This window comes from Devosia honganensis (assembly GCF_042648785.1).
In the GTDB taxonomy this organism is placed as follows: Bacteria; Pseudomonadota; Alphaproteobacteria; order Rhizobiales; family Devosiaceae; genus Devosia; species Devosia honganensis.
Genome location: NZ_JBHRYD010000011.1, coordinates 1 through 50,129 on the forward strand (window position 1 = coordinate 1; position 50,129 = coordinate 50,129).

55 protein-coding genes, 2 tRNA genes and 1 pseudogene are annotated in these 50,129 nt (G+C 64.3%); 35 read left to right on the plus strand and 23 right to left on the minus strand.

Features of this window, described 5'->3' with window-relative positions; translation table 11 throughout:
- Positions 1-279: 279 nt before the first annotated feature.
- A complete protein-coding gene (gene hemN / locus ACFOOL_RS12705; protein WP_380097499.1) occupies positions 280-1,635 on the minus strand; it encodes an oxygen-independent coproporphyrinogen III oxidase in 1,356 nt (451 codons plus the stop codon).
- 105 nt (positions 1,636-1,740) lie between these two features.
- Entirely contained in the window at positions 1,741-2,421 is a 681-nt protein-coding gene (locus tag ACFOOL_RS12710) for a GntR family transcriptional regulator (protein ID WP_380097500.1), read from the minus strand.
- 243 nt (positions 2,422-2,664) lie between these two features.
- On the opposite strand from ACFOOL_RS12710, the gene ACFOOL_RS12715 reads away from it, so the two are divergent.
- From ACFOOL_RS12715 to ACFOOL_RS12725, 3 genes are read left to right on the plus strand one after another with little or no spacing between them, the layout of a single operon-like run.
- The gene (locus tag ACFOOL_RS12715; RefSeq protein WP_380097501.1) at positions 2,665-3,675 is read left to right on the plus strand and encodes an Ldh family oxidoreductase; all 1,011 of its coding nucleotides are present in this window, start codon (positions 2,665-2,667) and stop codon (positions 3,673-3,675) included.
- 3 nt (positions 3,676-3,678) lie between these two features.
- Positions 3,679-4,890 (plus strand): iron-containing alcohol dehydrogenase, encoded by a 1,212-nt coding sequence (locus ACFOOL_RS12720; protein ID WP_380097502.1) that lies wholly within the window; start codon positions 3,679-3,681, stop codon positions 4,888-4,890.
- A 30-nt stretch (positions 4,891-4,920) separates the two neighbouring features.
- Entirely contained in the window at positions 4,921-6,387 is a 1,467-nt protein-coding gene (locus ACFOOL_RS12725) for an NAD-dependent succinate-semialdehyde dehydrogenase (RefSeq protein WP_380097503.1), read from the plus strand.
- A gap of 64 nt (positions 6,388-6,451) precedes the next feature.
- Here the strand turns inward: ACFOOL_RS12725 and ACFOOL_RS12730 are convergent, their stop codons facing one another.
- Positions 6,452-7,519: a LacI family DNA-binding transcriptional regulator gene (locus ACFOOL_RS12730; protein WP_380097504.1), complete on the minus strand. Its 1,068-nt coding sequence runs from the start codon at positions 7,517-7,519 to the stop codon at positions 6,452-6,454.
- A gap of 584 nt (positions 7,520-8,103) precedes the next feature.
- Here ACFOOL_RS12730 and ACFOOL_RS12735 point away from each other — a divergent pair.
- The 14 genes from ACFOOL_RS12735 to ACFOOL_RS12800 all read left to right on the plus strand — a co-directional run bounded on the left by ACFOOL_RS12735 (position 8,104) and on the right by ACFOOL_RS12800 (position 23,207).
- Positions 8,104-10,467, plus strand: coding sequence for a CaiB/BaiF CoA transferase family protein (locus ACFOOL_RS12735; RefSeq protein WP_380097506.1), 2,364 nt, complete (start codon positions 8,104-8,106; stop codon positions 10,465-10,467).
- Complete coding sequence (locus ACFOOL_RS12740) at positions 10,464-11,285, plus strand: hypothetical protein (RefSeq protein ID WP_380097508.1); 822 nt, start codon at positions 10,464-10,466, stop codon at positions 11,283-11,285. The genes ACFOOL_RS12735 and ACFOOL_RS12740 overlap by 4 nt, the downstream gene beginning before the upstream one ends.
- Positions 11,278-11,727 carry a MaoC family dehydratase gene (locus tag ACFOOL_RS12745; protein ID WP_380097510.1) on the plus strand — a complete coding sequence of 150 codons (450 nt, stop codon included), beginning with the start codon at positions 11,278-11,280 and terminating at the stop codon, positions 11,725-11,727. The genes ACFOOL_RS12740 and ACFOOL_RS12745 overlap by 8 nt, the downstream gene beginning before the upstream one ends.
- A 149-nt stretch (positions 11,728-11,876) precedes the next feature.
- Complete coding sequence (locus ACFOOL_RS12750; RefSeq protein WP_380097512.1) at positions 11,877-12,317, plus strand: acyl-CoA thioesterase; 441 nt, start codon at positions 11,877-11,879, stop codon at positions 12,315-12,317.
- A gap of 11 nt (positions 12,318-12,328) precedes the next feature.
- The gene (locus ACFOOL_RS12755) at positions 12,329-13,444 is read left to right on the plus strand and encodes a mandelate racemase/muconate lactonizing enzyme family protein (RefSeq protein WP_380097513.1); all 1,116 of its coding nucleotides are present in this window, start codon (positions 12,329-12,331) and stop codon (positions 13,442-13,444) included.
- Between the two features lie 31 nt (positions 13,445-13,475).
- Positions 13,476-15,068 carry an ABC transporter substrate-binding protein gene (locus ACFOOL_RS12760; protein ID WP_380097515.1) on the plus strand — a complete coding sequence of 531 codons (1,593 nt, stop codon included), beginning with the start codon at positions 13,476-13,478 and terminating at the stop codon, positions 15,066-15,068.
- Positions 15,069-15,121: 53 nt separating this feature from the next.
- Positions 15,122-16,717: an ABC transporter substrate-binding protein gene (locus ACFOOL_RS12765; RefSeq protein WP_380097516.1), complete on the plus strand. Its 1,596-nt coding sequence runs from the start codon at positions 15,122-15,124 to the stop codon at positions 16,715-16,717.
- 54 nt (positions 16,718-16,771) lie between these two features.
- Positions 16,772-17,707 carry an ABC transporter permease gene (locus ACFOOL_RS12770; protein WP_380097518.1) on the plus strand — a complete coding sequence of 312 codons (936 nt, stop codon included), beginning with the start codon at positions 16,772-16,774 and terminating at the stop codon, positions 17,705-17,707.
- 1 nt (position 17,708) lies between these two features.
- Positions 17,709-18,590 carry an ABC transporter permease gene (locus ACFOOL_RS12775; RefSeq protein WP_380097519.1) on the plus strand — a complete coding sequence of 294 codons (882 nt, stop codon included), beginning with the start codon at positions 17,709-17,711 and terminating at the stop codon, positions 18,588-18,590.
- Between the two features lie 11 nt (positions 18,591-18,601).
- The gene (locus ACFOOL_RS12780; RefSeq protein ID WP_380097521.1) at positions 18,602-20,485 is read left to right on the plus strand and encodes an ABC transporter ATP-binding protein; all 1,884 of its coding nucleotides are present in this window, start codon (positions 18,602-18,604) and stop codon (positions 20,483-20,485) included.
- 39 nt (positions 20,486-20,524) lie between these two features.
- Complete coding sequence (locus ACFOOL_RS12785; RefSeq protein ID WP_380097522.1) at positions 20,525-21,526, plus strand: MDR family oxidoreductase; 1,002 nt, start codon at positions 20,525-20,527, stop codon at positions 21,524-21,526.
- Positions 21,523-22,476, plus strand: a complete 954-nt coding sequence (locus tag ACFOOL_RS12790; protein ID WP_380097523.1) for an NAD(P)-dependent oxidoreductase — start codon at positions 21,523-21,525, stop codon at positions 22,474-22,476. The genes ACFOOL_RS12785 and ACFOOL_RS12790 overlap by 4 nt, the downstream gene beginning before the upstream one ends.
- A 74-nt stretch (positions 22,477-22,550) precedes the next feature.
- Positions 22,551-22,799: a hypothetical protein gene (locus ACFOOL_RS12795; protein ID WP_380097525.1), complete on the plus strand. Its 249-nt coding sequence runs from the start codon at positions 22,551-22,553 to the stop codon at positions 22,797-22,799.
- Between the two features lie 90 nt (positions 22,800-22,889).
- Entirely contained in the window at positions 22,890-23,207 is a 318-nt protein-coding gene (locus ACFOOL_RS12800) for an XRE family transcriptional regulator (RefSeq protein ID WP_380097526.1), read from the plus strand.
- Between the two features lie 415 nt (positions 23,208-23,622).
- On the opposite strand, the gene prfB is transcribed toward ACFOOL_RS12800, so the two are convergent.
- Positions 23,623-24,748, minus strand: a protein-coding gene (gene prfB, locus ACFOOL_RS12805) for a peptide chain release factor 2 (RefSeq protein WP_380097527.1) whose coding sequence is annotated in 2 segments (ribosomal slippage) — positions 23,623-24,678 and positions 24,680-24,748 — 1,125 coding nt in all. Because the reading frame shifts where the segments join, the coding sequence is not laid out codon by codon here.
- Between the two features lie 154 nt (positions 24,749-24,902).
- On the opposite strand from prfB, the gene ACFOOL_RS12810 reads away from it, so the two are divergent.
- A tRNA-Arg gene (locus tag ACFOOL_RS12810) sits at positions 24,903-24,979 on the plus strand.
- Between the two features lie 39 nt (positions 24,980-25,018).
- Here the strand turns inward: ACFOOL_RS12810 and ACFOOL_RS12815 are convergent.
- On the minus strand, positions 25,019-25,657 hold the full coding sequence (locus ACFOOL_RS12815) for a hypothetical protein (RefSeq protein WP_380097528.1): 639 nt from the start codon (positions 25,655-25,657) through the stop codon (positions 25,019-25,021).
- A gap of 17 nt (positions 25,658-25,674) precedes the next feature.
- Complete coding sequence (locus ACFOOL_RS12820) at positions 25,675-26,550, minus strand: alpha/beta hydrolase (protein WP_380097529.1); 876 nt, start codon at positions 26,548-26,550, stop codon at positions 25,675-25,677.
- 144 nt (positions 26,551-26,694) lie between these two features.
- Between ACFOOL_RS12820 and ACFOOL_RS12825 the strand changes: the two genes are divergently transcribed.
- From ACFOOL_RS12825 to ACFOOL_RS12860, 8 genes are all read left to right on the plus strand, one after another.
- Positions 26,695-27,828 (plus strand): mandelate racemase/muconate lactonizing enzyme family protein, encoded by a 1,134-nt coding sequence (locus tag ACFOOL_RS12825; RefSeq protein WP_380097530.1) that lies wholly within the window; start codon positions 26,695-26,697, stop codon positions 27,826-27,828.
- A 10-nt stretch (positions 27,829-27,838) separates the two neighbouring features.
- The gene (locus ACFOOL_RS12830) at positions 27,839-28,849 is read left to right on the plus strand and encodes an ABC transporter ATP-binding protein (protein WP_380097531.1); all 1,011 of its coding nucleotides are present in this window, start codon (positions 27,839-27,841) and stop codon (positions 28,847-28,849) included.
- Positions 28,849-29,850 (plus strand): ABC transporter ATP-binding protein, encoded by a 1,002-nt coding sequence (locus ACFOOL_RS12835; protein WP_380097532.1) that lies wholly within the window; start codon positions 28,849-28,851, stop codon positions 29,848-29,850. The genes ACFOOL_RS12830 and ACFOOL_RS12835 overlap by 1 nt, the downstream gene beginning before the upstream one ends.
- Positions 29,834-30,799 carry an NAD-dependent epimerase/dehydratase family protein gene (locus ACFOOL_RS12840; RefSeq protein ID WP_380097533.1) on the plus strand — a complete coding sequence of 322 codons (966 nt, stop codon included), beginning with the start codon at positions 29,834-29,836 and terminating at the stop codon, positions 30,797-30,799. Before ACFOOL_RS12835 ends, ACFOOL_RS12840 begins: the two co-directional genes overlap by 17 nt.
- Positions 30,796-31,257, plus strand: a complete 462-nt coding sequence (locus tag ACFOOL_RS12845; protein ID WP_380097534.1) for a RidA family protein — start codon at positions 30,796-30,798, stop codon at positions 31,255-31,257. The genes ACFOOL_RS12840 and ACFOOL_RS12845 overlap by 4 nt, the downstream gene beginning before the upstream one ends.
- A 78-nt stretch (positions 31,258-31,335) precedes the next feature.
- On the plus strand, positions 31,336-32,928 hold the full coding sequence (locus ACFOOL_RS12850) for an ABC transporter substrate-binding protein (RefSeq protein WP_380097535.1): 1,593 nt from the start codon (positions 31,336-31,338) through the stop codon (positions 32,926-32,928).
- Between the two features lie 62 nt (positions 32,929-32,990).
- A complete protein-coding gene (locus tag ACFOOL_RS12855) occupies positions 32,991-33,935 on the plus strand; it encodes an ABC transporter permease (protein ID WP_380097536.1) in 945 nt (314 codons plus the stop codon).
- Between the two features lie 13 nt (positions 33,936-33,948).
- Positions 33,949-34,821 (plus strand): ABC transporter permease, encoded by an 873-nt coding sequence (locus tag ACFOOL_RS12860; protein WP_380097537.1) that lies wholly within the window; start codon positions 33,949-33,951, stop codon positions 34,819-34,821.
- 11 nt (positions 34,822-34,832) lie between these two features.
- Here the strand turns inward: ACFOOL_RS12860 and ACFOOL_RS12865 are convergent, their stop codons facing one another.
- Entirely contained in the window at positions 34,833-35,456 is a 624-nt protein-coding gene (locus ACFOOL_RS12865; RefSeq protein ID WP_380097539.1) for a FadR/GntR family transcriptional regulator, read from the minus strand.
- Positions 35,457-35,760: 304 nt separating this feature from the next.
- Between ACFOOL_RS12865 and ACFOOL_RS12870 the strand changes: the two genes are divergently transcribed.
- Together ACFOOL_RS12870 and ACFOOL_RS12875 are read left to right on the plus strand one after the other, a co-directional pair.
- Entirely contained in the window at positions 35,761-37,449 is a 1,689-nt protein-coding gene (locus tag ACFOOL_RS12870; RefSeq protein ID WP_380097541.1) for a thiamine pyrophosphate-binding protein, read from the plus strand.
- Positions 37,450-37,523: 74 nt separating this feature from the next.
- Positions 37,524-37,691: a hypothetical protein gene (locus tag ACFOOL_RS12875; protein WP_380097542.1), complete on the plus strand. Its 168-nt coding sequence runs from the start codon at positions 37,524-37,526 to the stop codon at positions 37,689-37,691.
- A 167-nt stretch (positions 37,692-37,858) separates the two neighbouring features.
- Here ACFOOL_RS12875 and ACFOOL_RS12880 read toward each other — a convergent pair whose 3' ends face one another.
- Together ACFOOL_RS12880 and ACFOOL_RS12885 are read right to left on the minus strand one after the other, a co-directional pair.
- Positions 37,859-38,893, minus strand: a complete 1,035-nt coding sequence (locus ACFOOL_RS12880) for a site-specific integrase (RefSeq protein ID WP_380097544.1) — start codon at positions 38,891-38,893, stop codon at positions 37,859-37,861.
- Positions 38,856-39,080 carry a hypothetical protein gene (locus ACFOOL_RS12885; protein WP_380097545.1) on the minus strand — a complete coding sequence of 75 codons (225 nt, stop codon included), beginning with the start codon at positions 39,078-39,080 and terminating at the stop codon, positions 38,856-38,858. The genes ACFOOL_RS12880 and ACFOOL_RS12885 overlap by 38 nt, the downstream gene beginning before the upstream one ends.
- Here ACFOOL_RS12885 and ACFOOL_RS12890 point away from each other — a divergent pair.
- Entirely contained in the window at positions 39,079-39,315 is a 237-nt protein-coding gene (locus ACFOOL_RS12890) for a hypothetical protein (protein ID WP_380097546.1), read from the plus strand. The two genes, ACFOOL_RS12885 and ACFOOL_RS12890, sit on opposite strands and share 2 nt — an antisense overlap.
- A gap of 297 nt (positions 39,316-39,612) precedes the next feature.
- Here the strand turns inward: ACFOOL_RS12890 and ACFOOL_RS12895 are convergent, their stop codons facing one another.
- The 10 genes from ACFOOL_RS12895 to ACFOOL_RS12940 form a co-directional block, all read right to left on the minus strand.
- Positions 39,613-39,948, minus strand: a complete 336-nt coding sequence (locus ACFOOL_RS12895) for a DUF4326 domain-containing protein (RefSeq protein WP_380097547.1) — start codon at positions 39,946-39,948, stop codon at positions 39,613-39,615.
- The gene (locus ACFOOL_RS12900; protein ID WP_380097548.1) at positions 39,948-40,307 is read right to left on the minus strand and encodes a hypothetical protein; all 360 of its coding nucleotides are present in this window, start codon (positions 40,305-40,307) and stop codon (positions 39,948-39,950) included. Before ACFOOL_RS12900 ends, ACFOOL_RS12895 begins: the two co-directional genes overlap by 1 nt.
- A 280-nt stretch (positions 40,308-40,587) precedes the next feature.
- Positions 40,588-40,992: an HNH endonuclease gene (locus tag ACFOOL_RS12905; RefSeq protein ID WP_380097549.1), complete on the minus strand. Its 405-nt coding sequence runs from the start codon at positions 40,990-40,992 to the stop codon at positions 40,588-40,590.
- On the minus strand, positions 40,985-41,200 hold the full coding sequence (locus ACFOOL_RS12910; RefSeq protein WP_380097550.1) for a hypothetical protein: 216 nt from the start codon (positions 41,198-41,200) through the stop codon (positions 40,985-40,987). Before ACFOOL_RS12910 ends, ACFOOL_RS12905 begins: the two co-directional genes overlap by 8 nt.
- Positions 41,197-41,703, minus strand: a complete 507-nt coding sequence (locus ACFOOL_RS12915; protein WP_380097552.1) for a hypothetical protein — start codon at positions 41,701-41,703, stop codon at positions 41,197-41,199. The genes ACFOOL_RS12910 and ACFOOL_RS12915 overlap by 4 nt, the downstream gene beginning before the upstream one ends.
- Positions 41,704-41,766: 63 nt before the next feature.
- Entirely contained in the window at positions 41,767-42,396 is a 630-nt protein-coding gene (locus ACFOOL_RS12920; protein WP_380097553.1) for a lambda exonuclease family protein, read from the minus strand.
- Positions 42,393-42,989, minus strand: coding sequence for a 3'-5' exonuclease (locus ACFOOL_RS12925; protein WP_380097554.1), 597 nt, complete (start codon positions 42,987-42,989; stop codon positions 42,393-42,395). The genes ACFOOL_RS12920 and ACFOOL_RS12925 overlap by 4 nt, the downstream gene beginning before the upstream one ends.
- Positions 42,986-43,756: an ERF family protein gene (locus tag ACFOOL_RS12930; RefSeq protein ID WP_380097555.1), complete on the minus strand. Its 771-nt coding sequence runs from the start codon at positions 43,754-43,756 to the stop codon at positions 42,986-42,988. Before ACFOOL_RS12930 ends, ACFOOL_RS12925 begins: the two co-directional genes overlap by 4 nt.
- Positions 43,695-44,732: a phosphoadenosine phosphosulfate reductase domain-containing protein gene (locus ACFOOL_RS12935; protein WP_380097556.1), complete on the minus strand. Its 1,038-nt coding sequence runs from the start codon at positions 44,730-44,732 to the stop codon at positions 43,695-43,697. The genes ACFOOL_RS12930 and ACFOOL_RS12935 overlap by 62 nt, the downstream gene beginning before the upstream one ends.
- Before the next feature lie 120 nt (positions 44,733-44,852).
- Positions 44,853-45,299, minus strand: a complete 447-nt coding sequence (locus ACFOOL_RS12940) for a hypothetical protein (RefSeq protein ID WP_380097557.1) — start codon at positions 45,297-45,299, stop codon at positions 44,853-44,855.
- A 170-nt stretch (positions 45,300-45,469) separates the two neighbouring features.
- Here ACFOOL_RS12940 and ACFOOL_RS12945 point away from each other — a divergent pair, with 170 nt between their 5' ends.
- Positions 45,470-45,937 carry a DUF2513 domain-containing protein gene (locus ACFOOL_RS12945; protein ID WP_380097558.1) on the plus strand — a complete coding sequence of 156 codons (468 nt, stop codon included), beginning with the start codon at positions 45,470-45,472 and terminating at the stop codon, positions 45,935-45,937.
- 91 nt (positions 45,938-46,028) lie between these two features.
- On the opposite strand, the gene ACFOOL_RS12950 is transcribed toward ACFOOL_RS12945, so the two are convergent.
- From ACFOOL_RS12950 to ACFOOL_RS12965, 4 genes are all read right to left on the minus strand, one after another.
- Positions 46,029-46,397, minus strand: a complete 369-nt coding sequence (locus tag ACFOOL_RS12950; protein WP_380097560.1) for a hypothetical protein — start codon at positions 46,395-46,397, stop codon at positions 46,029-46,031.
- A gap of 30 nt (positions 46,398-46,427) precedes the next feature.
- Positions 46,428-46,766, minus strand: a complete 339-nt coding sequence (locus tag ACFOOL_RS12955; RefSeq protein WP_380097562.1) for a DUF2335 domain-containing protein — start codon at positions 46,764-46,766, stop codon at positions 46,428-46,430.
- 70 nt (positions 46,767-46,836) lie between these two features.
- Positions 46,837-47,073: a hypothetical protein gene (locus ACFOOL_RS12960; RefSeq protein WP_380097563.1), complete on the minus strand. Its 237-nt coding sequence runs from the start codon at positions 47,071-47,073 to the stop codon at positions 46,837-46,839.
- A gap of 150 nt (positions 47,074-47,223) precedes the next feature.
- Positions 47,224-47,574 (minus strand): helix-turn-helix domain-containing protein, encoded by a 351-nt coding sequence (locus ACFOOL_RS12965; RefSeq protein ID WP_380097564.1) that lies wholly within the window; start codon positions 47,572-47,574, stop codon positions 47,224-47,226.
- A gap of 93 nt (positions 47,575-47,667) precedes the next feature.
- Between ACFOOL_RS12965 and ACFOOL_RS12970 the strand changes: the two genes are divergently transcribed.
- From ACFOOL_RS12970 to ACFOOL_RS12990, 5 genes and pseudogenes are all read left to right on the plus strand, one after another.
- On the plus strand, positions 47,668-47,892 hold the full coding sequence (locus tag ACFOOL_RS12970) for a helix-turn-helix domain-containing protein (protein WP_380097566.1): 225 nt from the start codon (positions 47,668-47,670) through the stop codon (positions 47,890-47,892).
- Positions 47,889-48,113 (plus strand): hypothetical protein, encoded by a 225-nt coding sequence (locus ACFOOL_RS12975; protein ID WP_380097567.1) that lies wholly within the window; start codon positions 47,889-47,891, stop codon positions 48,111-48,113. Before ACFOOL_RS12970 ends, ACFOOL_RS12975 begins: the two co-directional genes overlap by 4 nt.
- Positions 48,114-48,344: pseudogene (locus tag ACFOOL_RS12980) on the plus strand (DUF2312 domain-containing protein); the annotation flags it as partial.
- 593 nt (positions 48,345-48,937) lie between these two features.
- Positions 48,938-49,011, plus strand: a tRNA-Gln gene (locus ACFOOL_RS12985).
- Between the two features lie 5 nt (positions 49,012-49,016).
- Positions 49,017-49,436 carry a hypothetical protein gene (locus tag ACFOOL_RS12990; RefSeq protein ID WP_380097569.1) on the plus strand — a complete coding sequence of 140 codons (420 nt, stop codon included), beginning with the start codon at positions 49,017-49,019 and terminating at the stop codon, positions 49,434-49,436.
- Positions 49,437-50,129 lie beyond the last annotated feature (693 nt).

The window sequence follows — 50,129 nt, forward strand, 5'->3', positions numbered from 1 at the left end:
AAGCTGATCCACGGTTGCTTGATCCGAGGGCCTCTGTCCACACGCAAAAAACTTGAGTTTCGGGGCTCCCAGGCCGGCCCTCGGGTCACGCCCGAGGGCAGCGCAGCGTTGGTGTGGACGACAACGATCAAACCAGCAGCGTCCAAAATAAACACTCCCGCTCAAGGGGAGGGTTTTTTCGGGGGTGGGTTTGGCGGATCACCGAAGGACCCCCACCCCCGGCCCCTCCCCTCAAGGGGGAGGGGAGCAAAGGCAACGGTTCCCCTGACAATGAAGGCTCTAAACCGCCTGCGAATGGCGGGCGGTGCCGGTGCCGAGATAGGCGTCGAAGCGGGCGGCGATGCTGCGCACGAAGGGGCGGCCGCGCCGGGTGACGGTGAAGACGCCGTCTTCCATCGCCGTCAGGCCATCCGCATCGGCACGGGCCAGCGCCGCGGCGTCGTCGAGCAGGGCCGCGCCGGCTGCGCCGAAATCGGCCAGATCCCGCGGGGCTAGGCGGAAATGGCAGAGCAGGGTGGCGATGGCGTGGGCGCGCAGCCTGTCGTCCGCGTCCAGGGCAAAGCCCTTGGCGATGGCGGGTCCGCCGGCCAGCACCGCCTTGCGGTAGTCGCCCGTCGGGGTGATGTTCTGTACGTAGCCCTGCGGCAACTGCCCGATGGCGGAAGCGCCCAGGCCGATCAGGGCATCGGCGGCATCGTCGGTGTAGCCCTGGAAATTGCGCCGCAGCCGGCCCGTGCGGGCGGCGATGGCGAGGGTATCGCCGGGCCGGGCGAAATGGTCGAAGCCGACCGCCTCCATGCCCGCCGCGACGAACAGTTCGCCCGCAAGCCCGGCCTGGGCGAAACGGGCGGCGGCATCGGGCAGGGCCGCTTCCGGGATCATCTTCTGGTGCGGCTTCATCCAGGGAACATGGGCATAGCCGAACAGCGCGGCGCGATCCGGCGCCAGCGACAGGGCCGCCTCGATGGTCCGGGCGATGCCGGCCTCGGTCTGGAAGGGCAGGCCATAGACGAGGTCGAGATTGACCGAGTGGACGCCGCGGGCGCGCATGGCGTCGACCACCGCCCGGGTCTGCTCGAAACTCTGCAGCCGGTTGATGGCCTTCTGCACCACCGGATCGAAATCCTGCACGCCGATGCTGGCGCGGGTGAGGCCGAATTCGGCCATGGCGTCATAGCGCCCGTCATCGAGATCGTTGGGGTCGATCTCGATGCTGATCTCCACCTCGGGATCGATGGCGAAACGGGCGGCGAGGCGGGCTTTCAGCGCCTGCATGTCGGCAGGCGTCAGCAGGGTGGGCGAGCCGCCGCCCAGGTGGATCGCCGTCACCCGCCCGCGCCCGGCGAGCTGGTGCGATACCCAGTCGATCTCGGCGTTGAGGGCCAGCAGATAGTCGGCCACCGGCTCGTAGCGCAGGGTGTGCTTGGTATGACAGCCGCAGAACCAGCACAGCCGGTCGCAATAGGGGATGTGCAGATAGAGCGAAATGGTGGCCGACCGGGGCAGGGCCCGCAGCCAGCCGGCATAGGTATCGCCGCCGATGCCGGCATGGAAATGCGGCGCGGTGGGATAGCTGGTGTAGCGCGGCACCGGCGCGGAATGGCGCGCGATGAGGTCGGACAGGTCAGGGGTCATGGCGGCGGCCTGAAATCAGCATGCCGCCTGTCTAGCGCCAATGGCGGAACCGACATTGACCCCGATCAAACAGGGCGCGATCGGGGGTGGCGGGGCGGGGCGCGATCAGTCGTCGAAATAGGAGCTGAACCGGCCATAGGAGCGCTCGATATGGACGCGCATGGCCCGCTCCGCCCGGTCGGGGTCCTGCGCTTCGAGCGCGGCGATCAATTCGGCATGCTCGGCATTGGCGTCGGATGCCGCCTGCTGGTGGTGGAACAGGCGGAAAAGATGCACATGGGTGTGCAGATTGGCCAGGGTCTCGTGCACCAGGTCGTTGCCGCCGGCCTGGGCGATGAGATCGTGGAACTGGCTGTCGAGCCGCGCGAACTCGCTATAGCTCACCTTCTCCCCGTCGCCGCGCCGGGCCATTTCCCGGGCCATGCGCTTGAGGGTGTCGAACTGCTCTTGCGTCATCAGCGTGGCGGCCTTGCGGGCGGCAAACGGCTCGAGCAATTGCCGCAACTCATAGAGCTGGTCGAACCGCGTGCGGTCCATCTGGCTGGCGGCGCTGAACCCGATGAGGTGAGCCTTGACCACCAGCCCCTGCGCCTCGAGCCGCGACAGGGCCTCGCGGATCGGCGTCTGCGACACACCGAGCTCACGCGCCAGATGATCGATGGAAATGCGGCTGCCGGGCAGGATCTTCTGGCTCATCAGCTGCGCATAGATGGTGTTGTACACCTCGTCGCCCAGGCGGGGCGGACGCTTGATGGCCGTGGAGGGCTGGGTCGGGGACGTCGGCACTTGTCTGTCCTTGGTTGCAACCGTCGGGGAGCTGTCGTGTATCCTATAGCATTCTCGGCGCGAATGTGGGCAAGCACGGAATTGGTTTGACTTGGCTTTCCGAACGATCCTATATCCAATGCAAGAATAATATAGGATATACGGGTAGTGCCGGGGAATGGCGTTCCGGCGGTTTCGGTAAAGAATGCGCGCCGGATGGAGCCGGATACCGATGCGGTTGCCCCAAAAAAGAGTGTTTCGACCATGCCCCTAGTTTCCATCGACCAGGCCAGCGAGGTTGCTGATCGCTTGTTGGCGGCTGCCGGGGTACCGGCGGAGAATGCCGTGCTGCAGCGCGATCTGCTGCTGGACGCGGAGATGCGCAGCATCGTCTCGCACGGGCTGCTGCGGCTGCCGCGGCTGGTGGAGCGCATCGCGAACGGCGTCGCCGATCCGGTGACGCGGGGCCGGCACGAATGGACCGCGCCGGGCTTCTTGAGGGTGGATGGCGAACAGGGGCTGGGGCCGGTGGTGGCGCAGGCGGCCATCGATGCCATCAGCGCGCGCGCGGCCGAACAGGGGGTGGCCGTCGCCGCCGTCGCCAATGCCAACCATATCGGCATGCTGGGCTTTTACGCCGACCGGGTGGCCGAGGCGGGAAAGTGCCTGATCGCCTTTTCGACCAGCGAGGCGCTGGTGCATCCCTGGGGCGGGCGGCGCGCCATGATCGGCACCAATCCCATCGCCATCGGGCTGCCCACGGGCGACGGCATCTTCATGATGGACACCGCGACCAGCCTCGTCTCGATGGGGGAAATCCACGATCACGCCAATCGCGGCGCGCCCATTCCGCCCGGCTGGGCGCTCGACGGCGAGGGCAACCCGACCACGGATGCCGCCGCGGCCCGGGACGGCGCCATCGCCCCGTTCGGCGGCCCCAAGGGCTATGCGCTGGGCCTCGCCTTCGAGCTGCTGCTGACGGCGCTGGCCGGATCGGCCATCGGCCGGGAGGTGAAGGGCACGCTCGATTCCACCGAGCCCTGCACCAAGGCCGATCTGTTCATCGTCATCGACCAGGAACTGGCGCCCGTCGCGCATTTCGTCGAGCTGCTGCGCAACGAAGCGCCGGCGGACGGCTTCGAGGGCGTGCGCATTCCGGGAGAGCGCGGGCGGCTTCTGCGCCAGAAAGCCCTGGCGGAGGGCATCGAGATTGCGGACGTGACCTGGTCGCGCCTGCGGGAACTGGCCGGACCGGCCGAAAGCATCAAGGACTAGAACATGTTCGGCGCACTTCGCTCGCCTCGCAATATCGTATTCGGAAATGGACAGCGCGCCGCCCTGCCGGGCTATGTGGCGGCCCTGGGCAAGAGCGTGCTGGTGGTCACCGATGCGCGCCTCGAAAGCGAGCCCAGCGTCCGCGCCCTGCTGGCGGACCTGGCCGCGGCCGGATCGAAGGTGGCGGTCTTTGCCGGCGTGGAGGCGGAACTGCCCGCCGAGTGCATCCATGCCGGGGTGAAAAAGGCGCAGGAGGCCGGTGCCGAGGTCATTGTGGGCCTGGGCGGGGGTAGCTGCATGGATGCGGCCAAGGTGATCGCGCTGCTGTGCGCGCATGGCGGCGCGATCAGCGATTACTATGGCGAGTTCAAGGTGCCGGGACGGGTGCTGCCGCTGGTGGCGGTGCCGACCACGGCCGGCACCGGCTCGGAGGCGACCCCGGTGGCGGTGGTCGCCGACCCCGACCGTGCGGTGAAGGTGGGAATTTCCAGCCCCTATCTCATTCCCGATACGGCGATCTGCGATCCGGAACTGACCCTGACCTGCCCGGCCGGGCTGACGGCGGTGTCGGGCGCCGATGCGCTGGTCCACGCCATCGAGGCTTTTACCACGGCGGTGCGCCCGCCCACGCCGGGCATGACCCATGAGCATGTCTTCGTGGGCAAGAATGCGCTGACCGACAGCCATGCGCTCGCCGCCATCGGCAATATCGGGCGGGGCCTCGTGGCAGCGGTGCGCGACGGCAGCGATATCGAGGCCCGCTCGGCGGTCATGCTGGGCGCCCTGCAGGCGGGCCTCGCCTTCGGCTCGGCCGGCACTTCGGTGTGCCATGCCGTGCAATATCCGGTCGGCGCCGTCACCCACACTGCCCATGGGGTGGGCGTGGCGCTGATGCTGCCCTATGCGCTGGAGTTCAACCGCGAGGTGGTCGAGGCCGAAATCGCCACTATCGGCCGCGTCCTCGGTTTTGCCGGGGAGGGGGACGACGATGCCGCGGCGGCCGATGCCGGCATTGCCGGCATCGCCGGCATGCTCCGGCAGATCGACATTCCGCGCAGCCTTGCCGATATCGGCGTGAAGCCCGACGACCTGCCCTGGATCGCCGAACAGGCCCTGGCGGCCAACCGGCTGATCAAGAACAATCCGCGCCCCATCGACCGCGCCGGCTTGGACCTGCTGCTGCGAGCGGCCTATGATGGCACCCTGGCGCACTGACGACGACATTTTCGAATTCAAGGCCAACAGATGAACAAGACTTCCTCCCTCTCCTTCGATCCGTCCGCGCTGCCCAACGATCTGTTCATCGCAGGCAAGTGGCGCAAGGGCTCCACCGGCAACCGTCTCGACGTCGCCGATCCGTCCACGGGCCGCGTCATCACCAGCGTGGCCGACGCCTCGGAAGAGGACGCCCTTGCGGCGGTGACGGCCGCCCATGAAGCCGGCCCGGCCTGGGCGGCCACCCCGCCGCGCCGCCGCTCGGAAATCCTGCGGCGCTGTTTCGAATTGATGATCGAGCGCAAGCAGATGCTGGCCGAGCTGATCAGCCTGGAAAACGGCAAGGCGCTGCCCGATGCCGAGGGCGAGGTCGCCTATGCCGCCGAATTCTTCCGCTGGTTCTCGGAAGAGGCGGTGCGGCTCAATGGCGAGGTGTCGGTCGCCCCGGGTGGGGCCAACCGCATCCTGGTGCAATACCAGCCCATCGGGGTTTCGGTGCTGGTGACGCCGTGGAATTTCCCCGCCGCCATGGCGACCCGCAAGATCGCGCCGGCACTGGCCGCCGGGTGCACTTGCGTGCTCAAGCCCGCGACGGAGACGCCGCTGACGGCCTATGCGCTGGCCGAAATCTACCGCGATGCGGGCGTGCCCGACGGCGTGGTCAATGTGCTGACCACATCGAAATCCGGAGCCACCGTCAGCGCCATGCTGCACGATCCGCGCGTCCGCAAGCTCAGCTTCACCGGGTCGACCGAGGTGGGCCGCAAGCTGCTGCGCGAGGCGGCCGACCAGATCATCTCGTGCTCGATGGAACTGGGCGGCAATGCGCCCTTCATCGTCTTCGACGATGCGGACCTCGAAAAGGCGCTCGACGGCGCCATGGTGGCCAAGATGCGCAATGGCGGGGAAGCCTGCACCGCCGCCAACCGCTTCTATGTGCAGGAAGGCATCATGGACGCCTTCGCCAACGGACTGGCCGAGCGCATGGCGGCCCTGAAGGTGGGCCCGGGCTATGAAAAGGGGGTGCAATGCGGCCCGCTGGTCAACCAGGATGCGCTCGAGCGCATCGGCTCCTGGGTGGACGAGGCAGCAGGGCAGGGCGCCAGCATCCTGACCGGCGGCAAGAAGCTGGACGTCGAAGGCTATTATTATCCCCCCACCGTGCTCAAGAACGTTCCCTCCAGCTCGCCTCTGGTGCGCGATGAAATTTTCGGGCCAATCGCCCCGCTGGCCAGCTTCAAAAGCGAGGAAGAGGTGATCGCGCGGGCCAACGATACCGAATACGGGCTCATCGCCTATGTGTTCACCGAGGATCTGGCCCGGGGACTGCGGGTCTCCGAAAAGCTGGAAGCCGGCATGATCGGGCTCAATCGCGGCCTTGCCTCCGATCCGGCGGCGCCGTTCGGCGGCGTCAAGCAGAGCGGTCTCGGCCGCGAGGGCGCCCATCACGGCATCCTCGAATTCTGCGAGGCGAAATATATCGCAGTGACGTGGTGAAGGCGCTTTCGCCGAAGACGGCGGAGCGGCCGGAACCGGCCTGAACCCGGGATGATCCGAACGATCAGGTGCGGAACGGCCCGATCGTCTCGGACGCCAGATCGCCCACGCTGGAGCGGCGGATCAGCAGATCGCCGCTCAGGGCATGCTGCGTCGGCAGATAGCGTCCCGGCGCCAATTGCTCGTTGATGAGCTGGATGGTCTTTTCGATGATGGCATCGACCGGCTGGCGGAAGGTGGTGAGGGAGTAGCGCGGCCAGCGGGACATGGCGATATCGTCAAAGCCGGCAATGGCGATATCCTCGGGGATGCGCAGCCCCAGCCCGTCGCGGAACGCATCGAAGCCGCCGATGGCGAGAATGTCGTTGGCGAAAAATACGGCATCGACGTTCCGGGACCTGCCGATTTCCATGGCCGCCCGGTAGCCGGCCTCATAGCTGTATTCTCCTCCCGAAACCGCGTGGGTCAGCGTCATGCCCAGCTCCGCCACCCGGGAGATGAAGGCGTTCTGGCGTTCGAGATTGGTGGTGGTGTGGGGCAGGCCGCCGACAAACGCCACATTGCGCCGGCCGATGGCGTGGAAATGGTCGGCGATGGCCCGGGACCCCTCGACATTGTCGCAGCTCACCGATGTCAGGGGGAGATCCGGAATGGTCCGATTGACCAGCACCGCCGCGCGCCCCTCCGTGGCCCAGCGCAACGAGGCGCCGGACAGCACCGTGGCCGATATCACCACGACCGCATCGACATTGTATTTGCGCAGGGCGACCAGTTGCTCCTCGATATTGGAGCCGCGCGTGATGTTGAACATCAGGCTTTGCAGACCCTCGCGCTGCAATTCGCGCGACAGCTTCTCGATTAGCGTGGGGTAGAACGGGTTCTGCATTTCCGACACCACGATCCCGGCGATGTTGCTGCGGCGGGTCGAGAGCATGGAGGCGATGGCGTTGGGATGATAGTCGAATTCCTCCGCCCCCCGCAGGATGCGCTGCCGCATCGCCGGCGAAATGGAGGTGCCGGGCGTAAAGGCCCGCGATATCGCCGACTGGCTGACGCCCAGACGGCGCGCCAACTCCCGCGCCGTGATCGGCCGGGATCGCGCAATCGGCTGCTCCGGCTCCGTATTGTCCATGTCGTCTCCCCGTCTGCCCCGTCGCAATCCTAGAGCCTTTCCTCGTCAGGCGGAATCGTTGCCTTGATCCCCTCAAGGGAAGTGTTCATTTCGGGCTCTTAGCTCAATTTACCCCCCCCCACACCGGGCTTCCCTCAGGCTTGACCCGAGGGCCTCTGTCCACGTGCAAGAAACCCGGGTTTCGGGGCTCCCTGGCCAGCGCAGCGTTGGTGTGGACAACGACGATCAAACCAAGAGCGTCCAAAGTAAACACTCCCTTCAAGGCGGCGACCAGCGCTCCCTCCCCCTTGAGGGGAGGGTTGGGGAGGGGGTGGATCTGACGGATCACCGAAGGACCCCCACCCCCGACCCCTCCCCTCAAGGGGGAGGGGAGCAAGAAGGCGCTGATCCGCTTGGCAGTGAAAGCCTCTAGCGAGATGCGCACCCAAGCGACACCTCCATGAACAGGAGTTGTGCATACGAATGCAAAGATGCCTTGCATCCGGATGCAAGAATATCCTATCGTATTTTTAAGGCGGCTGCACAGCCCTTCCGGGAGGCGGGGAAGCGGCGCGCAAAAACGGCATTGCAAAGGGAGAGGCCGGATGAGTGGCGCCTTGGGCCATCTGCGCATCATCGATTTTTCGGACAGTCTTGCTGGCCAGTATTGCGCCCGGCTGTTCGCGGATCATGGAGCATCGGTGATGCTGGTCGAGCCATCGGCAGGCTCGCCGGTGCGGCGGATGGCACCGTTCTCCAGCTCGGGAGAATCGCTGCTGTTCTTCCACCTCAACACCGGAAAGCAGTCGCTGGCGCTCGATCGCGACAGCGAGGAAGGCGCCGCCACCTTGCGGACGATGCTGGCCGGCGCCGACGTCGCGATCCTGCCTCCCGACGTCGATCCGGACGCCATCAGCGAGGACAACCCCCATTGCGTGGTGGTCCAGCCATCCTTGTTCGGCTCCGAGGGGCCGCGGGCCGGCTGGCAGGGGCCGGAAATCGTGCTGCAGGCGCTTTCCGGCATGATGCACAATAATGGCGCGGGGGGCCGCGAGCCGCTGTTCGGAACCGGCAATCGCGCGGCGCTGGCCAGCGGGGTAGGCGCCTATATCGGCGCTCTGGCGGCGCTTTATGCAAGGGAGAATATCGGGCGGGGCCAGGTCGTCAGGATCGATGCCGCCGAGACCGCGGCTTCGATGTGCTTCCCCTATGTCATGCAGCATATCTATAACGGCACGGTGCGCCAGCGCACGGAGCAGGCGGTGCAGGCGGGACAGGTGCTGTGCCGCGATGGCTGGGTCTGCATCTGGGTCTATAATTTCCGCTGGCATGCGCTGCTCAAGGCGCTCGACCTGCTGGAGCTGGAGTTCGACGCCCGGTTCGCCGACCCCGCGATCAGGCGCGAGAACTGGGAGGCGCTGTTCGCCATCATCCAGGCCAAGGTCTCGCAGATGCCTGCCGAGGATCTGGTCGAGATCCTGCAACAGGCGCAGGTCATCGCGGCCAAGGCGTATCGTCCGTCCGAGCTGATCGGGAACCGTCATCTCGCGGCCCGCGACTATTGGGACGAAGTGAATGGGAAAAGAGTGCTGGGTCCGGCTTTCCGGCTCGGCGCGGCGCCGCGCCAATTGCAGGGCGGAGCGCCGGCGCTGGGCGAGGGAGCCGTTCCGTCCTGGCCCGCGCCATCCCTGCCGGACGCCGGCAGCGTGGGCGGGCGGCCCATCGAAGGCCTGAGGGTCATCGAATTGACCACGGCCTGGGCTGGGCCGATGTCGGGCCGGGTGCTGGCCTATCTGGGCGCGGAGTCGATCCATGTCGAGGCGCCCAACCGGGTCAATTCCTGGCGCCTCAACAAGGACAAGCCCAATCCGATCAATTTCCCGGATTTCAAGCCAGGCGACCGCTGGTACGACAGGTCGTTCCTGTTCAACTCGCAGAACGTCAACAAGCTGAGCTGCATCCTCAACCTGAAGACCGAGGAGGGCAGGGCGACGCTGCGGCGCCTCGTCGCCGTCGCCGACGTGGTGGTGTGCAATTTCCGCCCGGGGACGCTGAAAAAGCTGGGGCTCGACTATCAGAGCCTCACCAGCATCAAGCCCGACATCATCGTCGCGGAGCTGCCCGCCTTCGGGACGTTCGGCCCCATGTCGGGATATGCGGCGCTGGGCCCGACCATGGAAATGGCGACCGGCATGTCGGCGATGATCGGATATCCGGGCGGCCAGCCGGAAGTGACGGGACCATCCTATCTCGACCCCATCGGCGGCTTCAATGCCGCCGCGGCCATCCTGACCGCGCTGGTCTATCGCCAGCGGACGGGGCAGGGGCAATATGTCGAGGTTCCCCAGGTCGAGGCGGCGATGCAATTGATCGGCGCCGAAATCCTCAAGGCGGGGGAAACCGACGCCGATCCGGAACCCAACGGCAATCGGGTCGAGTTCGCCAGCCCGCACGATGCCTTTCCGGCGCGGGGCGAGGACCAGTGGATCGCCATCGCGGCGCTGGACGAGCAGCAGTGGCGGCGCCTGTGCGAGGCCATGGGGACGCCGGAGCTGGCGGAGGACCCGCGGTTTTCCAGCCTCGGGCGCCGGCGCGACAATGAGGGCGAACTCACCCGCATCATCGCTTCCTGGACGGCGCGGCACGACAAGCACGAACTGGCCTCCCGCCTGCAGGCGCAGGGCGTGGCCGCGGCGCCGGTCCAGACTCCCAAGGATCTGGCGGAGGACCCCTATCTCGCCCATCGCGGGTTCTTCACCGAGCTCGACCATCCGGATGCCGGACGGCATCGGCACCCCGGGCTTCCCATCCATCTCAGCCTGACCCCGGGCGCGCAATTGCGGTCCGCACCGCCCTTTGGCCGCCATAACCGGCACGTGCTCGAGACCATACTGAAACTGTCGCCCGACGAGATCGTCGCCATAGAGGCCAGCGACGCCATGGCGACCGAGCCGCTGGAGGGCGCATGAGCACCGAAAGCCAGCAGCCCCGCTTTCCGGGAGAGTTCACCGTCCATATCCTGCTGGACGATGCGCCGCACTATAAAGGCTCGATCCATGACGACGACGTGGCGCGGGCACGCGGCTACAAGGCGGCGCTCATTCCCGGGGCCTTTGTCTATGGTCATGTCAGCCGCGCCGCGCTGAATGCCTGGGGCGAAGACTGGGTGGCGCGCGGCGCCATGTCGACACGCTTCAAGAGACCCGTCTATAATCATGAGGACATTACGGTTTTCACCGGCGCGCTCGAAGATGACGGCGCGGCGCTGCGCAGTCCGGTAAGCGTCCGCAACGGCGATGGCGACGAGGTGGCGACGGGCTGGATCGCCCTGCCGCACGCGCCGGTGGCGGCGCCGGACGGCGCCGGGCTGGATTTCCTGCCGGTTCCGGACCGCCCGCCCGCCGTGGCCGCCGGCCAATTGCCGGTCGGGGCGCCCCTGCACAGCCGCGAGCGCATCCTGACCAGGGAAGACTTCGAGGTCTCGCTGCGGGCCTTCGCCGAGCGGCATCCGCTCTATGCCGATCCGGGCTTCGTCCATTCCGGCATGCTGATGAGAACCGCCATGGGCGACGTCAATTCCGGCTGGAAATTTCCGGCGGCGGTCGTGCTGGTCGAGGCGGAGACGCAGCATTTCCGCCCGGTCTTCCCCGGGCAGACCATCCGGACGGCCGGCCGCATCGCCCAGACCTATGAGCGCAAGGGCAAGCACTATTTCGTCTCCGAAGAAGTGCTTTTTGCCGATGGCGAACCGGCGGCCAGCTTCAGGAGAACACAAATCTATGGCTAGCGACTGGACCCAGTCGGTCAGCGGTCTGCTGACCTCTTTCACCACCACGGTCAGCGCCGAAGACGTCGCGACCTTCGCGCGGCTCAGCGGCGACGACTACGAGGCCCATACCGACCCCGATTTCATGGCGAAGTCGAGTTTCGGCAAGCCCATCGCCCACGGCGCCCTGCTCGTGGGCTACATGTCCGCTGCCGGCACGAGGGCGATCCGCGAGGCCCGGACGAAGGGCAATGCCACCACTCCGGTGTCGCTCGGCTATGACCGGATGCGCTTCGTCGCGCCCGTGTTTTTCGGCGACGCGGTGACGGTGACCTATCGCGTCAAAAACGTCGATGCGGAGCGCAATCGCTCGGTCGCAGACATCGAGATCACCAACCAGGACGGGGTCGTGGTCGCGGTGGCGGAACATCTGATGAAATGGCTGCAATCAGATGCAATATAGGATATATGCATGGTTGCATACGGATGCAATCAGTGTAAGGTAGCCGGGTTATCGCAGCAGGCCGACGCAAGAATCGGCCCGGACAGAGAGGAGTTTCGCTTCATGATCGGTGAGGACGCCCGCGCGGCCGCGCCCCGGATTCTGCCGTCGTGACGGCACGACCGCCGCCGGCCCGGCGCGAGGCTTTCCGCTGGTTCACCCAGATCACCTTGCGCTGGAACGACATCGATATATTCGGGCACGTCAACAATGCCCGGTATTACGAGTTCTTCGACAGTGCGGTCCTGGGCTTCCTGCACGAACGCGAGCTGGGGCTGGGCGCGGATGCCGCGATGGTCGTCGCGGAGAGCGGCTGCCGCTTCCACCGCGAAATCGTCTTCACCGACCGGCTGGAAATGGGCCTGCGGGTCGAGCGCATCGGCACCTCATCGGTGCGCTACGGCCTGGGAGCCTTCATCAACGGCAATGACGAAGCCGCCGCCGACGGACATTTCGTGCACGTCTTCGTCGATCCCCGGCAGCAGCGGCCAGCGCCGTTCCCGTCCCCGGTTCGGGGGCATCTGGAAACAATTCTCGTTTCTTCGGTCTAAGGAGGGCCGTCATGGCCAAAGCGTCTATCATCAAGTCGGTCGATGCCTTTCAGGTGGCCTGGAATCCCGGCGATCCGCCGGGCCGGCGCACCGCCTTCGTGCGGGTGACGACGGAAGACGGCCTGGTGGGCTATGGCGAGGCGTCGCCCATGCATGGCGGCGAGCATTCGCTCTGGGTGCTGCGCGACGCGGCGGCCTCGCTGGTGGGCGCGGATGTGCTCGATCATGCAGTGATTTACGATCGCCTGTTGCACCGTTACGTGAAGCTCGGCCCGGAAGGCACGGTGACCGGCGCGCTGGCGGCGCTCGACATCGCCCTCTGGGACCTCAAGGGCAAGCTGTTCGACCTGCCGATCTACAAGCTGCTGGGCGGTGCCTGGCGCACCGAAGTGCCGTTCTACGCCTCCATCGGCGGCAATGCCAACCGTACCGTCGATGAAGTGGTGCGGGTGGTGGAGCAGCGCTGGCAGACCGAAAAGCCGGCGGCCATCAAAATTCGCTGGGACGGCGACAGGACCCGGCAGGACTACGATATTCCGGGCGATATCGCCAAGGCCAAGGCGGTCCGCAAGCTGGTGGGCGACGACTTCCCGCTCGCCTTCGACGCCAATAACCAATATTCGGTCGGCGGCGCCATCCGCGTCGGCCGCGCGCTCGAAGAGCTGGGCTATATCTGGTTCGAGGAGCCGGTGCAGCACTATGACGTGCGCGGCATGGGCGAGGTGGCCCAACGGCTCGACATCACCGTTTCGGCCGCCGAGCAGACCTACACCACCCAGGCGCTGGTCGACATCATCAATGCGGGCGTCCGCATGGTGCAGCCCGATATCGTCAAGATGGGCGGCATCACCGGGCTGATGCAGTGCGCCGCCATAGCCTATGCGCACGGGGTCGAACTGGTGCCCCACCAGACCCAGCCCACGATCGGGCATGTGGCCAACCTGCATGTGCTGGCCACCATCATGCACCTGACCAAGCCGGCCGAGTTCGCCGATCCGGATACGCGCATGCATCCCGGATTCCGCAACCCGCCAAAGCCCGCCGACGGCAAATTCCAGATTCCATCCGGGCCGGGGCTCGGCCTCGACCTGATCGATGCCGAACTCGATCGGCGGCGCGTCGGATAATCCGAACACAGGACGAACAGAGGAGACGACAATGGCGATGAACCGCCGCAATTTCATGGGCCTCGCAGCCGCCGGCACGGCGCTGACGACCTTGGGCATTCCAGCGGTGAGGGCGCAGGACGACGACACGATCCGCATCGCCCTGGCGGCGGGCGGGCCGCGCCACTCCGACCCGAACCTGACCACGCAGGGGCCGGACAACTGGGCGACCGAGCAGATGTACGAACAGCTCGTGCGGCCCGATGACGGCCGATTCGCCCTGGCACCCGAGGAATATCTGCCGGTTCTGGCCACCGAATGGTCGATGTCGGACGACGCCAAGACCTGGACCTTCAAGCTGCGCGAAGGCGTGCAGTTCCATCGCGGCTATGGCGAGATGACGTCGGAAGACGTGGTCTTCACCTATCTCAAGGCCAAGGAGGTCGGCACCGGCCGGGTCATCATGGCGAATGTCGCCGACGCGGTGGCCAACGGGCCGTATGAGGTGGTGTTCACGCTCGCGGCTCCGGACGTGAATTTCCTCGGCACCACGGTATTCTCGCTCAACACCAATATCGTCTCGAAAAAGGCCTATGAGGAGATCGGCGCGGAGGCCTTCACCACCGATGCCGTGGGCACCGGGCCGTATGAGCTGGTGCGCTACGATTCGGAGAGCGGCACCTATCTCAAGCGCTTCGAGGACTATTGGGGCGAAAAGGCCAAGGTCGGCAATGTCGAGTGCCTCTATATCGCCGACACCACGGCGCGGACGCTGGCCCTGGTCTCGGGCCAGGTGGACATGATCGAGGCAGTGCGGGCGCCGGGCTGGATCGATTCCATCCTGCAGCGCGATCCCAGCATGCTGGTCGACATGACGGTGCCGGGGTCCTTCAACACCCTGCATGTCAATCTCAACCGCGCGCCCTTCGACAACCTCAAGGTCCGGCAGGCGCTGATGCATGCCATCGACCGGGAAGCGGTATCGCAGGCGCTGGCGCCGATGGGCGGCATGCTGGTCGGATTGCAGCCCGACTTCTTCCCGCCGGGGCTCAAGACCGAGGACCTGCCCGAAGAGCTCCGCTACACCTACAGTCCGGAACGGGCCCGGGAACTGCTGGCCGAGGCAGGCTATCCCGATGGCATCAGCTTCGACACGCTGTGCAGCCAGCGCGAGGATTATTCCTCCACCATGCTGATCGTGCAGGAGCAATTGCGCCTCGCCGGGTTCAACATGAACCTCATCATCGGCGACCACACGGCCTATCATGCCGACAATCGCTCGGACAAGAATACGCTGGCCATGCATGCGTCGAGCTATCCGCCGATTCCCACGCAGATCTATATCCAGCAGCTTTATTCGAAGGCCGAAGTGAAGGCCGACGGATCGGGCGGGGGCAATTACAGCCATTACGGCGTGACCATTCCGGGCGTCGACGATCTGCTCGAGCAGGCACTGAGCGCCACGAACTACGACAAATATGTCGAGTTGTGCCGCGAGATCGAATTGCAGGTGCTGCGCGACCTGCCGCTGATCGGCCTTTCCACGCTGTCCTACACCATCCTGCGCAATCCGCGGGTCGACCTGGGCTACGAGGTCGAGAGCGGCTATGCGCGCTGGCGGCTGCATCGGGCCACGAAGGCCTGAATTCATCAGCGCCGGAACGATCCGGCGCCGACCAACCCGGGAGGAGGAGACCCATGACTTTGAACAGACGCAATTTCATCGAACTGGCCGCCGCGACCACCGCGCTGACCGCGTTCGGCATCAGCTCCGCGCGAGCGCAGGACACCGATACGATCCGGATGGGGATCGCGGCAAACGGCCCGCGCCATTCCGATCCGAACCTGACGACCCAGGGTTCGGACAACTGGGCGACCGAGCAGATCTACGAGCAGCTCGTCCGCCCCGATGACGGGCGCTTCGCGCTCGCTCCGGAGGAATATCTGCCGACCCTGGCCACGGAATGGTCGCAGTCGGAGGATGCCAGGACCTGGACCTTCAAGCTGCGCGAAGGGGTACAGTTCCATCGCGGCTATGGCGAGATGACGTCCGAGGACGTGGTGTTTTCCTATGAGCGCGCCATGAAGGAAGGCACCAACCGCACCATTCTTTCCAATATCGAAAGCGTCGTCGCGGACGGTCCCTACGATATCACCATCACGCTCAAGCAGCCGGACGTGAACCTGCTCGGCACCTCGATCTTCAACAACAACACCTCCATCGTCTCGAAAAAGGCCTATGAGGAAATCGGGGCCGAGGCTTTCGCGACCGATGCGGTGGGAACCGGGCCTTACGAACTGGTGGAGTTCGACCCCGAATTCGGCACCCGTCTCGTGCGCCACGAGGATTACTGGGGCGAAAAGGCCAAGATCGCCAAGGTCGAGTGCGTCTATATCGCCGATACCACCGCACGCACGCTGGCCCTGCTCTCGGGCAATGTCGACATCATCGAGGCGGTGCGGGCCCCGGGCTGGATCGATTCCATCCTCCAGCGCGACCCGACCTTGCAGATCGACATGACGACGCCGGGCTCGTTCAACACCCTGCACGTCAACCTGACCCGCGCGCCCTTCGACAACCTCAAGGTGCGGCAGGCGCTGATGCATGCCATCGACCGCCCGGCAGTGGCGCAGGCGCTGGCACCGATGGGCGGCACCATGGCCGGCCTGCAGCCGGACTTCTTCCCGGCGGGCTTCAAGATCGAGGACCTGCCCGAGGAGCTGCAATATCCCTACGACCCGGAAAAGGCCAAGGCCTTGCTGGCCGAGGCGGGTTATCCCGACGGCATCGCCTTCGACGCCCTGTGCAGCCAGCGCGAGGACTATTCCTCCACCATGCTGATCGTGCAGGAGCAATTGCGTCTTGCCGGGTTCAACATGAACCTGCAGATCATCGACCATACGGCCTATCACGCCGACAATCGCTCGGATAAAAACACCCTGGCGATGCATTCGTCGAGCTATCCGCCGATTCCCACCCAGATCTACTTCCAGCAACTGGCTTCGGGGTCGGAAGTGAAGGCGGACGGGTCCGGTGGCGGCAATTACAGCCATTACGGGGTCGCCATGCCGGGCATCGACGATCTGCTCGACGAGGCGTTGTCGGCGACGGATTACGAGACTTATCTCGACCGCTGCAAGCAGATCGAATTGCAGGTGCTGCGCGACCTGCCGCTGATCGGGCTGTCGACGCTGGGCTTCACCGCCGTGCGCAGCGGCAAGGTCGATCTCGGCTATCCGGTCGAGAGCGGTTATGCCCGCTGGCGGTTCCATCGCGCCACCAAGACGGCTTAAATCTTACCATGGCCGGGCTCCCTCCGGGGCCCGGCCTCAAATGACGGTGCAATCATGGCCCGATATCTTCTGCTCCGACTCGCCGACGCGATCCCGACATTGCTGCTGGTGCTGACGCTGGTTTTCATCGCGATGCGCATTCTGCCGGGCGACCCGGCGCTGGCTGCCCTGGGCGACGCCGCCTTGCCCGAGCAATTGGCGGAATTCCGGGAGCGGATGGGGCTCAACGTGCCGTTATGGCAGCAATATTTCAATTTTCTCGGTGGCGTGCTGACGCTCGATTTCGGGCGTTCGCTGCTCAGCAACACGCCGGTGCTGACGCTGATCGCGCAGAACCTGCCCTATACGATCGAACTGACGCTCGCCGCCATGATCATGGGCATCGTGGCGGGCATTCCGCTGGGCGTGTTCGCGGCGACCAACCGCAACAAGGCGCCCGATACCGGCGTGCGGCTGTTCTCGCTGATCGGCTACGCCATTCCCGACTTCTTCCTGGGCGCTTTGCTGCTGATCACCTTTTCGCTCAATATGGGCTGGTTCCCGATCAACGGGGCAGGCACCGACCTGGTCAGCCGACTGCACCATATCTTCCTGCCGGCGCTGACGCTGGCCTTCGTCAAGGCGGCTTTCCTCGGCCGGCTGACCCGGGCCAGCCTGCTCGAAGTGCTGAGCAAGGACTATGTGCGCACCGCCCGCGCCAAGGGCGCCAAGGAAAACCGGGTCATCTACGGGCACGGCCTGCGCAACGCGATGCTGCCCATCTCGACCGGCCTCGGCCTCAGCCTGCTTTCGACCCTGTCGGGCTCCGTCGCCATCGAACTGGTCTTCAACAGGCCCGGCATCGGCCGGCTGCTGATCGATGCGATCGCCCAGCGCGACTATGCGGTCATCCAGGGCGGGGTGCTGGTCTTCGCCGGCTTCGTGGTGCTCATCAACCTGCTGATGGACCTCGTCTATGTCATTGTCGATCCTCGAGTGCGGGTGAAATAGAATGTCCGTAGCTGCAGAAAACACCGCCGTCGTGCCCGCCGAGGACAGCGCCGTCGAAAAAGTGCGCAAGATCCTGTTCGGCAGGCCGGAGACGGCCCTGGCCACCGTGGTCATCATCATTTTCGTGCTCATCGCCTTATTGGCGCCGTGGCTCGCGCCCTACGATCCGCTGTCCCAGTCGATCACCAAGATCAACCGCCTGCCCAGCGAGGAAAACTGGCTCGGCACCGACCAGTTCGGCCGCGACGTGCTGAGCCGGCTGATCTACGGATCGCGCAACTCGCTGCTGTTCGGCTTCATCTCGCCGATCCTGGCCGCTTTCTTCGGCACTCTGCTGGGGGTGATCGCGGGATATTTCGGCGGCGTTGTCGACCGGATCATCTCGCGGGTCATCGACCTGCTACTGGCCTTTCCCGAACTGCTGCTGGCCATTCTCATCGCGGCAGTGCTGGGCGGGGGGTTCTGGAACATCATCGCCGTCATCACCGTCGCCTTCATTCCCGGCTTCGCCCGCGTGGCGAGGGCCCAGACCCTTTCGGTGAAGCAGGAGCCCTATGTCGAGGCGGCCATCGCGGTCGGGGTGCGCACCCCGGTCATCATCGTGCGCCACGTCATTCCCAACATCATGGCGCCCATCATCGCGCTGATGACGCTATGGGTCGCCTCGGCCATCCGCATCGAAGCCTCGCTGAGCTTTCTGGGCATCGGCACGCGGGCGCCCAATCCGAGCTGGGGCAACATCATCCGCGACGGGCTCAACAGCCTGTTCGGGTCCCCATGGCCGATCATCGGCGCGGGCATCGCCATCACGCTGGTGGTGCTCTCCTTCAACCTGGTCGGCGACGCCATCCGCGACGCGCTCGACCCCTCGACCGCCCGATAGGAGGCCGCGCAATGAGCAGCAAGGGCGCAGTCGCCGAACAAGTCATCGTCGCCGATACCGCAGAGCCGGTGCTGTCGGTGCGCGATCTGAGAACCTCGTTCCTGACCCGGCGGGGCCCGGTGGAGATCGTCAAGGGCGTCAGCTTCGATATCGGCGCGGAAGAAACACTGGCCGTGGTGGGGGAATCGGGATCGGGCAAATCCGTCACGGCCCTCTCGATCATGCGGCTGCTCGATCCCGAAACCAGCCGGATCGAAGGCTCGGTGAAGCTGGGCGGGCGCGAACTTCTGGGCCTCGGGCCGGCGGATATGCGCTCGGTGCGCGGCCGGCAGATGGGCATGATCTTCCAGGAAGCCATGACCAGCCTCAATCCGTTGCAGACGGTGGGCAAGCAGATCGTCGAGGCGCTGCTCATCCACGGGCAATATTCGGGCGAAGCGGCGCAGAAGGAAGCCGAGCGGCTGCTTGACCGGGTGCGCATCCCGGCGGCGGCCTCCCGCCTCAAGGATTATCCACATTCGCTTTCCGGCGGCATGCGCCAGCGCGTCATGATCGCCATGGCGCTGGCCTGTAAGCCGAAACTGCTGATCGCCGACGAGCCGACCACCGCGCTCGACGTGACCATCCAGGCCCAGATCCTGCAACTCATCAAGCAGTTGCAGCAGGAAGAGGGCATGGGCGTGCTGTTCATCACCCACGATATGGGGGTGGTCGCCGAGATCGCCGACCGCACGGTGGTGATGCTGGAAGGAAAGACCGTCGAGGCGGACAGCACGGAGGCGATTTTCGCGCGTGCCCGGCATCCCTATACCCGCGCCCTGCTCGCCGCCGTGCCACGGCTGGGGCAGGGAAGCGAAAAGGGTCCGCAGCATTTTCCGGTGCTCGACCGGAAGACCGGGCTGGTGGCCGAGGCGCGGGAGCGTCCGGACACCGTGCGCCATGACGCCGAACCGGTGCTGCAGGTGCGCAACCTGGTCAAGCGCTTCGATATTCCCGGGGGCCTGTTCAGCGGTCCCTCGGGCCGCGTGCATGCGGTCGAGAATGTCAGCTTCGACCTGCGGGCCGGCGAAACGCTCTCCCTGGTGGGCGAGTCCGGATGCGGCAAATCCACGACCGGCCGGGCGATCATGCGGCTGATCGAGCCGCAGAGCGGCGAGGTCAGCGTCGATGGGACCGATATCAGGGGGCTCGACAAGGAGCATCTGCGCGATATGCGGCGGCATATCCAGATGATCTTCCAGGACCCCTATGCCAGCCTCAATCCCCGCATTTCGGTGGGCGACGCCATCGCCGAGCCGTTCCTGACCCACAAGCTGGGCAGCAGGGCCGAGGCCCGGGACAAGGCCATGGACCTGCTCGAGCGCGTGGGGCTCAAGGCCGAGATGGCCAGCCGCTATCCGTCGCAGTTCTCCGGCGGGCAGCGGCAGCGCATCTGCATCGCCCGGGCGCTCTCGCTCGGCCCCAAGGTGATCGTCGCCGACGAAAGCGTCTCGGCGCTCGACGTCTCGATCAAGGCGCAGGTGGTGAACCTAATGATGGATCTGCAGGAGCAGTTCGGGCTCTCCTACCTGTTCATCTCCCACGACATGGCGGTGGTCGAGCGCGTCAGCCATCAGGTCGCGGTGATGTATCTGGGCGAGATCGTCGAAAAGGGACCGGTGGCGGCGGTCTTCAGCAATCCGCAGCATCCCTATACCAAGCGCCTCATGGCGGCGGTGCCGGTGCCCGATCCAGCGCGGCGCAAACAGGTGCGGCCGGTCAACAACGACGAAATCAAGAGCCCGATCCGCCCGGTGGAATACGAACCGCCGGTTCGCGAATATCGGGAGGTCGGCCCCGGCCATCTGGTCCAGGCCTGGGGCGACGACTGGAAGGTCCAGGCCGATGCCGGTTGAGCGCCGGCGCGGACGGGATGAATGGAAAGGACAGGCTTCATGAGTTTTCAGGCGCTCGTTACCCATCGCCAGGAGGATGGCAGCATCGTTTCCGGCGTGGAGACCCTGGACGAGGTGCGGCTGCCCGAGGGCAATGTCACGGTCGATGTCGAGTGGGCGGGGCTGAACTACAAGGACGGGCTGTGCCTGACTGGGGGAGGGGGGCTGGTGCGGACCTATCCTCACGTCGCCGGGGTCGATTTCGCCGGGACCGTCCGGGACAGCGCCGACGACCGCTATGCAAAAGGCGACAGGGTGGTGCTGACCGGATGGCGGGTCGGGGAGGTTCGCTGGGGCGGCTTTGCCCAGCGGGCCCGTGTCGACGCCGATTGGCTGGTGCCGCTGCCAGCGGGGTTCACCACGCGCGATGCGATGATATTGGGCACGGCCGGCCTTACCGCCATGCTCGCCATCGACCGGCTGGAAGCCCTGGGCGTGCGGCCTGACCATGGCGAGGTGCTGGTGACCGGCGCCGCCGGCGGCGTCGGCTCCATCGCCATTTCGTTGTTGCACCGCCTGGGCTATCGCAGCATCGCCCTTTCGGGCCGGCCCGAACATGCCGATGCGCTCAAGGCCCTCGGGGCCGCCGATATCCTGCCACGCGACGAGTTTCTCGCCCAACCGGACAAGCCGCTGGAATCGGCGCGCTGGGCCGCCATCATCGACAATGTCGGGGGCAAGGTGCTGGCCAAGGCGCTCAGGCAGGTGAAATATGGGGGCGTGGCTGCCGCCATCGGCAATGCCGGCGGGATAGGGCTGGAGAGCAATGTGCTGCCTTTCATCCTGCGCGGGGTGACCCTCGCCGGCATCGACAGCGTCATGCAGCCCTATGCGGCGCGGGTCGCGGCCTGGGCACGGCTTGACGAAACCTTCGACCGGACCGCTTATGGCGGGCTGGTGGAGGAAATCCGCCTTGCGGAACTGCCGCTGGCGGCGGAACGAATCCTGTCGGGGAAAATCCGCGGCCGCACCATCGTCAGGCTGGATGAAACGAGTCCATGAGCGCGAATATCGTTCACCAATACGAGCCGGAGTTGGGGGAGCGCATCGCCGCCCGCCTGCCGCCGGGGGTAAAGTTCGTGCCCCTGGGGGCCAGCGCCGGGACGGCGTGGACGATACCGCCGGAGGCGGATGTCCTGCTGGTCAACCAGAACAGCGGCGCGGTCGGGCTGGACCGCTCCATGCCGGCGCCGGCCGGCTGGCCGTTCAATCTCAAATGGGTGCATCTGCGCTCGACCGGGATCGACAAATATCCCGACTGGATCTTCCAGGTGCCGCAGGTGACGGTAACCCGCGGCGGCTATGCGACGCCCATCGCCGAATATGTGATGGCCGCAGTGTTGAGCGCGGCCAAGCGCATGCCCGAAATCTGGGCGCGCGAGCGGAGCGGCTGGCACTCCGTGAAGCTGGACACGCTGGCCGGACGGACGCTGGGCATCGTCGGCTTCGGCGAGATCGGCAAGGCGATCGCGCGGCGGGCCCTGGCCTTCGACATGCAGGTGCTGGGAACTCGAAGAACGCCGGGGCCGAGCGGCATGGACAGGGTGGAGATCGTGCCGCTGGAGCATCTGCTGCAGCGTTCCGACCATATCGTCATCGCCACGCCGCTGACCGAGGAAACGCGCGGCCTGTTCGACGATGCGGCGTTTGCGCAGGTGAAGCCGGGCGCGCATCTGATCAATATCGGGCGCGGCCCGGTGATCGATACCGAAGCATTGCGGCGGGCCCTGGACGGGCGGCTGGGCCTTGCGACGCTCGACGTCACCGATCCCGAGCCGCCGCCGGAGGGACATTGGCTCTACGCCCATCCCCAGGTGCGGCTCTCACCGCATATTTCGGGAAGCTCGCCCGATACCGAGGCCGTCGTCACCGGTTTCTTTCTTGAAAATCTCGAGCGCTATCGCGCTGCGAAGCCGCTTTCCGGCCTGGTGGACAGGCGGGCGCGCTACTGACGATATGTCTCGTTGGTCCGGGCGCGCGGCTGGCCTATCCTGACGCGCAGCAAGACGGTCAACGAGGAACGGAAATGGCGGGGGACGAACAGCAACTCTATATTGCGCCGAACGGGCTCCGGCAGCCCATCGGCCCGGACGATCCGGAGACGCGCGCCCGCTACGAGGCGCTGATCGCCGCCGATTATGCACAATGCCATCCGGGGGATACGTTTGAAAACCTCAAGCAGCGCGCACGCTTCTCGAAGGAAGACAAGGGGTTGCTGAGGGACTGGATGGAGGTGGCCGCCAGAAGGATGGCCGCGTCTTCGCAGGAGGCCTGAGCGCATAGGATAACGAAGCCGGGATTGCGTTTGTCCGCAAAGCCAATAGGCTTGGCCGGTCAATGCGGGCAGCGAGGCATGAATTTGACCATGGATACAAAGATCACCGGCCGCGTCGTCTCCGCCGGCCGGGCCCTGGCGGGGATCGGACGCAAGGATTTCGCCAAGGCAGCCGGGCTGCCCTTCGCCCGGGTCACCGCCATCGAGGCCACCGGCAGCGCCTGGCTTCGATCGGCGGCGGAAAGAGCGGCTATCCTGCGCGCCTTCGATCATTTCGGCGTCGTCCTCATCGACGAGGACGGGAATATGGGCGCGGGGGTAAGGCTGAAATTCACGCGTCAGGACGCGGGCCAGATCGCGCGGCTGGAAGGCGAGGGCGGGATCGTGGGAGCGGACGACGCTCCGTAGCGGCGGGGCGGAAGGCCCTCCACCCTTCCAAGGGCCCACACAAGCACTTTGCTGCCCTCGGGCTTGGCACCCCGAAACCCGGATTTCCTGCACGTGGATAGAGGCCCTCGGGTCAAGCCCGAGGGAAGCCCGGTGTGGGAGATAAATTGAGCCAAGAGCCCTAGATCATTGCAGTTTTTGACGGAAGCGGTGTCTCACCGCCGTCATTGCCCGGCTTGTCCGGGCAATCCATCTTTGGCGCAAAAAAGCATGGACCACCCGGACAAGCCGGGTGGTGACGGTAAAAGAAAACATCGATTCCAGATAAGGCAGAAACGATCTAAACGAACACCCCGCCCTCAGGGGGAGGGGAGCAAAGGCGCTGGTCCGCCTGACAATGAAAGGCTCTGGGCGGGCGCGTTGCTGCGCCACCACCTCAACCGTCCTCGGAGACGTCCGTGGCCACGCCGACCCGCTGGGCGAGGGCGGCTTCCATGAATTCGTCGAGGTCGCCGTCCAGAATGACCGAAGGCTGGCCGCTTTCGACGCCGGTGCGCAAATCCTTGACCATCTGGTAGGGCTGGAGAACGTAGGAGCGGATCTGGTGGCCCCAGCCGATATCGGTCTTGCTGGCCGCCTGGGCGTTGGCCGCTTCTTCGCGCTTTTGCAGCTCCATCTCATAGAGCCGCGCCTTCAGCATGTTCATGGCGGTGGCGCGGTTCTTGTGCTGGCTGCGCTCCTGCTGGCAGGCCACGATGATGCCGGTGGGCAGATGGGTGATGCGGATCGCCGAATCCGTGGTGTTGACGTGCTGCCCGCCCGCGCCCGAGGAGCGGTAGGTGTCGACCTTGAGGTCGCTTTCGCGGATCTCGATGTCGATGGAGTCGTCGACCACGGGATAGACCCAGACGCTGGAAAAGCTGGTGTGGCGGCGGGCGGCCGAATCATAGGGGCTGATGCGCACCAGCCGGTGCACGCCGCTCTCGGTCTTCATCCAGCCATAGGCATTGTGGCCCTTGACCAGGATGGTGGCCGACTTGATGCCAGCCTCCTCGCCATCGTGCAATTCGATGGTTTCGACCTTCATCTTCCGGCGCTCGGCCCAGCGGGTGTACATGCGCAGCAGCATGCTGGCCCAATCCTGGCTTTCGGTGCCGCCGGCGCCCGAATGGATTTCGACATAGCAGTCATTGCCGTCGACTTCGCCCGAGAGCAGGGTTTCGATCTGGGTGCGGCGCGCCGTCTGCCGGAGTTCGGCCAGGGCCTCTTCGGCTTCGCGCACGATCTCCTCGTCGCCCTCGGCCTCGCCGAGCCCGATCAGTTCGACATTGTCGCTAACGCCGGTGTCCAGCGCGCGCACCATGGTGACGGCGGCGTCGAGATTGTCCCGCTCGCGCATGACGGTGCGGGCGTTTTCCGGATCGTTCCAGAATTCGGGGGATTCGGTTTGCGCGTTCAGCGCGTCGAGGCGAAGTTGAGCTGTATCCCAGTCAAAGATGCCTCCTCAGCAGGGTCAGAACCTGCTCGATTTCGGCTACGGTCTTTTCGGTTTCCGCGCGCATTGATCGTTCCTCTTGATGCCGACCCGTTTAGCGGAGGCCGGGCCGGGGATCAACCGCCTGCGGCGATCGCCGGCGAAATTGCGGCCCCGGCGGGCGGAGCGGAGGGGTTCTTTGCTTGAAAGTGAAGCCCGTCGCTGCTAGTTCGGCTGCGGCTGGTCCCGTAGCTCAGCAGGATAGAGCACAGGATTCCTAATCCTGGGGTCGCGCGTTCGAATCGCGCCGGGATCACCAGTCGCATTCCTCATGCAAAAAATGATCCCGGCGGCAGGCTCAGGCCGGCTGCTCGCCGAAGAGGCGATAGGTGACCGAGCGGGGCTTTCGGGCTTCCTCCTCATTGGCCGGGATGAAGGAGGAGGTGCCGCCCGCCAGTTCCGCCGGCAGGATGGTGACGCGCACGAAGGCGCTGGAGCTGTCGTGGACATTCTTGCCGATCACCCAATCGGCACCGGTTTCGAACCAGGCATGGCCGGCATCAATGCGGTCGACGTCCTCGCCGATATAGGCCATCAGGCGGCCCTTGAGCAGACGCCTGATGCCGGGGCCGCGATGGCCATGCAGCGGGGTCGCGGCGCCGGGATTGGATTCGACCCGGTCGGCGCGGAAGATGCGTTCGCCCGAAAAGGCCTGCGGCAGGCGGCGGGAGATGACGAGGCTGATGCCTTCGCCCTCGAGCAGGGGACGTTCGACCGGCGCGAATTCATAGAGCCATGCCGTGCCGTCTCCCGAAAGGCCGAACGGGCCGCCGACGAGCCGGCCGTCATCGGCGCCGACCGCCGCGCCGTCGAGCTCGGCGGTGCCGGTGGCGACATAGAGGAAGGCGGGGCCGCCCACCGGCAGGGTGACGGGCCGGGCATCGAGGGCGAGATCGTAAACGCTGAGGCGGTACTGGCTGAGGTCGGATGCGGTCATGAGAGGTCTCCCAAAAGTCACTGACGCGGCCGGGCGAGGCGGAGCATGGCCGCGCCAATGGGGCTTTCCGGCTGCATGAACGGCATCAGAATGTTGAAATGGTTGTAATTGGGCAGGATATGGACTTCCGGCTGCCTGCCGTGGCGGTGCAGGTGGTGTGAATAGCGGAAGCTCTGATCGATCCAGTGCCATGGCTCGTCGCCGCCCGCCATGACCACCACCGGGCATTCCACCAGCGGCGGGCGCGTCTCGACATTGCGATTGGCGATGATCTGCGGGGTGAGATGAAGTTCGCCGTTGACGCTGGTGAGCGCGGCGGGCGCGGGATCGTAGATGCCGCTGACGGCGACGGCGCCGATGAAGCATTCCGGGTCGATGCCGCGTGCGGACCAGTCGGCGGCGAGCACTTCAGCCACAAGATGTGCGCCGGCGGAATGGCCCGACAGGCTGATCGCCCGGGGATCGCCGCCATAGCCGGCGATATTGCGGCACACCCACTCCACGCCCGCCAGCGCGGATTCGGCCACTTCGTCGAGGGTGGAGGCGGGGCAGAGCTCGTAATTCATGATGACGGCAGTGATGCCGTGTTCCACCAGCATGCCGGCGATGAAGGCGTAGTTCGCCTTGTCCTGGGCGCGCCAATAGCCGCCATGCAGGTAGATATGAACGGGCCGGGGGCCTGCACCGGGAGCGGGATAGATGTCGAGGGTGCGCAATTCGTGCTCGCCATAGGCGATGTCGGCATGCCGGACGAGGCCGGCGAGCGCCGCCTGGTTGGCCGGTTCGCGCAGGTCGCGGTAGCGGGCGAAGTCGGGGCAGGCCTTTTGAGGGTTGTACTGGTGCTCGTGCTCTTCGGGCGTCAGGTTTTCCCAGATTTTTGCAGCGCTGGCCATGAACGGTTCCGTAGTAAAACAGGGATGATCGACAGGCCGCATATACCGTTTCAGGCGACATGTTGAAAGAGGCCTCTTGCGCTGATGGTGCAAAATGGTTCACATATGATCCCGAATTGATCGGCTTTGGCTGGGAGGGCCTCCTTGAAGATATCCGCGATCGAATTCGTCGCTTTGAGCGCCCCGCTCGGGACGGCCAAGCCCTATGGAATGTCGAAGTCCCTGGCGACCGGGCGGCAGTCGACCGTGGTGCGGATGACGCTGGAAAACGGCATTGTCGGCTATGGCGAGGCCTGGGGCATGCCGGCCTTCAATCGCGGCTATGAAGCCTTTCTCGTCAACTATCTGGTCGGCATCGACGTCTTCGATATCGAGCATGCCTATTCGCGCATCCTGGCGCGGCACTATCACTTCGGCGTCCAGGGCCCGATGATGGCCTGCATCAGCGGCATCGACATCGCCGCCAAGGACGCCATGGGCAAGCTGCTCGGCCTGCCGGTGTGCAAGCTGATCGGCGGGCAGCGCGTCGATAGCGTCCCGATCTACGCCTCGGGCGGCTATGTCACCGAAACGCCCGCCGAGGATTTCCGGCCGCAGATCGAGACGATGGCGGAGGCCGGCTATCCTTCGGTCAAGATCAAGATCGGCCTCGGACCCGACAGCGACGAGGAGCGCGTGGCCATCGCCCGGGAAATTCTCGGCGACGAGGTCGAGCTGCTGGTCGACATCAACTCCAACTATACCTACGACCTAGCGCTGGAGAGCATGGAGCGGCTGGCTCCCTATCGGATCGGCTGGGTCGAGGAGCCGCTGAGCCCGGCGGATTTTTCCGGCTATGGACGCCTGCGCGCCCGCGCGCGGCTGCCGATCGCGACGGGCGAGGCGCTCTATACCGTCTTCGATTTCAAGACATTGGTGGATGCGGGCGGGGTCGACATCCTGCAGCCGGATTTGAGCCTGTGCGGCGGGTTCTGGCAGGGCCGCAAGATCGCCGAACTGGCGCATGCCAACCATCTGCGCCTGTCTCCGCATGTGTGGGGCGGGGCCATCGGGCTGGCGGCGGGCATCCATTTCATCGCTTCGCTTTCCGTCTTCCCGCATTCGGAGAACATCCCCAAGCCGACGCTGCTCGAATACGACCTGGGCGCCAATCCGCTGCGCACGGAACTGCTGGCCGAACCGATCCTGGTCGAAAATGGTCGTGTATCGGTGCCCGAGGGCCCGGGGCTCGGCATCGAGGTCGACGAGGAGGCGCTGCTCCGCTATGCCGCCGCTTGATACCCAACCGATGCAAGCCGCCCGTCCGGTGCTGAGCGTCGCCGATCTCAAGACCTATTTCTACACCGATGCCGGCGTGATCAAGGCCGTCAACGGCGTGACGCTGAGCGTGGGCGAAGGCGAGACGCTGGCGATCGTCGGGGAATCGGGATCGGGCAAATCGGTGACCGGGCTGACCGTCATGCGGCTGCTGGCGCGGACGACGGCGCGGGTCGTGGGCGGCTCCATTCATTTCCATGGCCGCAGCGAGGCGAGCATCGACCTTTTGAAGCTCAGCGAGAAGGCGATGAGCCGGGTGCGCGGGCACGACATCGCCATGATCTTCCAGGACCCGATGTCGAGCCTCAATCCGGTGTTCACGGTGGGCGACCAGGTGGCCGAGCCGCTGCGCGTCCACAAGGGGCTGAACAAGCGCGAGGCGCGGCTGCAGGCCATCGAACTGTTGCGGCAGGTGGGGATTTCCGGGCCCGAGGAGCGGGTCGACGCCTATCCGCATGAATTGTCCGGCGGCATGCGCCAGCGGGTGATGATCGCCGTCGCCCTGGCCTGCGACCCGAGCCTGCTGATCGCGGACGAGCCGACGACGGCGCTCGACGTGACCATCCAGGCCCAGATCATCCAATTGCTCCGCAATCTGCAGAAAGAGCGGCGCATGGCGATGATCTTCGTCACCCACGACCTCAAGCTGGTCGGGGAAATCGCCGATCGGGTGGCCGTGATGTATGCGAGCCAGGTGGTCGAGGAAGGGCCGGTCGCGGAAGTCCTCGCCCATCCGCGCCACCCCTATACGCGCGCCCTGCTCGATTGCATTCCCTCGCGCCGCGACGACACCGGCAACCGGCGCTCCCTGCGGCCCATCCCCGGCACCATGCCCAATCCGCTGATGCCGCCCGCCGGGTGCCGGTTCCATGACCGTTGCGCCCATGTCCGCCCGATCTGCGTCGAAAGCGAACCCGAACTCGAAATCGTGGATGGCCGGCACGTCACCCGCTGCATCCGCTGGAAGGACATTGCACTGTGATGCCGGCAGCAGACATCAAGGCCAGGCCGGCCGAACAGGGGCCGCTCGTCTCGGTCACCGGGCTCAGCAAGCATTTTCCGGTGCGCGGCGGCGCCTGGGGCGCGCCGCCACGGCTGGTGCGCGCCGTGGAGAATGTCGATCTGACGGTCGATCCGGGCCAGGTGCTGGGGGTCGTGGGAGAATCGGGCTCGGGTAAATCCACCGTGGGGCGGCTGCTGCTGCGACTGATCGAGCCGACCACCGGCAAGGTCGTCTTCGACGGGCAGGATCTGGGCGCGCTCGATCCCGGCGAATTGCGGCGCTTCCGGCGTCACATGCAGATGATTTTCCAGGACCCCTTCGCCAGCCTCAACGCCCGCATGACGGTGGGCGAGGCGCTGGTGGAGCCGTTGCGGCTGCACCGCCAGCTTTCAGGCCGCGCGGCCGAGGAAGAAGCGGCCGAACTGCTGAAAAAGGTGGGCCTGTCGCCGGACCACCTCAAGCGCTATCCGCGCGCCTTTTCGGGTGGCCAGCGCCAGCGCATCGCCATCGCCCGGGCGCTGGCTTCCTCGCCGCGCTTCATCGTCGCCGACGAGCCGGTCTCGGCGCTCGACGTGTCGGTGCAGGCGGACGTGCTCAACCTGATGCAGAACCTGCAGCAGGAGCTGGGGCTGGCCGTGCTGTTCATCAGCCACGACCTGTCGGTGGTGGAGGTCATCACCGACCGGGTGATGGTGCTCTATCTCGGGCGGGTGATGGAAGTCGCCGATACCGAGGACCTCTACGACAATCCCGCCCATCCCTATACGGCGGCGCTGCTGCAGGCGGCGCCGGGCTATGCCGGTGGCAGCCGGCAGGTGCTGGGCGGCGAAATCCCCAGTCCGATCGCGCCGCCCTCGGGATGCGTCTTCCGCACCCGCTGTCCCTTCGCGCTCCCCGAATGCGCCCAGACCGTTCCCGCCCTGCGCGAGGTCGGCACCGGGCATCTCAAGGCTTGTATCCGTGATGACATCGCCCTCTGAAAATCCCGCTCAACTGCGCGTACTCGTCATCGGCGGGCGCGGCTTCGTGGGCTCGCATGTGGTGCGCGAACTGGTTGCGCGCGGGGCGAAGGTGCACGTCTTCGGTCCGGCCATGGCCACCGACCTGCTGGCGGACCTCGCCGGGTGCTTCGGCGAAACCACGGGCTCGGTCGAGGACCGGGCGGCGATCAGCGGGGCCATAAGGGAATCGGGGGCGACGGCGATCGTGACCACGGCCGCCTATGGCGAGGGCCAGAAAGGCCTGATGCGGGCAGGGGAGGTCGACGCCGACCGTGCCATGGCGATCAATGTCGACGGGTTGCGCCACGTATTGGAAGCGGCGCAGGCCGAAGGCGTCGGCAGGGTGATCACCACCGGCTCCAGCGTGGTCTTCGGACCGGCGGAAGATTATGCCGACGAGCGGGTCGATGAAGACGGCGCCAGGCGCCCGCGCACGATTTACGGCCTCACCAAGCTGCTGTCGGAAAATCTGGTCCAGTATTTCCGCGACCGCCATGGGCTGGATGCCAGCTCGATCCGGCTGCCGATCGTCCTAGGGCCGGGCCTCTGGTATCAGGGCGCGGCCAGCGCCATTTCGGGGGTGATCGCGGCGGCGGCGCCGAACGGCCGCCACGGCGTGTCGTTCCACGACGAAATCATCGATCTCATGCATGTCGCGGATGTCGCGTGCGCCATCGCCGCGGCGCTGGAGGCGCCCGGGCCGCTCGAGCCCATTTACCAGATCAACGGCTTCAGCGCCCGTATGAGCGAGATCGCCGCCGCAGCCGAAGAACTCGTGCCCGGCTATGTGGTCGAACACGAGATCGTGCCGCCGGCCAACAGTTTTCCGCTGATGGACGACAGCCGGTTCCGCCGGCAGTTCGGCTTCGCTCCGGAATACGACCTTCGCGGCCTGTTGCTCTCCCGTATCGAAGGAGAACAGAAATGAGCATCGACGACCGCCTGCGGGAGCTGGGGCTCGAACTGCCCGACGCGGCCTCGCCCTCGTTCAACTACGTGCCGGTGATCCTGCATCGCGGCATCGCCTATGTCAGCGGCCAGATGCCCAAGGTGGACGGAGAGGTGCGGGTGTTCGGCAAGGTCGGCGCCGAGGTCGACCTCGAAACCGCCCGAGGGGAGGCGCGCATCTGCATCCTCCAGGGGCTGGCCTGCCTCAGGGCGTCGCTGGGCTCGCTCGACCGGATCGAACGGATTCTCAAGATCAACGGCTTCGTGGCTTCCGCGCCGGGCTTCAACGCCCAACCCAAGGTGCTGGATGCGGCGTCGGACCTGCTGGCCGAGATTTTCGGCGAGGCCGGACGGCACGCTCGGGCCGCCATCGGGGCGGCGGAGCTGCCGCGCAATGCCGCGGTCGAGATCGAAATGACGGTCGCCTATCGCGACTGACCGAATACGCCAAGGCGTGTCGCCAGTGGCCGCAGTGGAGCCGCGGCCCGAATGAAAACCAAAGGGAGTAACGACGAAATGACAAATGTCCCCAAAATGCGCCGGCTCGGGCAGACCCTGCTCGGCGCGACCATGCTCAGCCTGCTCACCCTGTCGCCGGGTTTCGCCGCCGAGGGCGACCTTTACGGCCCGGCGGCGGAAAACGCGACCCAGGGCGGGCGCCTCAATATGGGCCTGCTGGTCGAGCCTCCCGGCTTCGACCCGTTCCACCAGGCCGCGGATGCCCGCATCCGCCTCAGCGTATTGGTCTATCAGGGCCTGTTCTACGAGGGTGCGGACGGCCAGGCCTGGCCGCTGCTGGCGGAAAGCTACGAGGTGTCCGATGACGGCCTCATCTACACCGTCAAGCTGCGTCAGGGCGTCAAGTTCCATAACGGACAGGACATGACCGCCGAGGACGTCGCCTATAGCTACAACTATATCCGCGACCCGGATAACGGCTCGCCCGGCGCCGGCGACTTCGCCATGGTGAGCAATGTCGAGGTGGTGGACGCGAATACCGTGCGCTTCACGCTCGAGAACAAGAACTCCTCGCTGCCGATGACGCTCGGCAATAAATATGGCGGCGTGGTGCCGGCCGGCTATTTCGACGATGAAAACGCCAAGAACCGCATCAATGTCGAAAGCGTCGGCACCGGCCCGTTCAAGCTGGCCGAATTCGTGCCGAACTCGCATGTGACGCTGGAGCGCAACGAGGATTATTGGGAAGCCGGAATGCCGTATCTGGACGGCATCGACTTCTCCATCCTGCCCAATAGCGCGTCCATGCTGGTAGCGCTGCAGAACCAGCGGATCGACCTCGTGGCGCTCAGCCGTCCCCAGGACGTTCAGCAGGTGTCCTCGGTGCCGGGCCTCGCCATCGAGCGCTGGCCGTCGCTGGCGCAGACGGCGATCGACCTGGGTTCCGAGCTCGAGCCGCTCGACGATGTCCGCGTCCGCCAGGCGATTTCGCTGGCCGTGGACAAGAGCGAGATCACCCAGGCATCGGTGGGCGAATACGGCACGGTTCTGGGAACCATGGTTTCGGGCATGCAGGAGAGCTGGGGCCTGCCGCTCGACGAGGTGCCGATGCAGGGGCCGGATATCGAACGGGCCAAGGAGCTGATGGCCGAAGCCGGCCACGCAGACGGCTTCTCCATGACCCTCACCTCGATCAACGGCTATGACTGGATGGATCCGGCCTCGGTGACGCTGCGCGAGCAACTGGCCCAGATCGGCATCACCCTCGATATCCAGCGGGTGGACCTGGGCGTGTGGGTGAACAATTTCCGTTCCAGCCAGATGGGCTTCACCTTCAACGACTGGGCCTCCCAGCCGGACCCCAACCTGCTGTTCTACCGGCACTTCCACCAGAAGCCGGACGGGGCCGACTTCCGGAACTGGGACAATGCCGAGGCCAGCGCGCTGCTCGACCAGGGCCGCGAGGAGTCCGATCCGGAAAAGCGCCGGGAAATCTACAACGAGTTCCAGACCATCATGGCCGAGACCGTTCCCACGATCATGCTCTATTCGCCCGATCACGTGACGGTTCGCAGCGAGAAGGTCCAGAACTTCTCCCAGCATCCGACCGGCTGGTATTTCGGCCTGGCCCGGACCTACATCGAAGACTGACACTACTCAGGGCGGGAGGCGTCTCGGCGCCTTCCGCCATCCCGCTGCACATTGGATAGCTTATGGGCACTTATCTCCTGAAGCGGCTTTTCGCCTCCATCCTGACCGCCATACTGGCCTCCATCCTGGTGTTCCTGCTGATGCGCATGGTGCCGGGCGACGTGGTGGCGCAGATGATGGGGCAGGCCGGCGGCGAGAACGCGGCCACGGCACTGCGCGAATTCTTCGGCCTCGATCGGCCCATCTACGTGCAGTACTGGGTCTGGATCTCCAACGTGCTGCAGGGCGATCTCGGCACGAGCTGGACGCGCGGCCTGCCGGTGACCGAGATGATCGGCCCGGCCTTCATGGTGACGCTCGAAATCGCCGTGCTGACGCTGACCATCGCGACGCTGATCGGCGTGCCGCTCGGCATCCTGGCCGGCATCTACGAAAACCGCCCGCTGGACACCGCCATACAGGCCTTCAACATATTGGGGCTGGCCGCGCCGGTGTTCTGGGTGGGGCTGATGCTGCTGGTCGGGGTCTCGGCCACGCTGGGCTGGTCGCCGCCCCTGCGGTTCGTCCCGATCACCAGGTCGCTGGGCGATAATCTGTCCATCCTCATCCTGCCGGTCGCCAGCCTCGGATTGCTGCAGGCCGCCGCCTACAGCCAGTTCGTGCGCCAGAACGTGGTTTCGGCGCTGGGCCAGGAATATGTGCGCACGGCGATCGCCAAGGGCGTGCCGACCCGGACGGTGTTCTTCAAGCACATCCTGCGCAACGTGCTGATCCCGGTCATCACCTTCATGGGACTGATCCTCATCCAGATCCTGGGCGGGACGGTCATCATCGAATCCCTGTTTGCGCTGCCCGGTCTGGGGCGGTTGCTGCTGACCGCCATCGAGACGCGCGATTATCCGGTGCTGCAAGGCGCGCTGCTGGTGGTGGTGGTCGCGGCAATGATCGTCAACCTCGTCATCGATCTGGCCTACCGGCTGATCGACCCGCGCGTCCGCGTGTCCTGAGCTCGAAATCCCCATGGCAAATACTGCAAATAGCTCTTCTTCCGCCGTTGCCAAACCCGGCCCCTGGGCCAGGGTGGCGCGGACGGCGGTGCGCGAGCCCGGTCTCGTCGCGGGACTGGTGCTGCTGGCGCTGCTGCTGCTGGTCGCGCTGTTCCCGGGGCTGTTCACCAGCCATTCGCCCTTTGTGGTCGCGGTGGACCGCGCCCTGCTGCCTCCGTCCGGCGAGAACTGGTTCGGCACCGACGATGTGGGGCGGGACATCATGGCCCGCGTCATCTACGGCACGCGCGTCACGCTGTCGATCTGCGCCGGATCGCTGCTGATCTCGGCCGTCCTGGGGGGCGGGCTGGGCCTCGCCTCGGGGTTCCTGGGCGGGTGGGCGGATCAGCTCCTGGGCCGCCTCATCGACGTGCTGCTGAGCTTCCCGCCCATCATCCTCGGGGTCATCATCACCGGCGTCCTGGGGCCGGATATCGGCAATCTCATCATCGCGCTCTCGATCGTCTATCTGCCGGTGTTCTTCCGCATCGCGCGGGCAGGGGCGATGAGCGAGGTGGGCAAAACCTATGTCGAGGCCGCCCGCAGCATCGGCGTGCGCGACAGCACCGTGCTGCGCCGCCACGTCATGCGCAACGTGATGCCGCTGATCCTGACGCAATACATGATCCTGTTCCCGATGATCCTGCAGATCCAGGCGGCGCTCGGCTTCCTGGGCCTGGGCGTGCAGCCGCCGACGCCCGACTGGGGCGCCATTCTCGAACAGGGCAAGAACTACATTCTTTATGCGCCGTGGATGTCGATCTTCCCGGGCCTGGCCGTGCTGATCGCCGCGCTGGCGCTGATGCTGGTGGGACGCGGCCTGCAAAGGCGGATGGACCAGCGATGAGCCGGATTGGCCTAGTTGCTGCTCACATTGGACAGGGTGCGAAGCAGGTAATCGCGGATGGCCTCGCGCGCCTTGTCGGTGTCGCCGCAGCGCAAGGCGTCCACGATCACCATATTGTCGCGATAGGCCGCTTCCCGGACGACCAGAACCGGGGCGGGCTGATGCCCCGGACGACCCCAGGCGGCGCGGCGGCGCGATTCGACGATCTGCTCGAAGATCGAGATGATGAAGCGGTTCCGCGAGCTGCGGGCGATGGCCATGTGCACCGCATATTTGGCTTCCTTGAACTGCTCCCAGCTCTCGGCCGTGCGCACGCGCTCGAGCGAATCCTCCATTTCCGCGATCAGTTCGGGCGTCACCCGCTCGACCACCAGATCGGGCAGGCCGGGCTCGAACAGCAGGCGCGCCTCGAGCAGCTCGGACAGGGTGAACTCGTCCGTTCCCACCCGGCTGCGCACGAAGGTGCCGCGCCCGACATGGCGGATGATCAGGCCCTCTTCGGCCAGAAGGTTGAGCGTCTTGCGGACGCTGTTGCGCGCGATGCCGAAATGTTCGGCCAGCGCCCGCTCGGTGGGCAGACGACTTCCCGCCGAATAGACGCCGTTCATGATCTCCGACTTCAGTTCGCGGTACATCAGTTGCGAATCCAGTTCGGACTTCGCACGGGCACTTTGGATAACGGCAGTCGCAGAGGCAGGTTCGAGGTTCATGATATCGCTATTACGTTGCAATCAGGGCCGCTTTGGTTGAGGCGGCCTTCGCGGGCAATCCTACACTAAATTCGCGAAAGCCACAAAGAAACTATCGGGTCGCCGCCAGGCGATCCGGTTCATTGGGTGAGATAGGTCCGGATTGGTTGAGATTGGGCCAAATGCATTCGGGAAATGCGCAAGTCGAGCGACACCGTTCCGGCAAAACGACGAAAAAGGGAAAATCGAGATGATGGCGAACAACACCGAAACCACGCGCCGGGGCGGGGACCTGCTCGTTGCCAGCCTGCTTGCCCAGCGGGTGGATCGCGCGTTCTGCGTGCCGGGCGAGAGCTATCTGGCCGTGCTCGATGCGCTCTACGATGCCAGCGACGCCATCGACCTGGTGGTTTGCCGTCAGGAAGGGGGCGCGGCCAATATGGCCGAGGCCTATGGAAAGCTGACCGGCCGGCCCGGCGTCTGTTTCGTCACGCGCGGGCCGGGGGCGACGAATGCCTCGATCGGCATCCATACCGCCTTCCAGGATTCGACGCCGCTGGTCATGTTCGTCGGCCAGGTCGGCAGGGGGATGAAGGACCGGGAAGGGTTCCAGGAGGTGGACCTGCCGGCGATGTTCGCCCCGCTGGCCAAATGGTCGGCCGAAATCAACGACCCGGCGCGCATCCCCGAATATGTGCACCGGGCCTTCCAGACCGCCATGGCGGGGCGCCCCGGCCCGGTAGTGCTGTCGCTGCCCGAGGACATGCTGGCGCAGCCGGTCGCGGCCGATCTCGACCCCGGATTGCTTGCCGCCCCGGTCGCCGGCGCTCCCACTATCGAACAGTTGGAGCGCCTTGCCGGACTGGTGGAAGAAGCGGAGCGCCCGCTGATGATCGTGGGTGGCGGCGACTGGAGGCAGGAACTGGGCGCGCAGATCGGCGGCTTTGCGGAAAATTTCGGCGTCCCCGTGGTGGCGTCGCTGCGCTGCCAGGATTACGTCTCCAACCATCATCCCAATTATGCCGGCCACCTCACCATCGGGGCCGAGCCCAGACTGGTGCAACGGGTCAGGGATGCGGACCTGCTGATCGTGCTGGGCGCGCGGCTGGGCGAGATGACGACCGCCGGCTACACCATCATCGATCCGGCCAGGCGCGGGGCGAAACTGGTGCATATCCATCCCGATCCCGAGGAGCTGGGACGGGTTTATCAGGCCGATCTGCCCATCAATGCCGGCGTGGTGGCGACGGCGGCAGGCCTTGCCCGCCTGCAACCCAAGGGAACGGGCGCCAAGCGCGCCGGCTGGGTGGAGGGCGCACGCGCGGACTATCTGGAGACGCTGGAGGCGGCGCCGCGCGATACCGAGGTCGACCTGGCCCGGGTGGTCACGGAGATGCGCGAGGCCCTGCCGACGGACACCATCGTCTGCTCGGGCGCCGGCAATTATACCGCCTGGGTGCACCGGTTCTGGCAGTTTGCGCAGTTCCGGACGCAACTGGCCCCGACTTCGGGAGCCATGGGCTACAGCGTGCCGGCGGCGATTGCCGCGAGCCTGACCATGCCCGAGCGGCGCGTGGTGTGTTTCGCCGGCGACGGGTGTTTCCAGATGAACGGCCAGGAACTGGCCACGGCGGCCCAATATGGCGCCAAAGTGCTGTTCATCGTGGTCAATAACAGCATGCTGGGCACGATCCGCATGCATCAGGAGCGCGAATTTCCCGAGCGCGTCTATGCTACCGACCTGGTCAATCCCGACTTCGTGGCGCTCGCCAAGGCCTATGGGCTTGCGGCCGAACGCGTGGAGCGGACCGAGGATTTCGGACCGGCGCTACAACGGGCGCTGGCGGCCCAGGGGAGCGTGCTCATCGAGGTGGTGACTGAAAAGGACGCCATTTCGCATCGCACCACGATTTCCGCGATGCGGGCAAAGGCGAAATAGCGCCGCCCCCGGCGGACCCGCGCCCGTGGCAACCTCTGCCGTTCCGCGCCGTTTTCTTCCGAAAGGAGAGCGACATGAAGAACAACAGGAAGGTGGCCATGGGCATCGCCATCGGACTTGCCATCGGCGTGGCCATGGACATGGCGCTGGAGACCGGCGGCATCTGGATCGGCGTCGGGCTGGCCCTCGGCATCGCCCTGGGCAGTGCCTGGAAGGCAAGCGAACGCAGCGACGAGGAGTGACCCGGAAAAGCCCGTTTACCTAATTCCAAGTGCTTGATTTATATAGGGCTGGGGGAAGCGGTGGTGGAGGGGACTGGATTGCGCTGGATGTTATAGATCAATCGCTTAGCGTGGCTAACCGCCCCGGAACCGCCGATTGATTCAAAAGGGCTTTTTGCCAGCCTTGGCTAACCGCCGCCGATCGCTTTCATGGCCCGATCCGCGAGCCGCTTCTGGTCCGCTGCCTTTGTGTAGCGCGTGACCTCTTTATCGGTTTGGTGACCGGTAATAGCCATGATCTCCTTATTACTGCAACCAGCCTCAGCGAGCCGCCGCGCGGCGGCTTTCCGCAGCCCATGCGACGTGCATTCGGCCAGGCCGGCTGAATCGCACCATTTCCTCATGCGGTTCCCGAATCCGTTTGCCGTGAAAGGCTTGCCGAATTGGGTGAGGAGAATGGTAAGATCGGACTTCTTGGCGAGCGCCAGTTCGGCAGCCAGGACAGGATGTAGGCCGATTGACAGCATGGCGTCGGTCTTGATCTGGCGCACGCGGATACGATTGCCCTCGATGTGCTGCCATCCCATTTTAACCATGTCGGACCTGCGCTGGCCGGTGTAAAGCATGAGTGTCATAGCGAGGCGCGCACTGCTTCCCGGCGGGTACACCTGACAGTATTTTGCGATTTCATCTTCGGACCAGGTGTGAAACCCCTCGCCACTGACCTTAAAGCCACTTACCCGATAGGTCGGATCGTCCTGGCGCCACTCGTCGTCCATGGCTAGTTTCATGAGGATACGGAGACGGTCGAGCAGATTGTTAGCGGCAGACGGCGTTTCGTGCATGCCGCCGATAATGGCCTTGATATGCGCGCGACTGAGGGTTGCTACCATCTTGTCACCATGCTCTTCGCGGAACCGCTCAAGCATGTTTCTGTAGGTCCCCTTTGAGCTGTCCGCGAGGCCGGTGAATTCCGGTGTCCCGTAATAGACTGCGATCAGGGCCGATATTGTACCTGGCTTCGTGCGCGCACTGGTGCGGATCGCTGGGGTGGCTTTTTCGCCCGCCCGAGCTCGCCGAATCTCCTCAGCCCAACCTTCTTGGCCCGGCCTAGTCTTGAGATAGACAGTTGGCTGGCCTTTCGCGCGATATCGAAGGTGCCATTTCCCGTGCCGGTCCTGAAATTCAGTGACGCCCCTTGGCAGCCCGCTTTTCTTGGCCATTGAACACAACGTCCCATTCATTCGGCTCGGTGCCATCGTCCGGGGATCCGGCAAAGTCTGCAACAATGCGGCCAGTGCGGTCAATCACGACGCGACGAACCTCCATTCCAGCTGCTTTTGCACCCTTGAGCAGCTTGGAAATATCACCTTGCGTAAATGCGGCTGGCCTAGTCATGATGGCCTCCATGAGCCCCTCCGAAGCAGATCAGCGCATTATCCAGAGTCGCCACATTCTGGGAAAATACATGCAGATGACTGAGGCTGGCGAAGCGCCAGGCCCCGAGACCCTGCCGATCATCAACGACGAGATCGATATTCTCGAGCGTATGGCGGGGCTGCATCCCAGCAAAGCAAGCAAGCTCGAGAGCTTGCGAGCTCGGTGGAACGGATTGCGGATGATGATCCGGGGTGCAATGCACTGAGGTCATCCCTCGCCTCCAAGCTGGCGGATGGCGGCGGCGCAAGATTGGGCAGCGTATGATTGGGCTAGATGTAGCGTTGCGAGGTCACTACTGTCCTGCACCCACATTCGCTCGGCTGCTCTGGATATGCGATCGCACTCCGCTGCCGCCCTTTCTATTCCTTCCTGTTCCGCGGCAAGCAGGGCGCGGGCGAGCATGGGCTGGTACGCCGCTATTCGCGTTCCCCGCTCCGCAACCACTTGTGAAGCAAGCCGGCGGGCCTCATCCCAGGCCCACTGCGGGCACCATTCTGGCAGTTCATTCTGCATGGTGTGGCTCCTGGTTGGCGAGATCGAGCAGAACGTCTGCGTGGCATGGGCCATCGATCGGGCACCAGCAGGCAAGATTTTTGCCGCGCAGTTCTGAGCGGATGTCATCGTCGCTTGGGTAGCCGGCGAAGGCTCGAAGCACTGGATCAGTGAGCATCTGCCGGAAAAATCCAACTGCGCCCTCTCGATCCGGCGCAGTCCGGCCATACGGACCCTCGGACCCGACAGGCCACGGATTGCCAAACTTGCTGGGCCGGCACACCTTCACGGTGTTTGGCGGCATGCGCCAGCCCTTGCGGCGGGAAAGCTGAATGCGCTTGGGCATCACCTCTCTCCTTCCTGGGTGAGAGCGGCGTCTACAGACCAGAACGCAGCGTCAATTTCTTCGGGAGTAGCCGGAGGGTTGTTGTGTCCAGCCGATAACAGTTTGGCCAGAACATGCCTCGACACTTTCAGCGCCTCCCTCAGCCTCTCGTTCTCGGCGCTGAGCTTCTGCACTTGCTGTTCGGCGTCCAGCCTCGCCTCATTCGCATCGACGTATTTTTGAAACGTCTCGGCCGGTGATTGGCGGCGGGATTGGAGTTCGCGGGCCATGGCCGCAACCTCACCGGCAGACAGGGTGGTATCTGCGTTTTCGCCCAGCAACCTTGCGCGCTCGATGGCGTCTACCAGCCTCTCAGTCATGAAAACCTCCTGGCGAGAATGTCGCCGTCGAATTTCGGGGTAATGGGGGAGGATGCGCGGCCCTGGCGGAAGAGATAGTCCCAGGCGTCGTCAAGCTGATCCTTGTCCAGATTTAAGGCTGCGAGCGCATCTAGAAGGCGTCGTGCGGCACCGGGCAGCCTGCGAGATGGCTTAGGGCAGTGACATGGAGCTTCGTCACCATAGACGGCGCGGTTCATGCATCCGGGAACGAGATAGCGCCCTCCTGGAGCTCCCTCGCTCTTGTGCCACTTGCAGCGAGTCATGACAGAAGGTTCCATTTCTCGATTTTACGGGTGGCGCTGCGCTGGGGCGCGGATTTAGGAAAGCCGGCGGAGCGGATCGCCGCCTTGCGCTGGCGAATGGCAGTGAACGCCTTGGCCTTGTGCTGGCGTTCTTTTCCACGCGCGACGTTTTCGTCTGCGGTCTTTGTCCGGTGGTGCGCCCGGAACATGAGCTGCAAATTGCTCTCGCGGTTCTCGCCGCCGTCTCGGAGCGGGATCTTGTGGTCGCAGTCGATCTCGTCGCGGTCGAGGTTCATCACCAGCCCGCATTGATCGGGGCAGGCGCAAATGCCGTTCTGATTGGCATAGAGGCGCAGCAGGACGTGAATGCCCGGCATGGCGTCGTCGGTCTTGCCAACCCATTCGGGACGTGACCTAGCCATGATCGACCTCCGCGTATCCCTGAGCGGTAAGGGTAACCAACGGGCCATCGTCGCTCGGCTCGACCGAAATCAGCCCGGCGCGATCAAGGCGGCGAAGCATCCGGTGAGCTTCTGCGGTCACCTTGTCCTCGCGGCTAAAGCAGAATGAGCCGCCGGCCAGTTGAATGATGGCGAGGAACTGGCGCTCTCCGGGAGATAGCTTCCTCATGCCGCCGCCCTCACATCAGCCGGATCGGCACCAACAAGCTCAGCGCACCAGTTCAGCACCGCCTCTTTTGAAGCCTGGAAAGTCGCCTTATCCATCGAGCGCATGTCCTGGCTGACCGCGTGATAAACAGTGACCACGGCCCCCTCGACGGTGACGATCTGATAGGCGTCATAGGGGCGAATGACTGCCGCCAGGCGCTCAGCCTCGGCGGCTGATTTGCAGGCATGCTGCACCATCGTGTGATAGCCGGTGCGGATCAGCGCATGCTTGCGCAGGATTTCGGGGTTGCCGAACTGCGGGCGCAGATGGTCGGGCAGGGTGTCCCATATCTGCTTGAGGACTGCGAAGTAGTGGGCATGGGTCGCGTGTGACCGAGCGTGGATTTCCTCCAGCGTGACGTTCTCACCCACGGTGAAACGCTTGTCGCACTCTGCTTGCCAGAAGCGGGTGGCCGGAACCATGGCATCGCCTTGCCACTGAAAAACGATAGGACGCTCGGTCATGAATTTCCCCGGCAGGCTTTCAGCGGCGGATGCGTTGGGCCTGCCGGCCTCTGCGGTTGAGGATTACGCGGCTACGGTGTCAGGAAGCCCGTACTTTCGGACCTTCTCGACCACCTCGGCCAATTCTGAATTGAAGGCGTCCACGGCCCGCGACATGTCAGCGATGTAGGCTTCGTCGCGGTATGCCCGCTTGATGAACAGGGGCAGCTTGGGCCAATAGACGGCGATGTCGATCCACTCGCGCTCAGCAACCCAAAGCGCGCCCTGGCACTGAGCCTTGTGCTCCGCGGGAAACTCGTCCCGAAGCAGCACGTCAATGAGCAAGTCGGGCAGCTTGGTTTTGATTTCGAGCATGCCGGCATCGCCTACGAGCGAATCCGGGGACGCGCCCTTCGGCCCGTTGCGGACGAAACCGACAAGCTCCGGCTGGGCATCGGTCATCAGAGCGTACATATTGCGGGCGTCGGGCTCCATTTCGTGCCCGCGCTCCATATGCGCGTTGCTGTAACCTTCCTGCACGTCGCCAGTCAGCAACTCGCCGGCCAGCTTGTAGAGGTACTTCTTGCGGGTGAGGCTCTCGCCGCCGCTCCTGCCCTTTGCCATGACGGTGGCGAACATCGAAGCGGTCGGAATTCCACGGCGGGCCTCGTACCACTCGCTAGAATTCTGGTCGCAGTCGAATATTTGGATCATGATGCCGCCTCCAAGCTCTTGAGTTGGAAGAAGACCCGGCTGCACGCCCGCACGTCGATCAGCGCGTCATGGGCGCCTTCGAGGTCTTCATCGAAGAAATGCCGGATGCACTCCTCCAGCTTCGGGGGCTTGGGCTTGTTGAAGCCAGCAGCAAGCATGCGCTCGGTCGGCGGAAGGTTCACGATGGGCGTTGCCGCTTCCATGGTGCAAAACAGCGACTTCCGAAGCGGCATGATCTTGCGATAATGCCGGGAAATGGCCGTCTCGATGACTGCGCGGTCGAACCTGATGTTGTGGGCAACGACAAGATCGGCCCGGTGGTAAAGGTGGGTGAAGGCGCCCAAAGCAAACTCTGCCGAGACGCCAAGCGCGACGGCGCGCTCGTCCGTAATGCCATGCACGTCAGACGCTTTGGTCGGGATCGTGATTTCGCCAATGCCGGGATCAATGATGAACGAAAAACCGGCGACGGGCTCGCCATCATCCTCGGTCAGCTCGGCGGCAAGCTGCACCATGTAGGGCTGGTCCGGGTGATCGACCGGCAAGCGGTCCTGCACAAAGCCGGTGGTTTCGGTATCGAAGAACAGGATCATTTACCGGCCTCGCTCAGCTTGCGAGCCAGCTTGATATTCAGGCTGCGCACGGCACTGTCGAAGTCCACGACGCGCAACTGATTTAGCGCTTCGACCTTGAAGGTCTCGCAGAACAGGGCAATGTCGGTGTCGGTCTTTTCGATCAGGTCACGGACCTGCTCCACCTGTTCCGGCTTGAGAAGATCATCGGCCTTCTGACCGTGCTTGGCGCCATCGTCGTCATTACTGGCGGCAAGGCCGAGGGCGGCCTTGAGAGTGTAGCGCTGGAGGTAGGTGATCGTGCTGCCGACAGCCTGAATGCTGTTCTTATTGCCGCTGTTGTCGTGGTCGGCGGTCAACTCGTTCCGAACGGAGTGGCCTTCTCGGTGCGAGACAATGCATGTCACGCGGACCTTGCCGCCTTCGGTTACGGTCTCGTAGCGATACGCGAGCCCATGCTTGCCCAAGATCGGATCAATGACACGGGCGATTTCAGCAAGGTCTTCGTGCCGGTAGTTGGTGCGCCCCTTGGCGCTGGTGAAATCAACAGCGCGGTTCTTGGTGATGGTCGGGATTTCAGCCTTTGCCGCGCTCATGGCAGCTTCAAAGGCCCGGCGCGCGCTGTCGTCGGCCAACTCTTTCGCCATGTCCTTCAGCTCGCGGATCACGTCGAGCGGCTGACCAGCGGCTACGGCCTGCCGGATCATTTCCATGACGGGGTTGGAGTCAAGAACAGCCGGCGCAACGGCCTGAGTGCGTTCCTTGTGGATTTCCATTGCTTGGGACATATCGGCTCCTATCCGCGCAGCCAGCTGGCGGCGGTGAAAAGAATGGGGAAGGCGACGACGAACACGGCCAGGTGGAGTGCCGCTTCGCGCAGTTGTTCGCGGGTCGGCAGAAGGCCGGTGGCAGAGGCGATCTGGTGTGGGAGGGGTTCGCGGGCCATGCAGCTTCACCACGCGCCAAGCAGTCCTTGCACATCGGCTGGAACAGATCGCCAGTTGCTTGACCCCGCTCCTTTGGAAATGCTTCGCCCCACCCGAAGCCGTGGCGCCGGCGCGCTTCTGCTTCTAGGCTGTTGAGCCAGTTACCCCATTCAGGGTAGAGGGCTGATGCTTCGGCGCGCTCTGCCTTTGTTTGCATGGTGCCGCACATGCATTCTCCCGACCGACAAAGCTGCTCGGCAACTGGATTGATCGGCGTGCCGCGCGATTTCAGGTATTCGTCGCGTTCATCTTGGCTCCATCCGTGGATCAGGCTGGTCCAGATATTGTTCGGAGCGCCGGGGTCTTGACGCCATAGTGGCAGGTTCTTTCGGCGGTTCTCGCTTTCGTCCTGACGCGCGCCATTTAGCAACAGGATGCGCACGCCGCGCTTGCCTTGCCGAATGGCCTTAGAAATCGCCTTGCGGAAGGGCTGGGCTTTGAGGATGCGATAGGCGAAAGCGTGCGCGCCAATTCCCTTGCCAAAGAACCCCTTGCGCAGAACGTAATCTTCGTACGCCGTACCTGCATCCGCCTCGACCAGTTCGCTGATCGCGCCATATGTGTCGCGGACGAACTCGCTCGTCTGCGGAATGCCGCACCGCGTGTTACCATGAATGACCAGATCGACTTTCAGGCCCAGTTCACGTGCCACTTGATCGGAGGCTGCGCTGTCCTTGCCTCCCGACACCATCGAAACAATATGCGTCGGATTGAACTGGTCGATAACCCGGCGCACGATGTCTGCGCTCTCAGCAACTTTGTCCTCGATCTCAGCCATTCTTGGCCTCTTTGGTTACGGGTGTTGGGGATAGGCGGGAGAGCCATTCACGGTCTTGCGGAGGCGCGGGGCGATAGACCCATTCGCCGTCGATGATGGTGGGCTTGAGGGTCATGGCCGTTACTCGGCCGCCACAAGGGCAGGGGCCTCAACAGGTGCCAACCGACCGCGAGCCGGGAATGACGGCCAGCCGCGAGACGTGGCGCGCTTAGCCAGTTCTTCCGGCGTCCGCCATGTTCCGACCGATTGGTAAGCCAGCATCAGCATGGTGACGGCAGCGGTGTTGAGCGGGATCAGATAGTCGAGGTGGATTTCGTCGGTCGGGTCCATGCCGCGACGGGCAAAGATGCCGGCATATTCTTCCTGGCCTGCTTCAATGGAGGCGTAGCGGTTGATCGCAGCGAACAGCAGGCCGTCGAAGTCATTGGAGTTGCCGCACGTGGACCAGAAAGCAGGGCGTCCCGCCTCGAGATTGGCAACGGCGTCGTCATCCAGCCCATAGGTGCGGGTGACGTCGATCAGATCGACAATCTGCTTGCGCTCTTGGGTCCAGAATTGCTTCGCCATTCCATCCTCCATCTGTTCCCAGCCGGCTCGGAGAGCGATTGGACTGGGGTGATGGAGGGAATGTAACGTGGGGCGTGACGCTAGTCAAGCGATTGTAACGCTGGCCGTGACAATTATTTTGCCCGCCCAGAATCACCCTGCTATAAGAGGGGCGAAACCAGGAGGCTGGAATGCTCGCTGCCGCTGATCCGGTTGACGTTGCGATACTCGTTGCCCGCGCTAAACTTGCTCATGTCGAGGACAGGGAATGGGACATGAGACGCGATATGGAGCTGGTGCGGGAAATCTTCCGCAAGGTGCAGGAAAAGACCACGCTGGATTATCGACCTATCGGCCCAATCGAGGGTTACGATGACTTCGATGTCGGTCGGCACGTCGAGATGCTTCACAAGGCTGGATACATCGATGGCTTCCATAACAAAGAGAAATTGGGACAGCCTGGAATAGTCCACATCTATGACCTGTCGTGGGACGGCCATGAGTTTGCCGGCGCCATTCTCACCGACGAGGGCACTTGGCAAAAGATGAAGTCGGCGTTTGGCCCCGAGAGGCTGGCAACCGCTCCGCTCAAGATGATCGAAAGCGTTGCTATCCAAGCTGTCACTGCCTGGGCTTTAAGCAAGATGGGGCTGAATTAGCTAAGCAGCCCGAAGGGCTGGAGCAGGGCGCGGCCAAAGAAAAGCCCCGCTCTATGGCGGGGCTAAGGGGTCAATCTCTGATCTGCTGGCGTCAACGCTCGTCCTCAATCTCCCCGATGGCCTTTCCGGCAACCGTGATATGCAGCATTCCGTCGATCTCAACTGCCAAGCCTCGGGACAGCAGGAACCCCACTAGCCCTTCATCCTCGCGGCCGTGCATGCTGTTCGTGGAAATGGCGCCCTGGGATAATCGGCGGAGCACGTGATAAATCTGGACCGGCACGTATTCCAACTGTCCCTGAGTTGGAGCTATCTCCAATGCCTCCAGCACCGCATCTGCCTGGTCTAGATAGCTTTCCCACATGGGCCGGCCTTCGAATTTGATATCTTCTGGATGGCCGTCAAAACTGCATAGAGCGCGGGCGGCGAGTTCTCGGGCGGGCTTGGGTTTGCGGGGCATGGTGTCCTCCCAGGCGTTCGGCGGAAGGGGCTACTTTCCGTTTGGTCTCGGCCTATTGGTGGCAATAAACGCGCCCACTACGGCAGCAATGGTCCCAGCAGCCAGAAACGCGGCAAGCCACGTCGCCCCTTGGGAGATAGCGTAAGCCGCCAGCGCCAAGGCCGTGATTACAAAGATGAATGCCAGTGACTTGCCAAAGAAGCCCTCTGCGACGGAACACTTGAAGTCGCGGCGCTCCATCTCGCGCCGGTGAGCGGATTCCTGCTCCCATTGCTGGAAGATACGCTCCGCGCCATTTGCTGCGACCTGGTTGAATTGATCCAGAATGGCGGGTGGCGGCAAGGGCCCGGCCCATGTCTGAGATTCCACGCGAGCCACCTGCCCATTGGGCTGTGATGGTTGCTGGGGCGGGGGTTGCTTTCGGGGAGGGGCTGGCCGCCTAGCGGCTGGTTTTTTCATGCTGACGCTCACGCTCAACCACCACTGTCATATCCCGCCCAATGCGGACGAAATCGCCCCGCAACGCAGCTTGGGCGCTGGGGGCAGGCTGATAGTGGCTGGCCTGTGGCGTCGAGACGGCCAAGAGCGAGCCAAGGCCGGCGACAAAGGCTTTCGCCGCCGCCCGTCCACGCGCTGCTTGTCTTTTAACTCGATGGTTCATCGGCTTCCCCGTCATGAGCTGATCCTATAGCCCATGAATGTGGCGGTTCAACGCACTATCTTAAAAATTCGTTGCTTTAGGTTTAACCCGGCATCTCTCAACAGGCGCCTGTCCCTCTCCACAGCCAGCTTATCCCCGTCTTGACCGTTCTGTGGGGGTGGATGGTCAACTGGCCTTATCAGCCTTCCCCAGCATCTCTCGAACGACGCGAAGTGCCATTTCCTGCTCTGGGCCGGTGGCGGCGCGAAGGATGGCGGTAAGTTTCGCCACGGCGTCGTCAATGAGCGGGTTTGTGGTCAGAAGGTCTGTGACTGTCGTTCCCAGCGCGACTGCCGCCGCTTCCAGAAATTCTTGGTCGTATGGCTGCTGCCCCGTCTCGATCCGTCCGATGTTGGCGTGAGACATTAGGGGGACGCCCGGTTCGGCCTCTAGGCGATCCGCAAACTTGCGCAGGGACAGCCCGCGATACTCGCGCCATTCCCGAATGTAGTGCTTGCCGAGGTCACGCTTGGTCATGGGGGAAACATAAACTGTCACCGTCACGTGGTGGTCACGTCAGGCGTTACAAATTCATGTTGCAAACTGTCACGCCAGCCGTTACAGTTAGGCATGGAACAGAAACACCCATTGCTCGAATACGCCGCCGCCGAGGGCAAATCCATAGAGGAAATCGCCAAGGCAGCCGAGTGCAGCCGCATGACCCTGTATCGGCTTATGGCGGGGAAGCAGAACGCCACCATTGAGCTTCTCCAGCGCGTCAGTGACGCCACTGGCGGGCGTGTTCCGGCATCTGCGTTCCTCCTCCCACCCTCTCCCCAAAAGGCAAGCGCATGACTGCCGCCTCGCTCATCAAGGCCGAGTTCAAGCGGGCCACTGCTTCTGCCGATCCCCTGATCCGGCTCAAGCATCCCTCCGGGCTCTATCTCAACATCGACGGCTCGGGGCTGACGGAAAGGTCTGATTTCGGCGGCTGCTACTCGGGCAGGGCGCATCAGGTCGCCAACATGCGCCGGGTCAATTCGCTTGCGGCCGAGTGCCGGGAAGTGGAGGCGTAGATGGCTGTCGAAGATAGCGTAGCTCACACGCAAATTCGCGCGCTGGTCGAGCGAGTTGAGCGGCTGGACGAAGAACTCAAGGCGATCAACGAGGACAAGAAGGAAATTTTCGCGGAGGCACGCGGAAATGGCTTCGACGTGCCCGCCCTCAAGCAGGTGATCAAGCTCCGTCGCCAGGATGCCAACGAGCGCATGGAGCGCGAGGCGATTGTCGAACTCTACATGGCCGCTCTTGGCATGATTGAGACGCCGGATTTTGATGAGCCTCGCGTGCAGGTGCAGGTGCGCGTACGCGAGGCGTCCAAAAATGCTGCGCCTGCTACCACCGAAATCACCGAACAGCAGGCTGCCCCCCAGCTTGCTCGCGACCTGGCCGCTCCCTCCAAGCTCCCTCAAGGTCAGGTCGCACCCCATCCCGAAGCGAAAGCATCCATGGACAGCGGCGCGATGGAGCAGGCAATTGAAGGCCCTGCCGACAGCGTGTCGGGAGATGTGAGTAGGGCGAGCGTCGGCGCCGGTTCCGACGCACCTATTCAGCCGGAAACGGTGAACGAAGTCCCAGCGCAGGACGGCGGCGGCAATCAGGCAAGCAGCGTCATCGACAGCAAGCCCCTGGGTAAGTCCAATGCGGCGCGACCGGCATCTGTGGATGCCGATGTGAACGACGGCAGGCCAGCGGGAGAGACTGGCGCCGAGGTCGTGACGGGCGGAGAGAGTGCCGCGACAGATTCCGAACCTGCCCGAGAGGGTGGTAGCCAGAGCCCTGATGTCATGGGCCGAGACACGGACGCTGCTGCGCCGTCCTCTGGTGAAGCGCAGCGTGATGCCGGATCGTCTAGTGGCAGGACAGCGGCCTTTGACGCCGTCAACGCTGGTTCGACCCCAGCTCCGGCATCCAGCCCCGTGTACGCCGAGTCCGGCGTCGTAACCACGGAACACACGCCACCCGAGCCGGTGAAATGGCATCCCTATGCCCAGTGCTTCCCGACCGTGCTTGGCGATGACCTCAAGGCACTTGAGCGCGATATTAGTGCTGCCTTCGGCGGTGTCCAGCAGCCCATCGTCAAGATCGGCAATCTGATCCTGGATGGCCGGGCTCGGTACGGCATCGCCAGATCCATGCTGATCGACTATCCGGTGGTTCAATACGATGGCTCCGATCCGCTCATGGACGTGATCCGCTGGAACTTGGCTAGCCGTTTTGACCGCATGACCGCGGGCCAGATCGCGGTAACAGCCAAGGCTCTCTGCAAGCTAGAGCCATCCCGCACCGACGACATCATGCAGGCTTTTGGCCTTGAGGTTTCGGAGGCTGCGCAATGAAAACTCGCCCCGGTCGCCTGAACATACAGCCTGTTCTCTGGTCACTGGTCTTTGCTCTCGTGGTCATTCTCGTGGCGCGGATCGTCCTCGCGGCCAATGGCGGGCTTTCGTGATGGTATCCGCACGTCTTTCCACCATGGCGGACGGGAACGGGGCAGGGGGAGCCATGGCATCCCTGGCAGCTTCTCCGTCACTTCCTTCCTCCCTCGATCACTACCAAGCTCACGCTGTCTGTTCTGCGTCTCGTGGGCTTGGTCGTGGCCGTGGCCACGTTGTCAGAAACCAAACGAAGAAAGGGTTCCCCTTCTCCATCTCGGTTGCTGACGCTTTTACCTCCCTGAACTGGCCGGGCCTTCGGGTCCGGCGCTTTTCTCGAATTCCAGATCGGCGCGCGGCTCCCTCCCTCTCGCAGCGCCGTAGGCCGGTGCGGATTTCCTCCTCCATCCGTACCGGCCGCTCCATTCACGCGGTCAAGTTGACGCTTTGCCTCGTCCAACATCTGCCGACGCACATGCTCTCTGAACTCCTGTGTCGTCGGTATCTCGCTCAATCTCTGCGCCTTTCTTCGTCACGTTCACTCGATGGTTCAAAAACTATCGAGAGGGCTTTGACGGATGCGCAAAAATTCTTTGCTCCCGGAGCAAAAGAAAATGACTGACTTGTCGGTTGTAGATGAGGCTGCCTGTTGGGCCG

Coding starts and splice junctions, on each gene's coding strand:
- ACFOOL_RS12950 (WP_380097560.1), bottom strand. CDS start 46,397: ATGCCCCGCAAACCCAAGCCCGCCCGAGAACTCGCCGCCCGCGCTCTA.
- ACFOOL_RS12845 (WP_380097534.1), top strand. CDS start 30,796: ATGAGCATCGACGACCGCCTGCGGGAGCTGGGGCTCGAACTGCCCGAC.
- ACFOOL_RS12755 (WP_380097513.1), top strand. CDS start 12,329: ATGGCCAAAGCGTCTATCATCAAGTCGGTCGATGCCTTTCAGGTGGCC.
- ACFOOL_RS12770 (WP_380097518.1), top strand. CDS start 16,772: ATGGCCCGATATCTTCTGCTCCGACTCGCCGACGCGATCCCGACATTG.
- ACFOOL_RS12730 (WP_380097504.1), bottom strand. CDS start 7,519: ATGGACAATACGGAGCCGGAGCAGCCGATTGCGCGATCCCGGCCGATC.
- ACFOOL_RS12740 (WP_380097508.1), top strand. CDS start 10,464: ATGAGCACCGAAAGCCAGCAGCCCCGCTTTCCGGGAGAGTTCACCGTC.
- ACFOOL_RS12915 (WP_380097552.1), bottom strand. CDS start 41,703: ATGACCGAGCGTCCTATCGTTTTTCAGTGGCAAGGCGATGCCATGGTT.
- ACFOOL_RS12885 (WP_380097545.1), bottom strand. CDS start 39,080: ATGGAGGCCATCATGACTAGGCCAGCCGCATTTACGCAAGGTGATATT.
- ACFOOL_RS12865 (WP_380097539.1), bottom strand. CDS start 35,456: ATGTACCGCGAACTGAAGTCGGAGATCATGAACGGCGTCTATTCGGCG.
- hemN (WP_380097499.1), bottom strand. CDS start 1,635: ATGACCCCTGACCTGTCCGACCTCATCGCGCGCCATTCCGCGCCGGTG.
- ACFOOL_RS12760 (WP_380097515.1), top strand. CDS start 13,476: ATGGCGATGAACCGCCGCAATTTCATGGGCCTCGCAGCCGCCGGCACG.
- ACFOOL_RS12725 (WP_380097503.1), top strand. CDS start 4,921: ATGAACAAGACTTCCTCCCTCTCCTTCGATCCGTCCGCGCTGCCCAAC.
- ACFOOL_RS12905 (WP_380097549.1), bottom strand. CDS start 40,992: ATGGCTAGGTCACGTCCCGAATGGGTTGGCAAGACCGACGACGCCATG.
- ACFOOL_RS12935 (WP_380097556.1), bottom strand. CDS start 44,732: ATGGCTGAGATCGAGGACAAAGTTGCTGAGAGCGCAGACATCGTGCGC.
- ACFOOL_RS12830 (WP_380097531.1), top strand. CDS start 27,839: ATGCAAGCCGCCCGTCCGGTGCTGAGCGTCGCCGATCTCAAGACCTAT.
- ACFOOL_RS12965 (WP_380097564.1), bottom strand. CDS start 47,574: ATGACCAAGCGTGACCTCGGCAAGCACTACATTCGGGAATGGCGCGAG.
- ACFOOL_RS12775 (WP_380097519.1), top strand. CDS start 17,709: ATGTCCGTAGCTGCAGAAAACACCGCCGTCGTGCCCGCCGAGGACAGC.
- ACFOOL_RS12970 (WP_380097566.1), top strand. CDS start 47,668: ATGGAACAGAAACACCCATTGCTCGAATACGCCGCCGCCGAGGGCAAA.
- ACFOOL_RS12890 (WP_380097546.1), top strand. CDS start 39,079: ATGAGCCCCTCCGAAGCAGATCAGCGCATTATCCAGAGTCGCCACATT.
- ACFOOL_RS12820 (WP_380097529.1), bottom strand. CDS start 26,550: ATGGCCAGCGCTGCAAAAATCTGGGAAAACCTGACGCCCGAAGAGCAC.
- ACFOOL_RS12900 (WP_380097548.1), bottom strand. CDS start 40,307: ATGACTGAGAGGCTGGTAGACGCCATCGAGCGCGCAAGGTTGCTGGGC.
- ACFOOL_RS12870 (WP_380097541.1), top strand. CDS start 35,761: ATGATGGCGAACAACACCGAAACCACGCGCCGGGGCGGGGACCTGCTC.
- ACFOOL_RS12875 (WP_380097542.1), top strand. CDS start 37,524: ATGAAGAACAACAGGAAGGTGGCCATGGGCATCGCCATCGGACTTGCC.
- ACFOOL_RS12880 (WP_380097544.1), bottom strand. CDS start 38,893: ATGGCCAAGAAAAGCGGGCTGCCAAGGGGCGTCACTGAATTTCAGGAC.
- ACFOOL_RS12785 (WP_380097522.1), top strand. CDS start 20,525: ATGAGTTTTCAGGCGCTCGTTACCCATCGCCAGGAGGATGGCAGCATC.
- ACFOOL_RS12855 (WP_380097536.1), top strand. CDS start 32,991: ATGGGCACTTATCTCCTGAAGCGGCTTTTCGCCTCCATCCTGACCGCC.
- ACFOOL_RS12920 (WP_380097553.1), bottom strand. CDS start 42,396: ATGATCCAAATATTCGACTGCGACCAGAATTCTAGCGAGTGGTACGAG.
- ACFOOL_RS12860 (WP_380097537.1), top strand. CDS start 33,949: ATGGCAAATACTGCAAATAGCTCTTCTTCCGCCGTTGCCAAACCCGGC.
- ACFOOL_RS12835 (WP_380097532.1), top strand. CDS start 28,849: ATGCCGGCAGCAGACATCAAGGCCAGGCCGGCCGAACAGGGGCCGCTC.
- ACFOOL_RS12745 (WP_380097510.1), top strand. CDS start 11,278: ATGGCTAGCGACTGGACCCAGTCGGTCAGCGGTCTGCTGACCTCTTTC.
- ACFOOL_RS12815 (WP_380097528.1), bottom strand. CDS start 25,657: ATGACCGCATCCGACCTCAGCCAGTACCGCCTCAGCGTTTACGATCTC.
- ACFOOL_RS12735 (WP_380097506.1), top strand. CDS start 8,104: ATGAGTGGCGCCTTGGGCCATCTGCGCATCATCGATTTTTCGGACAGT.
- ACFOOL_RS12840 (WP_380097533.1), top strand. CDS start 29,834: ATGACATCGCCCTCTGAAAATCCCGCTCAACTGCGCGTACTCGTCATC.
- ACFOOL_RS12790 (WP_380097523.1), top strand. CDS start 21,523: ATGAGCGCGAATATCGTTCACCAATACGAGCCGGAGTTGGGGGAGCGC.
- ACFOOL_RS12800 (WP_380097526.1), top strand. CDS start 22,890: ATGGATACAAAGATCACCGGCCGCGTCGTCTCCGCCGGCCGGGCCCTG.
- ACFOOL_RS12850 (WP_380097535.1), top strand. CDS start 31,336: ATGACAAATGTCCCCAAAATGCGCCGGCTCGGGCAGACCCTGCTCGGC.
- ACFOOL_RS12895 (WP_380097547.1), bottom strand. CDS start 39,948: ATGCCCAAGCGCATTCAGCTTTCCCGCCGCAAGGGCTGGCGCATGCCG.
- ACFOOL_RS12765 (WP_380097516.1), top strand. CDS start 15,122: ATGACTTTGAACAGACGCAATTTCATCGAACTGGCCGCCGCGACCACC.
- ACFOOL_RS12780 (WP_380097521.1), top strand. CDS start 18,602: ATGAGCAGCAAGGGCGCAGTCGCCGAACAAGTCATCGTCGCCGATACC.
- ACFOOL_RS12720 (WP_380097502.1), top strand. CDS start 3,679: ATGTTCGGCGCACTTCGCTCGCCTCGCAATATCGTATTCGGAAATGGA.
- ACFOOL_RS12960 (WP_380097563.1), bottom strand. CDS start 47,073: ATGACGGGGAAGCCGATGAACCATCGAGTTAAAAGACAAGCAGCGCGT.
- ACFOOL_RS12940 (WP_380097557.1), bottom strand. CDS start 45,299: ATGGCGAAGCAATTCTGGACCCAAGAGCGCAAGCAGATTGTCGATCTG.
- ACFOOL_RS12930 (WP_380097555.1), bottom strand. CDS start 43,756: ATGTCCCAAGCAATGGAAATCCACAAGGAACGCACTCAGGCCGTTGCG.
- ACFOOL_RS12795 (WP_380097525.1), top strand. CDS start 22,551: ATGGCGGGGGACGAACAGCAACTCTATATTGCGCCGAACGGGCTCCGG.
- ACFOOL_RS12945 (WP_380097558.1), top strand. CDS start 45,470: ATGCTCGCTGCCGCTGATCCGGTTGACGTTGCGATACTCGTTGCCCGC.
- ACFOOL_RS12925 (WP_380097554.1), bottom strand. CDS start 42,989: ATGATCCTGTTCTTCGATACCGAAACCACCGGCTTTGTGCAGGACCGC.
- ACFOOL_RS12975 (WP_380097567.1), top strand. CDS start 47,889: ATGACTGCCGCCTCGCTCATCAAGGCCGAGTTCAAGCGGGCCACTGCT.
- ACFOOL_RS12910 (WP_380097550.1), bottom strand. CDS start 41,200: ATGAGGAAGCTATCTCCCGGAGAGCGCCAGTTCCTCGCCATCATTCAA.
- ACFOOL_RS12715 (WP_380097501.1), top strand. CDS start 2,665: ATGCCCCTAGTTTCCATCGACCAGGCCAGCGAGGTTGCTGATCGCTTG.